This is a genomic window from Acidovorax sp. 35-64-16, assembly GCF_002281195.1.
Lineage (GTDB): Bacteria > Pseudomonadota > Gammaproteobacteria > Burkholderiales > Burkholderiaceae_C > Acidovorax > Acidovorax defluvii.
In genome coordinates this window covers 168,550-225,019 of sequence record NZ_NCFM01000003.1, presented here as the reverse complement: position 1 = coordinate 225,019, position 56,470 = coordinate 168,550, and the positions used below count along the sequence as shown (strand labels likewise).

48 protein-coding genes, 1 tRNA gene, 1 pseudogene and 1 riboswitch (1 of these 51 cut by a window edge) are annotated in these 56,470 nt (G+C 64.5%); of the genes and pseudogenes, 33 read left to right on the top strand and 17 right to left on the bottom strand.

Annotation, left to right across the window (positions count from 1 at the left end):
* Positions 1–127: 127 nt before the first annotated feature.
* The 4 genes from B7Y64_RS04450 to B7Y64_RS04435 all read left to right on the top strand — a co-directional run bounded on the left by B7Y64_RS04450 (position 128) and on the right by B7Y64_RS04435 (position 4,578).
* Positions 128–637 (top strand): hypothetical protein, encoded by a 510-nt coding sequence (locus B7Y64_RS04450; protein WP_111868558.1) that lies wholly within the window; start codon positions 128–130, stop codon positions 635–637.
* A gap of 68 nt (positions 638–705) precedes the next feature.
* The gene (glnL, locus tag B7Y64_RS04445) at positions 706–1,728 is read left to right on the top strand and encodes a nitrogen regulation protein NR(II) (protein ID WP_024814608.1); all 1,023 of its coding nucleotides are present in this window, start codon (positions 706–708) and stop codon (positions 1,726–1,728) included.
* 51 nt (positions 1,729–1,779) lie between these two features.
* Positions 1,780–3,429, top strand: a complete 1,650-nt coding sequence (ntrC, locus tag B7Y64_RS04440) for a nitrogen regulation protein NR(I) (RefSeq protein ID WP_291324243.1) — start codon at positions 1,780–1,782, stop codon at positions 3,427–3,429.
* A gap of 216 nt (positions 3,430–3,645) precedes the next feature.
* Positions 3,646–4,578: a PA2169 family four-helix-bundle protein gene (locus B7Y64_RS04435; RefSeq protein WP_111868555.1), complete on the top strand. Its 933-nt coding sequence runs from the start codon at positions 3,646–3,648 to the stop codon at positions 4,576–4,578.
* Positions 4,579–4,671: 93 nt separating this feature from the next.
* Here the strand turns inward: B7Y64_RS04435 and xth are convergent, their stop codons facing one another.
* From xth to B7Y64_RS04405, 6 genes are all read right to left on the bottom strand, one after another.
* Entirely contained in the window at positions 4,672–5,448 is a 777-nt protein-coding gene (xth, locus tag B7Y64_RS04430) for an exodeoxyribonuclease III (RefSeq protein ID WP_291324244.1), read from the bottom strand.
* 81 nt (positions 5,449–5,529) lie between these two features.
* Positions 5,530–6,018 carry a dihydrofolate reductase gene (locus tag B7Y64_RS04425; RefSeq protein WP_024814612.1) on the bottom strand — a complete coding sequence of 163 codons (489 nt, stop codon included), beginning with the start codon at positions 6,016–6,018 and terminating at the stop codon, positions 5,530–5,532.
* Between the two features lie 175 nt (positions 6,019–6,193).
* Positions 6,194–7,039 carry a thymidylate synthase gene (locus B7Y64_RS04420; protein WP_291324245.1) on the bottom strand — a complete coding sequence of 282 codons (846 nt, stop codon included), beginning with the start codon at positions 7,037–7,039 and terminating at the stop codon, positions 6,194–6,196.
* A 138-nt stretch (positions 7,040–7,177) separates the two neighbouring features.
* On the bottom strand, positions 7,178–8,251 hold the full coding sequence (locus B7Y64_RS04415) for a metallophosphoesterase (RefSeq protein ID WP_291324246.1): 1,074 nt from the start codon (positions 8,249–8,251) through the stop codon (positions 7,178–7,180).
* A 177-nt stretch (positions 8,252–8,428) separates the two neighbouring features.
* Positions 8,429–9,877 (bottom strand): FAD-binding oxidoreductase, encoded by a 1,449-nt coding sequence (locus B7Y64_RS04410; RefSeq protein WP_291324247.1) that lies wholly within the window; start codon positions 9,875–9,877, stop codon positions 8,429–8,431.
* A gap of 58 nt (positions 9,878–9,935) precedes the next feature.
* Positions 9,936–10,361 (bottom strand): DUF2069 domain-containing protein, encoded by a 426-nt coding sequence (locus B7Y64_RS04405; protein WP_291324248.1) that lies wholly within the window; start codon positions 10,359–10,361, stop codon positions 9,936–9,938.
* A gap of 266 nt (positions 10,362–10,627) precedes the next feature.
* Here B7Y64_RS04405 and B7Y64_RS04400 point away from each other — a divergent pair, with 266 nt between their 5' ends.
* Complete coding sequence (locus B7Y64_RS04400; protein ID WP_024814617.1) at positions 10,628–11,878, top strand: YihY family inner membrane protein; 1,251 nt, start codon at positions 10,628–10,630, stop codon at positions 11,876–11,878.
* Positions 11,879–12,001: 123 nt separating this feature from the next.
* Here the strand turns inward: B7Y64_RS04400 and B7Y64_RS04395 are convergent, their stop codons facing one another.
* Entirely contained in the window at positions 12,002–12,811 is an 810-nt protein-coding gene (locus tag B7Y64_RS04395) for an alpha/beta hydrolase (protein WP_291324249.1), read from the bottom strand.
* Between the two features lie 2 nt (positions 12,812–12,813).
* Positions 12,814–14,124 (bottom strand): O-acetylhomoserine aminocarboxypropyltransferase, encoded by a 1,311-nt coding sequence (locus B7Y64_RS04390; protein ID WP_291324250.1) that lies wholly within the window; start codon positions 14,122–14,124, stop codon positions 12,814–12,816.
* A gap of 96 nt (positions 14,125–14,220) precedes the next feature.
* Here B7Y64_RS04390 and B7Y64_RS04385 point away from each other — a divergent pair, with 96 nt between their 5' ends.
* From B7Y64_RS04385 to B7Y64_RS04375, 3 genes are all read left to right on the top strand, one after another.
* Complete coding sequence (locus tag B7Y64_RS04385) at positions 14,221–14,670, top strand: CBS domain-containing protein (RefSeq protein WP_291324251.1); 450 nt, start codon at positions 14,221–14,223, stop codon at positions 14,668–14,670.
* A 199-nt stretch (positions 14,671–14,869) separates the two neighbouring features.
* Positions 14,870–15,967, top strand: a complete 1,098-nt coding sequence (aroC, locus tag B7Y64_RS04380; RefSeq protein ID WP_291324252.1) for a chorismate synthase — start codon at positions 14,870–14,872, stop codon at positions 15,965–15,967.
* Between the two features lie 77 nt (positions 15,968–16,044).
* Positions 16,045–17,793, top strand: coding sequence for a bifunctional metallophosphatase/5'-nucleotidase (locus tag B7Y64_RS04375; protein WP_291324271.1), 1,749 nt, complete (start codon positions 16,045–16,047; stop codon positions 17,791–17,793).
* 206 nt (positions 17,794–17,999) lie between these two features.
* Here the strand turns inward: B7Y64_RS04375 and nrdR are convergent, their stop codons facing one another.
* The 3 genes from nrdR to B7Y64_RS04360 form a co-directional block, all read right to left on the bottom strand.
* The gene (gene nrdR / locus B7Y64_RS04370) at positions 18,000–18,449 is read right to left on the bottom strand and encodes a transcriptional regulator NrdR (protein WP_024814624.1); all 450 of its coding nucleotides are present in this window, start codon (positions 18,447–18,449) and stop codon (positions 18,000–18,002) included.
* Between the two features lie 17 nt (positions 18,450–18,466).
* Entirely contained in the window at positions 18,467–19,711 is a 1,245-nt protein-coding gene (gene glyA / locus B7Y64_RS04365; RefSeq protein WP_291324253.1) for a serine hydroxymethyltransferase, read from the bottom strand.
* A gap of 35 nt (positions 19,712–19,746) precedes the next feature.
* Positions 19,747–19,899, bottom strand: a riboswitch (ZMP/ZTP riboswitch).
* A gap of 53 nt (positions 19,900–19,952) precedes the next feature.
* Entirely contained in the window at positions 19,953–20,783 is an 831-nt protein-coding gene (locus tag B7Y64_RS04360; protein WP_111864468.1) for a lytic transglycosylase domain-containing protein, read from the bottom strand.
* Positions 20,784–21,748: 965 nt separating this feature from the next.
* Here B7Y64_RS04360 and B7Y64_RS04355 point away from each other — a divergent pair.
* A complete protein-coding gene (locus tag B7Y64_RS04355; protein WP_291324254.1) occupies positions 21,749–24,487 on the top strand; it encodes a DUF349 domain-containing protein in 2,739 nt (912 codons plus the stop codon).
* Between the two features lie 82 nt (positions 24,488–24,569).
* On the top strand, positions 24,570–24,938 hold the full coding sequence (locus B7Y64_RS04350; protein ID WP_366444417.1) for a GNAT family acetyltransferase: 369 nt from the start codon (positions 24,570–24,572) through the stop codon (positions 24,936–24,938).
* Positions 24,939–25,031: 93 nt separating this feature from the next.
* On the opposite strand, the gene B7Y64_RS04345 is transcribed toward B7Y64_RS04350, so the two are convergent.
* Positions 25,032–25,116 (bottom strand) — tRNA-Leu (locus B7Y64_RS04345).
* Between the two features lie 19 nt (positions 25,117–25,135).
* Between B7Y64_RS04345 and rnr the strand changes: the two genes are divergently transcribed.
* Complete coding sequence (gene rnr / locus B7Y64_RS04340) at positions 25,136–27,460, top strand: ribonuclease R (RefSeq protein WP_291324255.1); 2,325 nt, start codon at positions 25,136–25,138, stop codon at positions 27,458–27,460.
* A gap of 98 nt (positions 27,461–27,558) precedes the next feature.
* On the opposite strand, the pseudogene B7Y64_RS04335 reads toward rnr, so the two are convergent.
* Positions 27,559–29,080 (bottom strand): annotated as a pseudogene (locus B7Y64_RS04335) (NAD(P)H-hydrate dehydratase).
* Between the two features lie 42 nt (positions 29,081–29,122).
* Complete coding sequence (locus B7Y64_RS04330) at positions 29,123–30,028, bottom strand: MurR/RpiR family transcriptional regulator (protein WP_291324256.1); 906 nt, start codon at positions 30,026–30,028, stop codon at positions 29,123–29,125.
* A 98-nt stretch (positions 30,029–30,126) separates the two neighbouring features.
* On the opposite strand from B7Y64_RS04330, the gene iolC reads away from it, so the two are divergent.
* The 4 genes from iolC to B7Y64_RS04310 all read left to right on the top strand — a co-directional run bounded on the left by iolC (position 30,127) and on the right by B7Y64_RS04310 (position 35,009).
* Positions 30,127–32,094: a 5-dehydro-2-deoxygluconokinase gene (gene iolC, locus B7Y64_RS04325; protein WP_291324257.1), complete on the top strand. Its 1,968-nt coding sequence runs from the start codon at positions 30,127–30,129 to the stop codon at positions 32,092–32,094.
* Entirely contained in the window at positions 32,091–32,897 is an 807-nt protein-coding gene (gene iolB, locus B7Y64_RS04320) for a 5-deoxy-glucuronate isomerase (protein WP_291324258.1), read from the top strand. The genes iolC and iolB overlap by 4 nt, the downstream gene beginning before the upstream one ends.
* Positions 32,898–33,020: 123 nt before the next feature.
* Complete coding sequence (locus B7Y64_RS04315; protein WP_291324259.1) at positions 33,021–33,992, top strand: tripartite tricarboxylate transporter substrate binding protein; 972 nt, start codon at positions 33,021–33,023, stop codon at positions 33,990–33,992.
* A gap of 39 nt (positions 33,993–34,031) precedes the next feature.
* Positions 34,032–35,009: a tripartite tricarboxylate transporter substrate binding protein gene (locus tag B7Y64_RS04310; protein ID WP_291324260.1), complete on the top strand. Its 978-nt coding sequence runs from the start codon at positions 34,032–34,034 to the stop codon at positions 35,007–35,009.
* A 141-nt stretch (positions 35,010–35,150) separates the two neighbouring features.
* Here B7Y64_RS04310 and B7Y64_RS04305 read toward each other — a convergent pair whose 3' ends face one another.
* Positions 35,151–36,095, bottom strand: a complete 945-nt coding sequence (locus B7Y64_RS04305) for a LysR family transcriptional regulator (RefSeq protein WP_291324261.1) — start codon at positions 36,093–36,095, stop codon at positions 35,151–35,153.
* A 112-nt stretch (positions 36,096–36,207) separates the two neighbouring features.
* Between B7Y64_RS04305 and B7Y64_RS04300 the strand changes: the two genes are divergently transcribed.
* The gene (locus tag B7Y64_RS04300; RefSeq protein ID WP_291328418.1) at positions 36,208–37,728 is read left to right on the top strand and encodes a CoA-acylating methylmalonate-semialdehyde dehydrogenase; all 1,521 of its coding nucleotides are present in this window, start codon (positions 36,208–36,210) and stop codon (positions 37,726–37,728) included.
* Between the two features lie 53 nt (positions 37,729–37,781).
* Here the strand turns inward: B7Y64_RS04300 and B7Y64_RS04295 are convergent, their stop codons facing one another.
* Both B7Y64_RS04295 and B7Y64_RS04290 read right to left on the bottom strand, forming a co-directional pair.
* A complete protein-coding gene (locus tag B7Y64_RS04295) occupies positions 37,782–39,020 on the bottom strand; it encodes an FAD-dependent oxidoreductase (protein ID WP_291328416.1) in 1,239 nt (412 codons plus the stop codon).
* A 52-nt stretch (positions 39,021–39,072) separates the two neighbouring features.
* Positions 39,073–40,416 carry an amidase gene (locus B7Y64_RS04290; RefSeq protein ID WP_291324262.1) on the bottom strand — a complete coding sequence of 448 codons (1,344 nt, stop codon included), beginning with the start codon at positions 40,414–40,416 and terminating at the stop codon, positions 39,073–39,075.
* Positions 40,417–40,602: 186 nt separating this feature from the next.
* On the opposite strand from B7Y64_RS04290, the gene rpsB reads away from it, so the two are divergent.
* The 17 genes from rpsB to carA form a co-directional block, all read left to right on the top strand.
* On the top strand, positions 40,603–41,355 hold the full coding sequence (rpsB, locus tag B7Y64_RS04285; protein WP_024814634.1) for a 30S ribosomal protein S2: 753 nt from the start codon (positions 40,603–40,605) through the stop codon (positions 41,353–41,355).
* A gap of 106 nt (positions 41,356–41,461) precedes the next feature.
* Positions 41,462–42,391, top strand: coding sequence for a translation elongation factor Ts (tsf, locus tag B7Y64_RS04280; protein ID WP_024814635.1), 930 nt, complete (start codon positions 41,462–41,464; stop codon positions 42,389–42,391).
* 50 nt (positions 42,392–42,441) lie between these two features.
* Entirely contained in the window at positions 42,442–43,164 is a 723-nt protein-coding gene (gene pyrH, locus B7Y64_RS04275) for a UMP kinase (protein ID WP_024814636.1), read from the top strand.
* Between the two features lie 43 nt (positions 43,165–43,207).
* The gene (gene frr / locus B7Y64_RS04270) at positions 43,208–43,768 is read left to right on the top strand and encodes a ribosome recycling factor (protein WP_291324263.1); all 561 of its coding nucleotides are present in this window, start codon (positions 43,208–43,210) and stop codon (positions 43,766–43,768) included.
* 29 nt (positions 43,769–43,797) lie between these two features.
* Positions 43,798–44,529: a polyprenyl diphosphate synthase gene (gene uppS, locus B7Y64_RS04265; RefSeq protein WP_291324264.1), complete on the top strand. Its 732-nt coding sequence runs from the start codon at positions 43,798–43,800 to the stop codon at positions 44,527–44,529.
* Between the two features lie 9 nt (positions 44,530–44,538).
* Complete coding sequence (locus B7Y64_RS04260) at positions 44,539–45,396, top strand: phosphatidate cytidylyltransferase (protein ID WP_291324265.1); 858 nt, start codon at positions 44,539–44,541, stop codon at positions 45,394–45,396.
* Positions 45,393–46,583, top strand: coding sequence for a 1-deoxy-D-xylulose-5-phosphate reductoisomerase (gene ispC / locus B7Y64_RS04255; protein ID WP_291324266.1), 1,191 nt, complete (start codon positions 45,393–45,395; stop codon positions 46,581–46,583). Before B7Y64_RS04260 ends, ispC begins: the two co-directional genes overlap by 4 nt.
* 26 nt (positions 46,584–46,609) lie before the next feature.
* Complete coding sequence (gene rseP, locus B7Y64_RS04250; RefSeq protein ID WP_111864451.1) at positions 46,610–47,974, top strand: RIP metalloprotease RseP; 1,365 nt, start codon at positions 46,610–46,612, stop codon at positions 47,972–47,974.
* Positions 47,975–48,019: 45 nt separating this feature from the next.
* Positions 48,020–50,317 (top strand): outer membrane protein assembly factor BamA, encoded by a 2,298-nt coding sequence (bamA, locus tag B7Y64_RS04245; RefSeq protein WP_024814642.1) that lies wholly within the window; start codon positions 48,020–48,022, stop codon positions 50,315–50,317.
* Positions 50,317–50,835, top strand: coding sequence for an OmpH family outer membrane protein (locus B7Y64_RS04240; protein ID WP_024814643.1), 519 nt, complete (start codon positions 50,317–50,319; stop codon positions 50,833–50,835). The genes bamA and B7Y64_RS04240 overlap by 1 nt, the downstream gene beginning before the upstream one ends.
* Positions 50,836–50,859: 24 nt before the next feature.
* Positions 50,860–51,840 carry a UDP-3-O-(3-hydroxymyristoyl)glucosamine N-acyltransferase gene (lpxD, locus tag B7Y64_RS04235; RefSeq protein ID WP_291324267.1) on the top strand — a complete coding sequence of 327 codons (981 nt, stop codon included), beginning with the start codon at positions 50,860–50,862 and terminating at the stop codon, positions 51,838–51,840.
* A 16-nt stretch (positions 51,841–51,856) separates the two neighbouring features.
* Complete coding sequence (gene fabZ, locus B7Y64_RS04230; RefSeq protein WP_024814645.1) at positions 51,857–52,297, top strand: 3-hydroxyacyl-ACP dehydratase FabZ; 441 nt, start codon at positions 51,857–51,859, stop codon at positions 52,295–52,297.
* Between the two features lie 17 nt (positions 52,298–52,314).
* Positions 52,315–53,103: an acyl-ACP--UDP-N-acetylglucosamine O-acyltransferase gene (gene lpxA, locus B7Y64_RS04225; protein WP_024814646.1), complete on the top strand. Its 789-nt coding sequence runs from the start codon at positions 52,315–52,317 to the stop codon at positions 53,101–53,103.
* A 10-nt stretch (positions 53,104–53,113) separates the two neighbouring features.
* Complete coding sequence (gene lpxB, locus B7Y64_RS04220) at positions 53,114–54,271, top strand: lipid-A-disaccharide synthase (RefSeq protein ID WP_291324268.1); 1,158 nt, start codon at positions 53,114–53,116, stop codon at positions 54,269–54,271.
* Entirely contained in the window at positions 54,243–54,860 is a 618-nt protein-coding gene (rnhB, locus tag B7Y64_RS04215) for a ribonuclease HII (protein ID WP_024814648.1), read from the top strand. The genes lpxB and rnhB overlap by 29 nt, the downstream gene beginning before the upstream one ends.
* A gap of 46 nt (positions 54,861–54,906) precedes the next feature.
* On the top strand, positions 54,907–55,680 hold the full coding sequence (locus B7Y64_RS04210; protein ID WP_291324269.1) for an RNA methyltransferase: 774 nt from the start codon (positions 54,907–54,909) through the stop codon (positions 55,678–55,680).
* A 253-nt stretch (positions 55,681–55,933) separates the two neighbouring features.
* A protein-coding gene (gene carA, locus B7Y64_RS04205) for a glutamine-hydrolyzing carbamoyl-phosphate synthase small subunit (protein WP_024814650.1) crosses the window boundary here: on the top strand, positions 55,934–56,470 show its 5' portion. 639 nt of this gene lie beyond the right edge of the window; only the first 537 of its 1,176 coding nucleotides appear in the window; the start codon lies at positions 55,934–55,936; its stop codon lies off the right edge, out of view.

The following is a 56,470-nucleotide window of genomic DNA, read 5'->3' as shown; positions in this document are numbered from 1 at the left end:
GAACCAAGCCATCATCTGTTGCATCCTTCCACAATAGCCTGTGGCGGCTACGGCTGCCCAATTGGTGATGCGCGGTGATTAGGGGATACTCAACAACACCCCTGCCTAGCAAGTGCGAGGAAACTGAATGAAAAAAACGCTCACTACCCTGATAGTCATCGCTGCCATGACACCCGCCGCTTGGGCGCAGGACCGCATTTATCGCTGCGGCAACGAATACACCAACAACGCCGCACAGGCCAAGGAGCGCGGCTGCAAGCTGGTCGAGGGCGGAAACGTCACCGTGATACAGGGTGTCCGCCCCAGCCCCAAGGCATCGGGCGCTGCGGCGCCGAGTGGGGCCACCGCCTCGCCAGCCGGAGCCCCTCGGATCGACAACAATGACCAGCGCGCCCGCGATGCCGATGCGCGTGCCATTCTGGAGTCCGAGCTGCGCAAGGCCGAGGCGCGCCATGCCGATTTGTTGAGGGAATACAACGACGGCGCACCCGTGCGCAATGCGCTGGAGTTGCGCAATCCCCAGCTTTACATGGAGCGCACTGCCGAGCTCAAGGCGAGCGTGGCGCGCAGCGAGAGTGATCTGGCCGGAATCCGGCGTGAACTGGCACGCGTCGCCCCCTCCAGCGGTGCCAAGTAAACAGGGTGGAGCGCTCGGTGCCTGATTCACTCGCAGCAGAAACAGAGCGCTTTCACTCGCTGGACCTGATGTCCACACTGGTGGCGGTGCTGCGCTCGGACGGTGCCGTGCAGTTTGCCAATGCGGCGCTGGAGAACACGCTGGGTTTGTCGCGGCGCACGCTGGAAGGGGCAGATTTTTCTTCTTTCTTTACCGACCCGGCGCTGCTGCAGACGGCATTGGCCGGTGCGCGCGGCAGGGACTTTGCTGCGCTCCGCTATGAAGCCAGCCTCAAGCGCCTGCACCAGGAGCCTGTGCCCGTGCATGTCAACGTGGCCGATGCCGAGCAGGTGGGCGAAATTCTGGTGGAGCTATGGCCCCTGGAACAGCACGCCCGCCAGGATCGCGAAGAGCGCCTGCGCGACCAGGCCCAGGCCAACAAGGAACTGATTCGCAACCTGGCCCACGAAATCAAAAATCCCCTGGGCGGCATCCGCGGTGCGGCGCAGCTGCTGGAGATGGAGCTGGAAAGCCGCGAGCTCACCGAATACACCCAGGTCATCATCCATGAGGCCGACCGCCTGCAAAGCCTGGTAGACCGGCTCCTGGCGCCCCACCGCCATCCTCATCTGGTGGGAGACGTCAATATCCATGAGGTGTGTGAGCGCGTGCGCTCGCTGGTGCTCGTCGAGTATCCGCAGGGCCTCAAGGTGCAGCGCGACTACGACACCTCCATCCCCGAATTCCGTGGCGACCGCGCGCAGCTCATTCAGGCGCTGCTCAATGTGGTGCAAAACGCTGCCCAGGCCCTCACAGAGCGCATTGCTGCGGGGGATGCGGTGATCACGCTGCGCACCCGAGTGGCCCGACAGGTAACGTTTGGTCGCCAGCGCTATCGGTTGGCACTGGAATTGCATGTCATTGACAACGGACCGGGCGTGCCCGATGCCATCAAGGAGCGTATTTTTTACCCTCTGGTGTCGGGCCGGGACGGCGGATCAGGGCTGGGGCTTACGTTGGCGCAAACCTTCGTGCAGCGCCACCATGGGTTGATCGAATGCGACAGCGTACCGGGGCGCACCGACTTCCGATTCCTGATCCCCTTGCCTTGACAGCGCATGATGGTCCCTGACACGCAACCACAGGGAAGGTAAGAAAAACATATGAAGCCGATCTGGATAGTAGATGACGACCCCTCGATCCGCTTCGTCCTGGAAAAGGCGCTGGCTCGCGAGAACCTGCCCACGCGCAGTTTCACGAACCCCCGCGAGGTGCTGGAAGCACTGACCCAGATCCCCGCGGGCGACCCCGCGCGGCAAGGCCCCCAGATTCTGGTCAGTGACATCCGTATGCCCGGTGGCTCGGGGTTGCAGCTGCTGGAAAAAGTGCGCGAATTGCAGCCAGGGCTGCCCGTCATCATCATGACGGCGTATTCCGATCTGGACAGCGCCGTCTCGGCCTTTCAGCGCGGGGCTTTTGAATACCTGCCCAAGCCGTTCGATCTGCCCAAGGCCGTGGAGCTGATCCGCCGTGCAGTCGAAGAAAGCCAGCGCGAGGAAGTCACCGAAGAGCGCCAGGCCGTCAACGCGGAAATGCTGGGCCAGGCGCCCGCCATGCAGGACGTGTTCCGCGCTATCGGCCGACTGAGCCAGAGCCAGGTCACGGTGCTGATCACGGGTGAATCGGGATCGGGCAAAGAGCTGGTGGCCCGTGCCCTGCACAAGCATTCGCCCTGCGCAGACGGCCCCTTTGTGGCCATCAACACCGCTGCCATCCCGAAGGATCTGCTCGAATCCGAGTTGTTTGGCCACGAGCGCGGCGCCTTCACGGGTGCACAAACCCAGCGGCGCGGCCGATTCGAGCAGGCCGAGGGCGGCACGCTGTTTCTTGATGAAATCGGCGACATGCCGTTTGATCTGCAAACCCGCCTGCTGCGCGTGCTGTCGGACGGCCAGTTTTACCGCGTGGGCGGCCACGCGGCCGTGAAGGCGCATGTGCGCGTGATTGCTGCCACCCACCAGGACCTGGAAAAGCGCGTCAAGGAAGGCGGCTTTCGCGAAGACTTGTTCCACCGCCTCAACGTGATCCGCCTTCGTCTGCCTGCGCTGCGCGAGCGGCACGAGGACGTACCCATGCTCACGCGCCACTTTTTGCAGCAAAGCGCGCGTCAGCTGGGTGTAGAGCCCAAGCGCATTGCCGAATCGGCCCTCGCGCGGCTGGAACAGTTTGCGTTTCCGGGCAACGTGCGCCAGCTGGAGAACATCTGCCACTGGCTGACGGTGATGGCGCCAGCCCAGGTGATCTCGCTCCAAGACCTGCCGCCCGAGGTGCTGGAAGCGCCCGTTTACCAGCCGACCACGCGCGGCGTGCCGGGGCCTGCCGCGGCGGTGGTGGCCGAGCGCCACGAGTCCCCTGAGGTTGCGACCATTGCAACGGTGGCTTCGGGCACAGCGACTGAATCGGTACCTCAAGCTACTGCCGGGTCGGGCGCAACCCACCTTTCCAGGGACGATGGGGCGGCGCCGGTCAACGGGTATGGCGGGGCCAATGTCACTATCAATGGCACGGCAAATGGCACAACAAACGGTGGCTGGGAGCACGCGCTGGAAAGCGAAGCGCAAAGGCTGCTGGCGGGCGGTCAGCCCGAGGTGTGGGATGCCCTCACGCGGCGGTTTGAATCGCGCCTGATCCGCACTGCGCTGGCAGCCACGCATGGCCGGCGCATGGAGGCTGCGCAGCGGCTGGGCATAGGCCGCAACACCATCACCCGCAAAATTCAGGAATTGGGGCTTGATGCACCGGATGAGGGGTAAATGGCCTTTGCGCGCTTGTGTGGAAAGCGCTTGTAGCTATTAATAAGATAGTGAGTTGACACGCTCTGCCAGCGGGGCAGGGTGGTGTCCAAAGGCAACGCGCTGGGCGGGCGTGCCATGCGGGCATCGTCCTACAGGCATGTTCTCCATGGGCCGACCCGCGGGGCCGCTCTCGCTTCTGACAATGAAATCACTGTTAACCAACCGGAGATTTTCATGTCGGAATACAACCAGGCCAACCGTGACCCCCTGACCAACGAACCGGGTGCACACCCCGTCGGAACCGGGCTGGGGGCTGCCATGGGTGGAGCCGCCACCGGTGCTGCCGTGGGCGCAATGGCGGGCCCAGCCGGGGCGGCTGTGGGCGGTGTGGTCGGCGCCGTCGCAGGTGGGCTTGCAGGCAAGGCCGCTGCTGAGGCGCTGAACCCTACCCATGAAGACGCGTACTGGCGCGATGCCTATGTTCGTGAACCCTATTACGTCAGTGGCCGCACTTATGAGCAATACCAGCCGGCGTATGAGCTGGGCTGGAGCTCGGTGACCCGCTACGACGGTGACTTTGACGCCATCGAGCCGCGCCTGGCCGATGACTGGCGCGCCCGCCATGCCGATTCTGGTCTGTCGTGGACCGATGTGCGTCCCGCCACGCGCGCAGCGTGGGACCGCGCAGCGCGGGTTCGTTCGGCGCAGGTGGTTGACCAAGATGGCGTGATCAGTGTGCTGAACGATTTGCTTGAATCGTGCCGCGACGGCGAATACGGCTTCAAGGCCTGCGCCGAAAACACAGACGCCGCCGACCTGAAGGAAATTTTCAACCGGCACGCGCGCGAATGTGCGGTGGCTGCCGCTGAACTGGAGCGTGAAGTCCGCACCCGGGGTGGCGAGCCTGCCAGCGGTGGCACAGTGGCCGGTGCGCTGCATCGGGGCTGGGTGTCGGTCAAGACAGCGCTGAGCACGCAGGACGACAAGGCCGTGCTGGAAGAGTGCGAGCGAGGAGAAGACGCTGCCGTGGCGCGTTACCGGGCGGCCCTCAAAGCCACGCTGCCCTTTGAAGTGCGCGCCCTGATCGAGCGCCAGGCCCAGGGAGCCCGGCGCAATCACGATGAAGTCCGGGCGCTGCGCGATCGCTTCGCCGCCGTGTCGCGCTAACTGAGCAAAGCGCCGATGCCGTGGGTATCGGTGCACATTGCGGCGGCTTGCGTTGCCATCACAAGGCGTCGTGCGCGGCTTTGCCTGCAATCCTCAGCCCAATGTCACCACTACCGGAGCGTGGTCACTTGGCTGGGGGTTTTTGCGTGGGGCGCGGTCGATGGTGCAGGCGCTCACCGAGCCGCGCAAGGCCTCACTCACCAGAATGTGGTCGATGCGCAGGCCCCGGTTTTTCTGAAAGCCCAGCATCCGGTAGTCCCACCACGAATAGCTTTTTTCGGGCTGCTCGAACATGCGGTAGGCATCTGTCAGCCCCAGCGCCAGCAGGGCCTGGAAGTGCGCCCGCTCTTCAGTGGTGTGGTGAATGGTTTCGCGCAGACCCACGGGGTCGTAAGAGTCGCGGTCTTGCGGCGCCACGTTGAAGTCACCCACCAATACCAGGCGCGGATGCTGTGTCATTTCGGCGCGCACCATGTCCTGCAGTGCCTGCAGCCAGCGCATCTTGTAGGCAAACTTTTCGGAGCCCGGCTCCTGTCCGTTCACAAAATAGCCATTGATCAACCGCAGCGGGCCTGTGGGGGTGTCCAGCGTGGCAGCGATCACGCGGGCCTGCTCGTCCCCAAAGCCCGGAATGTTGCGCACCACATCGCGCAGCGGGTGGCGGCTCAAAATCGCAACGCCGTTGTAGGTTTTTTGCCCGAAGGCGGCCGCTTCATAGCCCGCGGCCTGGAGCGCATCGTGCGGAAATTTGTCGTCGGTGAGCTTGAGCTCTTGCAGGCACAGCGCGTCCACCGGGTTGGCGGCCAGCCATTGAAGCACCTGGGGCAGGCGCACCGACAGAGAATTCACGTTCCAGGTGGCAATTTGCATAGTTTTTGGCCTTTAGACCTTATCCATTAAGCGCTATTAGCTATTAATAAATGAGTGATTGGTGTTGAAGGTGCTGCGCTGTCAGGCGGCGCGCACGTAGCGTACAAAGCTGAACGGCACCCCGCTGGCGCTGGTGTGGTCCTCGCGTGCGGCTTCGGTCCATTCGGGGCCGAGCACGGGCGCGTAAGCATCGCCGTCCACGTTTTGCGCAATTTCGGTGACTTCGATGCGCTGGGCCAGTGGCAGGGCCTGGGCGTAGATTTGCGCGCCGCCCATCACCCACACGGTTTCAGAAGAGGCACAAAACTGTAGCGCCTCGCGCAGGCTGGATGCGCGCTGCACGCCATCTTGATGCCAATCGGGCTGGCGCGTGATGACGATGTTGATGCGCCCCGGCAGGGGGCGAAAGCGCTCGGGCAGCGAGTCCCAGGTCTTGCGCCCCATGATGACCGGGCAGCCCAGCGTGAGGCGTTTGAAATGCGCCAGGTCTTCCGGCAAGTGCCAGGGCATGGTGCCGTCCTTGCCGATGACTCCATTGGCGGCGCGCGCGTAGATGAGAGCGATGTCCATGTGGTTGTCCATTCATCAAACGCTGTATCGGCTGCGTAAGAAACCGGCGCGCCGCAGTCCAGTGCCGCCGCGCAAGGGCCGCCCCGCCGCGCTGGCGGCGTCCCCCTGCCCGTGGCGCGCAGCGCTGCGAGAGCGGGGGGAAGGCGCCGAAGGCGACTCAGGGGGGTGCTTCACTTCACACCGCCACCGGCGCCTTGATGGCCGGGTGGTGCTCGTAGCCGACCACCTCGAAGTCTTCGAACTGGTAGTCAAAGATGCTGTCGGGCCGGCGCTTGATGTGCAGCGTGGGGTAGGGGTAGGGCGTGCGCGCCAGCTGCGTTTGCACCTGCTCGGTGTGGTTGTTGTAGATATGGCAGTCGCCGCCGGTCCAGATGAAGTCGCCCACCTCCAGGTCGCACTGCTGCGCCACCATGTGCGTGAGCAGCGCGTAGCTGGCGATGTTGAAGGGCACGCCCAAAAAGATGTCGGCGCTGCGCTGGTAAAGCTGGCAGCTCAGGGTGCCCTTGCCGCCGGGCGTGGTGGCGGGGGCCACATAAAACTGGAAAAAGGCATGGCACGGCATCAGTGCCATCTTGTGCAGCTCGGCCACGTTCCAGCTGCTCACGATGATGCGGCGCGAGTCGGGGTTGGTCTTGAGCGTGTCGATTACCTGGCTGATCTGGTCAATGTGGCCACCGTCGGGCGTGGGCCAGCTGCGCCACTGCACACCATAGACCGGGCCGAGGTCGCCATCGGGGCGCGCCCATTCGTCCCAGATCGTGACGCCGCGCTCTTTGAGCCAGTGGTTGCTGCTGGAGCCCGTGAGGAACCACAGCAGCTCGACGATGATGGATTTGAGGTGCACCTTTTTTGTGGTGACCAGCGGAAAACCCTCGCGCAGGTCAAACCGCATCTGGTGGCCAAAAACGCTCTTGGTGCCCGTGCCCGTGCGGTCGCCCTTGTCTACGCCGTGCGTGAACACATGGCGCATGAAGTCTTCGTATTGCGTGCGGACGGGGCGCTGGGATGGGGCGAAAGTCATGGGAAAAACCAGGCGTTGGAAGCGTTTGACAAAGGGCGGCGGCGTGCTATGGCGCCGGGGCGGATAGTGTGCCACCGATGGCCTGGGCGGGTGTTGCGGCTGCGGGGCGGCCGGGCTGCGGGGTGTGCCCGGGACGTCTCAGGAGCCAAACCCCGTGGTGGCTACGGTTGTTCCGTTCTCGAACAGCAGCGTGCGTTCGGGCCAGCGCAGGGCGGCCAGCTGGTATTGCGGGTCGTGGGGCGTGCCGGCCTTGCGCGCCCGCCAGCGTCCGCCGACCGAATAGTCCACGCAAAAGACGTTGCGCCGCTGGCCGTGCCAGGCAAAGGGAGGCGTGTGGCCGAACAGGCCTGCCTCTTCGGGTGTCAGGGCGGCCAGGGCATCGGGCGTGGCCACGACGGGACGCCGCCAGTAGTGGCCCATCACCACCGGGGTGGCGTCGGTGTAGCTATCCCACCATGCCATGCGCTCGACAAAGCGCCATTTTCCGCCCGCATGAAAAGGGTCGGTGCCCTGGCGTTCGACCCCCGAGGTGAGTACCTTGAGCGGGTTCAGCATGGCCTTGAGCAGCTCGTTGTCGGCATGGGCCTGCAAAAACGGCGGCTTGTGCAGCGGGTCTTCCAGGTCGTGCGGCCACTGCTGGCGCTCGGTGGCCATGCGCCGGGCCAGTGTGCCGTCTTGCGCCTGCCGGCGCACCTCGGCTTCCCAGTGGTCGTACTCAGCGCGGACGCTGCCGGGCGGCAACTGGCGCACTGAGGCGATCTGGGCGGGCAGCCATGCGGCGTGCACGATGCGCAGGTCTGGCCGCTCCAGTGCCACGGGCAGCGTGCCCAGAAACGCCACGATGGCGGCGCGCTCACTGGCTGTCGGGCGGGCAAAGGGTGCGTATTTGTCGTGGTCGGACGCCAGGCGGGCATCGAAGTACCACCCGGCGCCATCTTTGGCGTCGTCGCGCAGCAGGTTGATCTCATGGTTGCCGATCACGGCCACGGCGCGGCCGCTGGCCACCAGGTGCGCCACCCGCGCGAGCACCGCAGGGCTGTCGGGGCCCCGGTCGCAAAAGTCGCCCACAAAGACCAGCGTGCGGCCATCCGGGTGCCGCCCCTGGGCGTCGTAGCCCAGGTGGGCCAGCAGCGAGTGCAGCGCGTCGATTTCGCCATGGATGTCGCCGACGATGTCGAGTGGTCCCGGGGGCAGGTCTTGGATGAGGCTCATGCGGTGCGTGGTCTGTGGGCCAGATTATTGGTGTTTTAAGGCTCTGGCCCTTTTGGAGTAAGCGCTAAGCGCTATCAAATTAATAAACTTTGCACAGGGTGGCGGGGCTGGGCCTGAAGCGGGCAATGCCGCGCCCTTTGCACCGTGCCACCCTGGCCTTGTGCCTTGTGCCGGGCGTCAGCGCGCCGGGGCAGGCGGCATGGGCGGTGTCTTGCTCAGCACGCGCCCGGGGTTCATGGTGCCCTGCGGATCGAGCGCGGCCTTGATGGCGCGCATCATGGTCAGCGCCGTGGGCGACTGGTATTTCTCCAGTTTTTCCACCTTCAGTGCGCCAATGCCGTGCTCGGCCGAGAACGAGCCGCCAAATTGCGCCACGGCCTCGTACACCAGGTGGTTGACGTGTGCCTCCTGCTCGCGCAGGAAAACCTGGGGGTCGCTGTCTGCGGGGGCCTGCACGTTGTAATGCAGGTTGCCGTCGCCCAGGTGGCCGAAGTTGACCAGGCGCACGCCCGGGATCTCGCGCACCATCATGGCGTCGGCATATTCGACAAACGCCGGAATGCGCGAGATGGGCACCGAGATGTCGTGCTTGATGTTGAGCCCTTCTTCGGCCTGTGCCAGCGGAATATTCTCGCGGATATGCCACAGGTTGTGCGCCTGCGAGAGGTTTTCTGCCACCACGGCGTCGGTTACGCAGCCGGCCTCGAAAGCGGTTTCGAGCAGCGCCTCAAAGCGTGCGCGGGCATGGTCTTCGGATTCGCTGTCGGAATTTTCGAGCAGCACGCCGTAGGGCACGTCCTCCTGCTCGATAAAAGGCACGCGCAACTGTGGCATGTGCTTGTGCACCAGGCCCAGGGCAAAGCGGCCCATCACTTCAAAGCCGGTGAGCCCCGCGCCCAGGTGCTGGTGCGCCAGGCCCAGCAGCGCCACGGCATGTTCCATGGAGGGCACGGCGGCCCAGGCGGTGAGCTGCGCTGCGGGCTTGGGGTACAGCTTGAGCGTGGCGGCCGTGATGACGCCCAGCGTGCCTTCGCTGCCAATGAAAAGGTCGCGCAGGTCGTAGCCCGTGTTGTCCTTGCGCAGGCCCTTGAGGCCGTTCCACACCTCGCCCTGCGGCGTGACCACTTCGAGGCCCACGCACAGGTCGCGGGCGTTGCCATAGCGCACCACCTGCGTGCCGCCCGCATTGGTGCCCAGGTTGCCGCCGATGGTGCAGCTGCCCTCGGCCGCCAGCGACAGGGGGAACAAAAGCCCCGCCTGGCTGGCCGCGTCCTGCACGTTCTGCAGGATGCAGCCGGCCTCCACCGTCATGGTGAGGTTGTCCTTGTCGAGGGCGCGCACTGTGTTCATGCGCGCAAGGCTCAGCACCACCTGCGTGCCCGAGGTGTCGGGTGTCGAGCCCACGGCCAGACCGGTGTTGCCGCCCTGCGGCACGATGGACGTGCCTGCAGCGGCGCAGGCGCGCACCACGGCTGCCACTTCGTCGGTGCTGCCGGGGCGCACCACGGCCAGCGCTTTGCCGCGCTCGCGGCGGCGCCAGTCCTGCTCCCAGGCACCGAGATCGCCCTCGGTCAGGACATGGGCGGCGCCCACAATGCGCTGCAGGGTGTCGATCAAAGTGGACATACGGGTCTTTCAGGTAATCAGTGAACGGGGTGGCACGTACCGGCGGCGCAGGGGCTCGTCAGGGTGCAACGGCGGTGGCGGTGTCTGCCGTGGTCTGTGCCTGGGCCTGCGCCCGGGCGTTGCGCTGGCGCAGCCGCACATGCAGGGTGCAGGCCGTGAACAGCACCAGGCACAGCACAATCTCGCCCCCTGCCAGCCACGAGCCCGGCCGGGCGTCGCCCCAGGCGCGCACCACGCCTTCAATGAAATACAGCCAGATCACCAGGCTGACCCAGCGGTAGGTGTACATGCGGTTCTTCAGGATGCCGGCCAGCGGAATGCACAGTGGCAGCGCCTTGAGCGCCAGCCACGAGCCACCGGGACGCAGCGGGGCCAGCACCAGCTCCCAGGCCAGGCACAGCACAATCAGCGCCAGCAGGCTGCCTGCGGCCAGCCAGCGGGTGGCGGCAACGGCGTTGCCAGGGGGGGACAAGGAAAGGTTCATGGCGTGTGTTGTCAGAAAAATGGGCGGTGCCGGTGGCGCACAAGCCAGGTGGTTGGGCCCACAATGCGCGCTCGATCAATGCAATTCGGTCCGATGCCCGTTGAACCCCTCACCCGGAACTTGTCGAAGGGCTTCGACAAGCACCGCCTGAACCGCCTGAGCGGTATTGGAGATTTCAACGGGCCGGATCCATCAATAATCCGTGTCCATGCAGCGTTTTTACAGTAACCAAACGGCCCGTGGCCGGGCCTAGGATCATATCGGCCATGTCCTTGACCCCACAGACCGTGGTCCAGCGCCTGCAGGCTTTGGTGGCCGAGTTGTCGCGCTTTCCCTGGGCAACCACCGCCCAGACGCTGCGCGAGCGGTTTCGTGAAGACCGCCTGGGCCTGACAGCCAGCAGCCTCACCTTCACCACCATCCTGGCCCTGGTTCCTTTTGTGACCGTGGCGCTGGCCTTGTTCACGGCCTTTCCCATTTTCGGCGAGCTGCAGGTGGTGCTGCAGCGCTGGCTGGTGGACAGCCTGGTGCCCGACAGCATCTCGCGCCAGGTGCTGGGCTACCTCACGCAGTTTGCTGCCCAGGCCAGCCGGCTGGGGGTGGCGGGGTTCAGCATTTTGCTGGTGACGGCGCTGGCGCTGATTTTGACCATTGACCGCACCCTCAACAACATCTGGCGCGTGCGGCGTCTGCGGCCGCTGGGCCAGCGGGTGCTGATTTATTGGGCCGCGATCACGCTGGGGCCCGTGGTGCTGGGTGCCAGCCTGGCGCTCACGTCGTATGTGATGTCGGCCTCGGGCGGGCTGGTGCGGGCCGTGCCCGATGGCCTGCGCCTGCTGTTCGACTCCATCGAGTTCCTGGTGCTGGCATTGGGCATGGCGGCGCTCTACCACTATGTGCCCAACACGCCCGTGAAATGGCGCCACGCCTGGGCGGGCGGCCTGTTTGTGGCAGTGTGTATCGAGCTGGCCAAGAAGGTGCTGGCCATTTACCTGGGCAAGGTGCCCACCTATTCGGTGGTGTATGGCACCTTTGCCACGCTGCCCATTTTGCTGGTGTGGATCTATGTGGCGTGGGTCATCGTGCTGCTGGGGGCGGTGGTGGCGGCCTACCTGCCCAGCCTGCTTGCCGGCGTCGCGCGGCGCGGCACGGTGCCGGGCTGGACTTTTCAGCTGGCGGTGGAGGTGCTGCAGGAGCTGCAGCGCGCGCGCCGCCACATCGGCAAAGGCCTGCGTGCCAGCCAGCTCGCGCAGCTGCTGCGCGTGGATGTGCTGCAACTGGCGCCGGTGCTCGATGCCCTGACCGCGCTGGACTGGGCGGGGCGCACCAGCGACCCGGCGCAAAGCGCGGCCGACGACCCCGAGCCGCGCTATGTGCTGCTGGCCGATCCCGAACGAACCCTGCTGGCGCCTTTGCTGCAGCGCCTGCTGCTGGACCGCTCCGGCAGCCTGGAGCCGCTGTGGAGCAACGCCGGGTTGGCGCAACTGCATCTGTCGGATTTGCTTCAAAAAGAATAGCTGATAGCGCTTTCTGGATAAGCGCTAGCGGCATTTTTGACTTGTATTATTCGGAAAAACGGTGAGCACCGCGCCACCATGCTCTGCCAGCGGATTGTCCGCCGGCAGGGGGATGGCCGGTGTTCAGCGGGCGAGAAAATCCCGGATGGCCATCAGCGTGCCGTCGGGGGCCTCGGTCATCTGGTGGTGCCCAACGGGCAGGTTGACCACCTGCACGGCCCGGCCCGCGTTGCGGGCAATGGCGATCAGGCCCTGCGCTGCCTTGGGCGCAGTCATCTGGTCTTGCGCCCCCAGCGCAAACAGCACCGGGCACTGCACCTGGGCCATAGCCTGCTCGCCGTTGGCATAACTGTCGCAGGCCACAAAGCCCCGGTGGAACAGGTTGACCTGCGGGTTGCTGCGCAGCACCTTGCGGCCCAACGCCATGCCCGCGCCATACACCCAAAAGCCCGCACCCGAGGGCGGTGCCAGCGTGTTGCGCGAGAACACGTTGACCATGCGCAGCGCCTTCTCGGGCTCGTTCAATGCCGATTCAATGAGTGCGGGCGACACTTTCATGGGGTAGGCCGTGCCCACCAGCACCAGATGGCTCACGCGTGGGCCCAGCTGGGCTGCCGCTTCCAGCGCAATCAGCGAGCCCCAGCTGTGGCCGATCAGCGCGGCGCGGTCAATGCCCAGGGCATCGAGCAGCGCCGCCACAAACGCAGCGCCTTGCTCGACGCTGGCCGGCGCATCGCCGCCGCTGCGGCAATGGCCGGGCAGATCGACGGCCAGCACGTTCCAGCCGTGGTTGGCCATGTAGCGGCTTTGGAAGGCCCACACGCTGTGGTCGTTGAGCACGCCGTGGATGAACACCACCGTCGGCTTGGCGGCATCAAACGCCTTGCCGCCGGTGTAGCAATAAATGGCAGCGCCGTTGACTTGAATGTGCATGGTCAGGCCCCCGCTTTCTCGGCGGCTTTCAGCGCGCGCTTGAGATCGTCGATCAGGTCATCGGCATCTTCCAGGCCAATGGACAGGCGGATCGTGCCCTGCGTGATGCCCGCATCGGCCAGGGCCTCGTCGCTCATGCGGAAGTGCGTGGTGCTGGCCGGGTGGATCACCAGGCTGCGGCAGTCGCCCACGTTGGCCAGGTGGCTGAAAACCTTGAGGGTTTCGATGAACTTCTTGCCTTGCTCGCGGTTGCCCTTGAGGTCAAAGCTGAACACCGAGCCAGCGCCGCGTGGCAGCAGCTTTTGCGCCAGCGCGTGGCTCCCGTGCGATGCCAGCATGGGGTGGCCCACGCGCGATACAAAGGGTTGTGCTGCCAGAAACTCCACCACTTTTTCGGTGTTTCGCATGTGCTGCTGCATACGCAGGGGCAGGGTTTCGATGCCCTGCAGGATGAGCCAGGCGGTGTGCGGGCTCATGCAGGCGCCAAAGTCGCGCAGGCCCTCGCGGCGGGCGCGCAGCAGAAAGGCGCCCACGCTGCTTTCTTCGGTGAACACCATGTTGTGAAAACCGTCGTAGGGTTGGGTCAGCTCGGCAAACTTGCCGGCGGATTTCGGGCCATCCCAGTCAAAGCTGCCGCCGTCGACCACGATGCCGCCCACCACGGTGCCGTGGCCCGACAGGAACTTGGTGGCCGAGTGGTAGACCAGGTCTGCGCCATGCTCGAACGGCTTGATGAGCCAGGGCGAGGTGAGGGTGGAGTCCACCAGCAGCGGTACGCCGGCCTCGTGGGCTATTGAAGAAACGGTGGGGATGTCCAGCACCTCCAGGCCCGGGTTGCCCACGGTTTCGCCAAAGAACAGCTTGGTGTTGGGGCGCACGGCCGCGCGCCAGGCATCAATGTCGCCGGGCTTCACAAAGGTGGTTTCAATGCCGAAGCGGCTGAGGGTGTAGTGCAGCAGGTTCTGCGAGCCACCATACAGCGCCGTGCTGGCCACGATGTGGCTGCCAGCGCCCATCAGCGTGGCAACGGCCAGGTGCAGGGCAGCCTGGCCACTGGCCGTGGCCACCGAGCCAACGCCGCCTTCGAGTGCCGCCACACGTTGCTCCAACACGGCATTGGTGGGGTTGCTGATGCGGCTGTAGACATGGCCCGGACGTTCGAGGTTGAACAGCGAGGCGGCGTGGTCGCTCGATTCAAAAACGAACGAGGTGGTCAGGTGGATGGGCACGGCACGCGCGCCGGTGGCGGGGTCGGGCGAGGCGCCTGCGTGCAGCGCCAGCGTGTCAAAGCCGGGGTCGGAGTAACCGGGCATCTTGTGTCTCCAAGGTTGTCTGTGCAGCCGGGCATTGTGGGCTATATTTGCCGTGAATCAGCCTGTTGCGCCCAGCGCGCCCTCGGAGACAACACCATGAAAGTCAGCGACATCCTTCGCGTCAAGGGGAACACCCTCTACACCGTGACACCGGACGAACCCCTTGCCGTTGCCTTGAGCGTGATGGCTGAAAAAGACATCGGCTCGCTGGTGGTGATGGAGCTGGGCGACCTGGTGGGCATGCTCACCTTCCGCGAAGTGATCCAGGCCACCGTGCGCAACGGCGGCAGCGTGGGTGCCCTGCGCGTACGCTCGGCCATGGACGACCATCCCCTGACCTGCACGCTCGAAACCGACATGGACGAGGTGCGCCGCATGATGCTCGATCGCCACGCGCGCTACATGCCGGTGATGGACAAGAAAATGCTCATGGGCGTGGTCAGCTTCTACGACGTGGCCAAGGCCGTGGTGGACAGCCAGAATTTCGAGAACAAGATGCTCAAGGCCTACATCCGCGACTGGCCGGAGGAAAAGACAACCCCCTGAGGCGACAACCCCTCAGTCGCCTTCGGCGCCTTCCCCCTTCTCTCGCATTGCTGCGCAACGCGGAAAGGGGGACGCCACCTGCGCGGCGGGGCGGCCCTTGCGCGGTGGCTCTGGCCTGGGCCGCGCGGGCGCAGGCGGTGGGGGCTTTTCTCGTGCGCTGTGTCTTTGCGTGGGTGGTCGTCTGGGATAATCCGGCGCCATGAGCGGCAACACCTTCGGTACCTTATTCGCAGTCACCAATTTTGGTGAATCCCACGGCCCGGCCATTGGCTGCGTGATCGACGGCTGCCCGCCCGGCATGCCGCTTGCCGAGGCCGATATCCAGGCCGACCTCGACCGTCGCCGCCCCGGCACCAGTCGGCACGTCACGCAGAGGAGCGAGCCCGATGCGGTCGAAATTCTTTCCGGCGTCTACGAGGGCAAGACCACCGGCACGCCGATTGCCCTGCTGATCCGCAACACCGACCAGCGCAGCAAGGACTACAGCAACATCGCCGAGAGCTTTCGGCCCGGCCATGCCGATTACACCTACTGGCACAAATACGGCATTCGCGACCCGCGCGGTGGCGGCCGCTCTTCAGCGCGCCTGACAGCGCCCACGGTGGCCGCGGGTGCCGTGGCCAAGAAGTGGCTGGCACAGCAATACGGCGCCCAGTTTCGTGCCTGCATGACGCAGCTCGGCGAGCTGGCCATCCCGTTCGAGGGCTGGGAGCATGTGCGCAACAATCCGTTTTTTGCACCAGTGGCCGATGTCGCGCAGTACGAGGACTACATGGATGCGCTGCGCAAGGCCGGCGACTCGTGCGGCGCACGCATCCGCGTGCAGGCCACGGGCGTGCCGGTGGGGCTGGGCGAGCCCTTGTTCGACAAGCTCGACGCCGACATCGCCTACGCCATGATGGGCCTGAACGCCGTGAAGGGCGTGGAGATTGGCGCCGGCTTTGCCAGCGTGGCCCAGCGCGGCACCGTGCACGGCGATTCCATGAGCCCGGAAGGCTTTCGCAGCAACAACGCGGGTGGCGTGCTCGGCGGCATCAGCACCGGACAAGACCTGGAAGTGAGCATTGCCATCAAGCCCACCAGCTCCATCATCAGCCCGCGCGAGTCGATTGACATCCACGGCCACAGCGCCGAGGTCATCACCAAGGGGCGCCACGACCCCTGCGTGGGCATTCGCGCCGCGCCCATTGCCGAGGCCTTGCTGGCGCTGGTGGTGATGGACCACGCGTTGCGCCACCGCGCCCAGTGCGCCGATGTGGTGGCCAACGTGGCGCCCATCCGGGCCTCTTTCCTTTAAGGGCTCCGGTGGCCCGTTTGCCTGCGATGGCACGGGGATTATCGCGCCGGGGCCTGGGCACCGCCTTTGCCCTGGGCATGCTGGCGGCCCTGGCGGGTTGTGCCGCCGTGGCACCGGCGGCGCAGCACATCGACATCACGCTGATCGGTTTCAACGACCTGCACGGCCATCTGGAGCCGCCCCGCCTGGTGGTGCGCGTGCCGGGGCCTGACGGTGCTGTTGCCGTGCCGGCCGGTGGCGCGGCCTATCTGGCCAGCGCCATTGCGGCGCTCAAGGCCAGCAATCCGCACCACGCGGTGGTGTCTGCCGGTGACATGGTGGGGGCTTCGCCGCTGGTGTCGGCCCTGTTTCTGGACGAGCCCACCATCGAGGCCGTCAACCGCATGCAGATCGACTTCAACGCCGTGGGCAACCACGAGTTTGACCGTGGCTGGCGCGAGCTGCTACGGCTGCAGCATGGCGGTTGCGAGCAGTTCACTGTGCGCACGCCCTGCCAGATATCCCGTCCGTTTGAGGGCGCCCGCTTCGGTTTTCTGGCCGCCAACACCGTGCGCGAGGATGGTCAGACGCTGTTGCCACCCACGGGGCTCAAGCGGTTTCACGATGGGGGCGCCACGATTACCTTGGGGTTCATCGGTCTCACGCTTAAGGCCACCCCCACCATGGTGTCGCCCGTCGGCGTAGTCGGGCTGCGGTTCGAGGACGAGGCCGCCACTGCCAACGCGCTGGTGCCGCAGTTGCGCGCCCAGGGCGCCGATGTCATCGTGGTGGTGATCCACGAGGGCGGAGGCACCGCGGCCGGCATCACCGAGACCAGTTGCGCGGGGCTCAGCGGCGACATCGTGCCCATCCTTGAGCGGCTGGACCCGGCGATCGACGTAGTGGTGTCGGGCCACACCCATCGGGCCTATGTGTGCGACTACGCCAGCGTGAACCCGCAGCGCCCATTTCTGCTGACCAGCGCGGGCCTGTATGGCACGCTGGTGACCGACATTGCCCTGCGCGTGGACACCCGCACACGCCGCGTGGTGCGCAAGGCGGAGCGCCAGGTCATCGTGCAGGGCGAAGGGTTCACGGGCCCGCAGGGCCGTGTGGACACGAGCGCCGTTGTGCCCGTGTTTCCCGTCGACACCGGTGTGCAGCAGTTGGTGGCCACTTACCATGCGGCGGCCGTGCCGCTGGCCCAGCGGCCCGTGGGGCAGGTCACCGCTGCCATCCTGCGGCAACCCGGCCCGTCGCTCGAATCGCCGCTGGGCAACCTGATTGCCGATGCCCAGCTGCATGCGACGCGCCTACCCGGGCAGGGCGGGGCGCAGATATCCTTCATGAACCCCGGCGGTGTGCGCGCCGACCTGGTGCCCGACGAGCAGGGGCTGGTGCGCTACGGGCAGTTGTTTGCCGTGCAACCCTTTGGCAACCACCTGGTCGTCAAGACCTTCACCGGGGCGCAGCTGCGTGCGGCGCTGGAGCAGCAGTTTGACAGTGGCACCAACACGCCCGAGCGGCCGCGCGTGCTGTCGGTGTCGGCGGGGTTTGGCTATTCCTACGACCTCTCGCGGCCCGCAGGTGCGCGCATCAGCCACATGGCGCTGCACGGCCAGCCACTGACCGATGAGGCCCGTGTGCGTGTCGCTATGAGCAACTACCTGGCGGGCGGTGGCGACAATTTCACGGTGTTTGCCCAAGTGCCGGACATGCTGGGCGGTGGCCAGGACCTGGACGCACTGGAGGCCTATTTCCGCGCCAGCAGCCCCGTGGCACCTCCGGCGACGAACCGCATTACCCGCATCACACGCAGCGCACCGGCCACGGGATCCAATCAATAAGGACAAAAAATGCCCCTGGCGCTTATGCATCAAGAGCCAGTAGCTCTATTTTTGATAGTGATTGGTGGCGGGAGGCAGGTGAGCCGCATGGCCGCCGTGCGGCCTGCTGGCGCCACCATCGGGTCATGATCTGCTATTTAATTAATAGCTGTATGCGCTTGATCGATAAGCGCTTGAGGCTAAAAAAGCTTTAAATCAGACGCGGATTACTTGCCAACCTCATCGACCATTGCGCGGAAATCGTCGATGTCTTCGAAGCTGCGGTACACGCTGGCAAAGCGGATGTAAGCCACCTTGTCGAGCTTCTTGAGCTCGCGCATGACCAGTTCGCCTATGTGGCTGGAAAGCACTTCACGTTGCCCCATGTTGAGCAGCTTTTCCTCGATGCGCTCAATGGAGCTGTCGATCTGGGTGGTGCTGACGGGCCGCTTGCGCAGAGCCAGATTGAACGAGGCCAGCAACTTGCTGCGCTCGTATTCAATGCGGCGGCCGTCTTTTTTGACCACCACCGGGAAGTTCACCTCGGGGCGCTCGTAGGTGGTAAATCGTTTTTCGCAGGCGCTGCACCGGCGCCGACGGCGAACAAAATCCCCCTCCTCAGACACCCGGGTTTCAACGACTTGCGTCTCTTGGTGGCTGCAGAAGGGGCACTTCATGGGGCAGTGCGCTGGGCTTAACCGTAAACAGGGAAACGGGCCGTCAACGCGTTGACCTTGGCACGCACGGCGGCGATGTTGGCCTCGTCGCGCGGGTTGTCCAGCACGTCGGCGATCAGGTGGGCCGTCATGCGCGCTTCTTCTTCCTTGAAACCGCGCGTGGTCATGGCGGGGGTGCCAATGCGCACGCCGCTGGTCACCATCGGCTTTTCAGGGTCGTTGGGGATGGCGTTCTTGTTGATGGTCATGTGGGCGGCGCCCAGCACGGCCTCGGCTTCCTTGCCGGTGATGCCCTTGGCGCGCAGGTCCACCAGCATCACGTGGCTTTGCGTGCCGCCGCTCACGATGCGCAGGCCGCGTGCGGTCAGCGTCTCGGCCACCACCTTGGCGTTCTTGGCCACTTGTTCCTGGTAGGCCTTGAACTCGGGCTGCAGCGCTTCCTTGAAAGCCACGGCCTTGGCCGCGATGACGTGCATCAGCGGGCCGCCCTGCAGGCCGGGGAAGATGGCGCTGTTGATGGCCTTTTCGTGCTGGGCCTTCATCAGGATGATGCCGCCACGGGGGCCGCGCAGGCTCTTGTGGGTGGTGGAAGTGACCACGTCAGCGTGCGGCACGGGGTTGGGGTAGACGCCGGCGGCAATCAGCCCGGCGTAGTGGGCCATGTCCACCATGAAGATGGCGCCGATTTCCTTGGCTATTCTTGCAAAGCGCTCGAAATCGATGTGCAGGCTGTAGGCCGAGGCACCGGCAATGATGAGCTTGGGCTTGTGTTCCCGTGCCTTGGCTTCCATCGCGTCGTAGTCAATGGCTTCCTGGGCGTTGAGTCCATAGGAGATGACGTTGAACCACTTGCCGGACATGTTCAGTGGCATGCCGTGTGTCAGGTGGCCGCCTTCGGCCAGGCTCATGCCCATGATAGTGTCGCCGGGCTTGAGGAATGCCAGGAATACCGCCTCGTTGGCGGATGCGCCGCAGTGGGGCTGCACGTTGGCGGCTTCGGCGCCGAAGATTTTCTTGACGCGGTCGATGGCCAGTTGCTCGGCCACGTCCACATGCTCGCAGCCACCGTAGTAGCGCTTGCCGGGGTAGCCTTCGGCGTATTTGTTGGTGAGTTGCGTGCCCTGAGCCCACATCACTGCGGGGGAGGCGTAGTTCTCGCTGGCGATGAGCTCAATGTGATGCTCTTGCCGGGCGTTTTCAGCCTGGATGGCAGCAAACAGCTCGGGATCGGTTTGTTCGACAAGAATATTGCGGTCGTACATGATTGGCAGTCCTATGAACTTGTGTCCCTTGAAACAAGGGCTGCCCAGGCGAACGGCGGAACGCAGAAGGCCCTGAGCCTTTGCGGCACGCTCCCTAGTGGTTCACAAGAGGCATGCCCTTGCCGGTTTCCACGTCAGCGGCGGCACCTTGTGGGGAGCCGCGCCTATCGCCAGTCGCGTACGCCTCTAGTGTAGCTGACCGGCGCCTCATCACTCGATGGGATGCCCGTTTTCAAAGACCTTAAAGCAGCGCGAGCTTGTCGCCTGCGGCTTCGGGGGCATCGGCGGGCGCGACAACCGGTACGGTGCGGGCCGGGGCCTGGGTCGACAGGGTCGCGGGCGGGTTCATGGGAGTGGATCGTCCGCCAGCGACTTGGCGCAGCCGGAAATGCTCGGCCAGCACCTTGGCGGTGTATCCGCCGTCATCGGGCAGATTGGCTGCGCCCACGTAATAGCGCAGCCCGCCTTCCACCGAACCAGCCCGGGCTATGCATTCCTGAAGCACCTTCACACCGACGCGCAGGTTGGTGACCGGATCGAACGCTGCAAAGTGACCGCCAAAGTTTTCGTACTTGTCGGTGTGAACCCGCGTCATCACCTGCATCAGGCCCTGGGCGCCCACGGAACTCTGGGCAAAGGGGTTGAAGCTGGATTCGATGGCCATGATGGCCAGGATCAGGGTCGGATCGATCTTGGTGCGTGCGCCGGTTTCATAAGCTTCAGCCACCAGTGCGCTCAGGGGTTCTGGCGCAACGCGGTATTTCTTGCTCAGCCAGTAAGCCACCGCAGCCTGCTCTTTTGGCAGGTCCTTGGGGTTGCTGGCAGTGGCGCGTTCGATGGCACCCAGCTCTACTGGCATTTCCAGCAGGGCCACCTGACGGGACTGCAGCCAGTCCATCAGATGCGCCTCGCCCGCCTGGCGCAGGTCGGGGCGGGCCGTAAGGGTCAAAACAACAAAGGCAACGGCCAGCCCGATGAGGGCAAAACTGTTGTGGGTGATTTCAAGGAAACCTTCGGTCACGTCGGCCACGAAGGTCCGTACGCCGGAGACTATTTTTCCTGACGCTGTCATAGCTCTTCCTTTCTGAAGCGACGCCTGCTTGCGATACCGTCGTCAACGACAGCATCGGCTCAGGGAGTCACCTGGATTGGTACGCCATCAATTCCGTGCTTCGTTCATGACTCGAGCGATGAATTGACTTAGCCGGGTTCGGCAGCGGGTTGGGGTTTTTACTAGCCCTGTTGGGGGCTGGCGGATTCTAGGAGGTCACTTAATGCCAAGTCAATACTAACAAAGTTATTCAAAATACATAATTGTTATGATAAAGCTGTAAAAAACCTCAGTAAAGCGCCTATTTTTGCAATTTCGGCTGGCTTGGAAGCGCTTGTTCTGTGACCCCTGTGTGTCAATTTCAATCGCGGTCTTGTGAGCCATTGAGAATGCAATTTGAGTTGGGCCAGTGAGTTTGGTAAGGTTGCGTTGCCTGTCGATTTCAGGCATCGCCAGACAAAGCAAAGTCTCCCGCTGAAGGCATGCAGTGCCCAGGTGCAGCAGATGCAGCTTTTATGGCAAACCTTGGAGGCAATACCTTGTCTCCTCGCAATGTGGACTTTCAACTCCAGATTGCGAACCGATGGCAAAGACCGTTGCGTCAGCCGTCAAGCCCGGTGGGCAGGCCATGAGGTCTGTCAACCGGGCTTTCTTGTTGGTGCATCCGTGCCGGGTGTTGTGTCTGTGTTTTGGCCGGTTGCAGGGGCCAGTTCGCCGGTTGCATATATATAGGGATAATGGGCGATGTTCTCCATGGCTGGCCTCGTTGCGCCGGGAGAGTGGATTTCATCAACCGACCTGCCCGTGTCAGTCGATCTGACCAGCTTGCGCCAGATCATTTCTTGATGCTTGGCCCGACGCCATGGCGTGGTCTTTTGCTGGAACCCGGTGAAAATGGCACTCCCGCTCGCAAGCGCTCACGCATGTGGCCGCAGCGTCCAGCTTTCCCACAAGTGGCTTGTCCGGTCCTCTCATTCATTGGATCCATGTTTCCTTTTTTTTCTCGCAGCAAAATGTCCGACGCACCTGAAGTGAATCCGGCCCCGGCCAAAACCCAAGAGTCGCATCCCCTGGATGCGCTGACTGGTGGCGCTTTCTCGGCCGCCACGTCAAGTGAGCGGGCTTCCCGCATCCGTGACTGGCTCGCCACCCAGCCGGCGCCCGAGCAACTGCAAGAGGTTTTCAAGGAACTGAGCGGGCGCGACAAGGGGGCTGCACGCGCGGTACGCGAACGGCTGGATGAAATCCGCCGCGCCAAAGGACAGGAGGCCATTGCGGCCGAGTGGGCCGAGAAAGCCCAGGCATTGCTGGCGGCTCCCAAGCTCAACATTGCCGACGCCTTGGCGTGGCAGCGCGATGCGGCCAAGGCGGGCGCGCCCCTTTCGCGCGAACCTCTTTCGCTGCTCAAGGTGCAGGTCGCCGATCGCGTGAAGGTGATCGAAGACCTGCAGCACCGTGTGCAGGTGCAGCGAGAAGCCGCCGTGCTGTTGGCCCAACGCATCGAGGTGCTTTCCACCAAGTCCTGGAAAGATGCGCATGCTGCGTTGGAATTGCTGCGTGCCGACGTTGCGCGCTGGCAGGAGCAAGCCCAGGAGTTGACCGGAGACGCCAGCTGGGTCAGCGTGGAGGCGCGCTTTCCGCCACTGCTGGAGGCCTCGCGCACACAGTTGCTGGTGGTGTGGGACGCCTTCCAGCCCGCCGTGGCGCAAGCCGCTGCGGCTGCCGAGGACGCGGCTGCCCCATTGCCGCCCGTACCCGTGTGGGCCGATGAATTGCGTGTTGTGCGCGGGCTGCCAACTGAGGCGGCTGCCGCAGTCGCTGCCAAGCCCGCCCGAGTGGTCAAGCCCAAGGTCGCACCTGAGGTGGTTGAAAAGGCCGTGCAAGTCGTGCGCGAAGCCCTGGCAACGCTGGAAAAGGAAACCGCCGAAGGGCATGGCAAGGCCAGTGCGGGCGCTGCTGCGGCACTGCGCGCCGTGCTGAAGGTCCATGGCAAGCACATTGACTCCGCGCTGGAGCACCAGGTGCACGCTGCCCTGGTGGCTGCGGGTGAGCTGGAAGGCTGGCAGCGCTGGAGTGCAGACCAGGTCCGTGAAGACTTGGTGGCCAAGGCAGAAGCCCTGCTGCATCGTCCTGACGGTCAGGCGTTGGGTGGCCGCAAGATGCAGGAGTCACTGCGCCAGTTGCGCGAACAGTGGAAGCAGTCGGATCAGGGCGGTGCAGCCAACCACGGCTTGTGGAAAAAGTTTGATGAGGCGTGCAATGCCGCGCACAAGGTGGTGGAAGCCTGGCTCGAAAAGATCCGCACCGAAGCTGCCGAGCACAAGGCCCAGCGCATGGCCCTGATCGAAGAGGTCAAGGCCTGGGCGCAAGAGCATGCCGCCTCTGGTGACTGGAAGGCCATCAACCGCGCACTGCACCAGTTTGGCGACCGTTGGCGTGAAGGCGGTCATGTCGGCGAAAAGATCTTTGCCGAACTGCAGCCGCTTTGGAAGCAGACCATTTCCGCTGCCGCCGCACCGCTGGAGAACGCACAAAAAGAGAGCCTTGCCCGTCGCCACGCCATGATTGATGAAGCGGTGGCACTGGGCGCTGCTCCCACGCTGCGCATTGATGCGGTCAAAGCCTTGCAGCAGCGCTGGCAGGCCGAAGCCCAGACCGTGCCATTGGACCGCAAGCATGAGCAAAAGCTGTGGGATGCCTTCCGCAAGCCGATTGACGAAGCCTTCAACCGCAAATCGGCAGACCGCGAAAAGGCTGTGACTGAACTGAGTGCGCGTGATCGGGTGGTGCTGGAGGCCTCCAAGGCGCTGGAAGCGGCCAATGCCAGCGGCGATGTGCAGCAAATTCGCTCGGCCATGCAGGCACTGGAGGCCGCACTGCACGGGCAGGCGCAGGCGGCACAGGCTGTGGCGTCGGCACAGAGCAACGAGCCAAATCAGCTTCAAGCGAACAATCCAGCAGCGATTGATGCTCCTGAAAATGTAGCGCCTGATGCTTCCTCGGAAGGTTCCGAAGAAGCTCCTGCTCCCGTCCCTGTTGCGCCCAAGCCGGCTGCGCGTCCGGTGGTAGCGGTGCGTGGCGATGACCGCCCAGGCATGAAGAAAGATGCACCCGCAGCGCCAGGTCGCGGCGGGCGCCCCGGCGATCGCCGCGATGGCCGTGGTGATCGCGATGCAGGCCGTGGCCCGCGTGCGGACGGCCATTTTGGTGATCGCAATGACCGTGGCGGCCGCTTCGGTGATCGTCCCGCTTACGAAGACCGCGGACCGCGCCTGGGTGACACGGCTTTCCGTGCCCAGCGCGACGCCATGGAACACGCACAGCTCGCGCTCAAGAAGCTGGCGGCGCAGGCCCACGGTGAAGCGCTGACGCAACTGCTGACAGCGTGGGAAAAGCGCGACGCGGCGCTGTTGCCAAGCACACAGGAGCTGGGTGGCCGGGTGACAGGGGCCGTGCGTGGCGCATGGGCGCAGGCGTTGTCTGCCCCCGCAGCCGGCGACGCAGCCGAAGCCTTGCTCCGGCTGGAGATGGCAGCCGAAGCGCCAACCCCGGCAGAACACATCGACGCCCGCCGTTTCTTGCAATTGCAATTGCTCACCCGGCGCAACGATCCTGCGCCCGCCCAGACCTGGGGTCAAGATGCTGCGCGTGTGCTTGCCAGTGCCAATCACCCCGCCAGTGCGCGACGTCTGCAGAACGTACTGAAAACACTGCTGCGCAAGTGAGCGCATGACCACCGCATTGCAGATACGTCCCTTTGAAGCGGGGGACGAGTCTGCTACGGTGGCACTCTGACGCGACTGCGGCTTGCTGCGCCCGTGGAATGACCCCCACAAAGATATTGCGCGCAAGCAGGCCGTGCAGCCCGGGCTTTTTCTGGTGGCTCTGCTCCAGGGGCGGGTTCGGGAGAACGTGCTCGTCGGGACCGCCATGGGCGGCTATGACGGCCATCGCGGCTCGGTCTATTACCTGGCAGTGGCGCCAGGCAGGCAGCGGCTTGCCATTGGCCGCAGCCTCATGGAGCGGGTCGAGCAGCGATTGCTGGCGATGGGCTGCCCAAAGATCAATGTGCTGGTGCGCACCACCAATGTGCAGGTGATAGCGTTCTATGAAAAGCTGGGCTACGCCAGGGACGATGCCTTCAGTCTGGGCAAGCGCCTAATTCCCGACCTTTGAGTTCTTGTGCTCTGGATGGCAATGGGCTGACCGCCAATGGTGGCGGCCAAAACGAAAAAACCCGTTGCAATTGCAACGGGTTTTTTTGTGTTTTGGTGCCCAGAAGAGGACTCGAACCTCCACGATGTTACTCGCTAGTACCTGAAACTAGTGCGTCTACCAATTCCGCCACCTGGGCATTTCAGGAAAGTCTAAGATTGTATATCAAAAAAACCACCCCCGACGCACCCGCTGCGCATCTGTCCGACGAGATTGAAGGCAGCGTTCAGGGGCACCGTGATGGCCATGGATTTGTCATTCGCGACGATGGCCAAGGCGACATTTTCATCCCCCCCAATGAGATGCGCGCCGTGCTGCACAAAGACCGTGTGCGTGTGCGCATCGTGCGCCAGGACCGCCGCGGCCGTCCCGAGGGGCGCGTGGTGGAAATCATCGAGCGCCCGCCGCAGCCGCTGATCGGCCGATTGCTCCAGGAAAGCGGCGTCTGGCTGGTGGCTCCTGAAGACAAGCGTTATGGGCAGGATGTGCTGATTCCCAAGGGGGCCACCGGCGCGGCCAAGCCGGGGCAGGTGGTGGTGGTCGAGTTGACCGAGCCCCCCGCGCTGTTTGGTCAGCCCGTGGGGCGCATCACCGAGGTGCTTGGCGAGGTGGACGACCCGGGCATGGAGATTGAAATCGCGGTGCGCAAATATGGTGTGCCGCACGAGTTCTCTGCCGAATGCCTGGCGCAAGCGAAAGAGCTGCCCGACAAGGTGCGCGCGCAGGACAAGAGGCACCGTGTGGACCTGACCGACGTGCCCCTGGTCACCATCGACGGCGAAGACGCCCGCGATTTCGACGACGCGGTCTATTGCGAGCCTGCCAAGGTGGGGCGCAGCAAGGGCTGGCGCCTGCTGGTGGCCATTGCCGATGTGAGCCACTATGTGGAGACCGGCAGCGCCATCGACATTGACGCTTACGACCGCGCCACCAGCGTTTACTTTCCGCGCCGCGTGATCCCCATGCTGCCCGAGAAGCTCAGCAACGGGCTCTGTTCTCTGAACCCCGAGGTGGAGCGCCTGTGCATGGTCTGCGACATGCTGGTGACTGCCAAGGGCGAGGTGCACGCGTACCAGTTCTACCCGGCCGTGATGTTCAGCCACGCACGCTTCACCTACACCGAGGTGGCGGCGATCCTGGCCAACACGCGCGGCCCCGAGGCTAGCAAGCGCAAGGACCGGGTCAAGGACCTGCTCAACCTGCACGACGTGTACCGCGCGCTGCTCATCGCACGCCAGGCGCGCGGCGCGGTAGATTTTGAAACCACCGAGACGCAGATTGTCTGCGACGAAAACGGCCGCATCGAAAAGATCGTGCCCCGCACGCGCAACGATGCGCACAAGCTCATCGAGGAAGCCATGCTGGCCGCCAATGTGTGCAGCGCCGATTTCATCGCGCAGGGCGGCCAGCCCGGCCTGTTCCGTGTGCACGAAGGCCCCACGCCCGAAAAACAGGAAATTCTGCGCGGCTACCTCAAGGCCATGGCGGTGGGCATGACGATTGGCGATAACCCCCATCCGTCAGAATTTCAGGCGATTGCCGAGGCCACCAAAGACCGGCCTGACGCGCAGCAGATCCACAACATGCTGCTGCGCTCCATGCAGCAGGCCATCTATACGCCGGTTAACAGTGGTCACTTCGGCCTGGCATTCGATGCCTATACGCACTTCACCAGCCCCATCCGGCGCTACCCCGACCTGCTGGTGCACCGTGTCATCAAGGCCATTCTGGGCAAGAGCAAATACAAGCTGCCCTCGCTGCCCACGCCAGGCGAAGCGCACGCCAAGCTGGCCAAGCGCCTGGCGGCCCGCGTGGCAGCGCCGGGCACCAAACCGCGCAAGGATGTGGTGCCGCCCAGCCGCGATACGCAGGCCTGGGAAGCCGCAGGCCTGCACTGCAGCGCCAACGAGCGCCGCGCCGACGAGGCCAGCCGCGATGTCGAGGCCTGGCTCAAGTGCAAATACATGCGCGAGCACCTGGGCGAAGAATATGGTGGCGTGGTCAGCGCGGCCACCAGTTTCGGCATCTTCGTGACGCTGGATGCGATGTATGTGGAAGGCCTGGTGCACATCACCGAACTGGGCGGCGAATACTTCAAGTTCGACGAGGCACGCCAGGAGCTGCGCGGTGAACGCACGGGCATCCGGTATTCGATTGGCACCCGGGTGCGCGTGCAGGTCAGCCGCGTGGATCTGGATGGACGCAAGATCGACTTCCGTCTGATACGAGAGGGCGATGAGCTGGTGGGCCGCGCACTCAAGGACAAGGGCGTGGCGCCGGAGTCCGCCGGTGCACGCAAGGCGGGTGGGCGCTCCGGCGACCGCAAGCGTGCCCAGGCGCCTGAGCCGTCGGCGACCGAGCGTGCCTCAATGACCCGGGAACAGGCTGCGCGCTCCCCCGGCAAGGCAAAGGCATCTGCCAAGAAGACTGCCTCCAGCGGCACCACCGGCAAAAGCAAGAGCCGCAAGCCGCGCCGCAGTTGAACCCCAGGTAGCCCACCGCGCTGCGGCGGTGTTTGAATTGCTGTATTATTAATAGCTGCTAGCGCTTTACCAATAAGGGCTAGCGGCTATTTTCATGCTTAAGTTTGGGTAATGTGTCGCGCCAGGGCACTGGCCGTCAGCTGGCGGCCTGCAGGCCAGCGATCGGCGGCAAGACCGTGCTGGTACACGGCTTGTGATGCAGCAGGCTGCGCTTCGGCGCCCGCTGCCAGGTGCGCGCCCACCATGCCCGCCAGCACGTCGCCTGTGCCAGCCGTGGCGAGCCGTGCGTTGCCGGTGGGGTTGACGGCTGGGGGGTATCCCGGTGCCGCGATCACGGTGCCAGAGCCCTTGAGCACGGCCACGCAATCGAACTGCTCTGCCAGCTGCTGTGCCGCGTTCAACCGGTTGGCCTGCACCTCGGCGGCGGACATGCCCAGCAGCCGCGCCGCTTCGAGGGGGTGGGGTGTCAGCACTGTAGGCAGCCCCCGCTCGGCGCGAGACACTACCTCCGCGCGCAGCGCGGCATCGGTTGCCAAGGCGTTGAGCGCATCGGCGTCCAGCACCAGCCGGGCGGCCCGTGCCAGCACGGCGGGCAGCACTGCGCGCACGGCCTCGCCACCGCCACAGCCGCACACCACCGTGAGCTGTTCCAGCGCCAGTGCGTCAAAGCGGCGAAACATCAACTCGGGCTGCGCCATATCGATGGCCATCTGGCCATCGTCGAGCAAGGCCACCAGCACCCGGCCCGCGCCGGCATGCAATGCGGCAGAGGCTGCGAGCAGCGCTGCGCCCGTCATGCCCAGCCCCCGCGCCGCCAAGCCTTCGCCGCCCACGATGGCCACATCACCGTAGCTGCCCTTGTGGCTGGCGTGGCTGCGCTGCGCGGGCAGGGCGGGGCCGACCAGCCATGCGCTGGGGGGCTCTGGTTCGGGGGAGACGCCCAGATCATCCAGCCACACGCTGCCCGCTCCGTCTCGCCCCGCGGCGGTGAACAGGCCGGGTTTGAGTGTCAGCAGGCTGAGCGTGTGGCGTGGTTTTGGTTGCTGCCTGGATATCGGCCCTGTCGGCAAGGCAAAGCCTGCAGCGAACTGGCCCGTGTCCGCATCCAGGCCCGAGGGCAGATCGACGGCCAGCACGGGGGCCGGGCTGTGCTGCAAGGCCACCAGCACGCCCAGCAGCCGGAGGTCTGGCGCGCGCGCTGGGGCGGCGGATGAGACGCCAATTCCCAGCAGGGCATCGATGCACAGGTCTGCGGCGGTCATGCCGGGGGGGGGCTTCATCGGCCCAGGTCACGCCCGCGTCCAGTGCGCGCTGCCACGACTGGCGGGTATCGGGGGGTGCGTGCTCCGGGGTGCCCAGCCAGGTCACCACCACCCGCCGTCCATCGCGCTGCAGGTGCATGGCTGCCTCCAGCCCGTCGCCACCATTGTTGCCGCGGCCGCAGGCAATCCACACGGTGCGCGCATGGGGCGCCAGCGCCTGCGCCAGCCGGGCCACCGCCAGGCCGGCGCGCTGCATGAGTGTGTGCGGCGGCAGGGCTGCAGCGGCCTGCTGCTCCATGCGCCGCGTGGCGGCCGTGTTGAACAGAGGGTGTGGCTGCTGGGGAGTGATGGGGTGCATGGGTGTGTTGGCCGGCGTCGGCCATAAGGGCGGACGGGCGTGTTAGGTTTTCGCTGGGGGTTGGTGGTCGTAGGCCAGCTCCATCCGGTAGGCCAAGCCGAGGAACAGCGATTGGGCGAGGCTGAGCGTGCTGGTAAGCGACCGAAAACCAAAAGTAGCACTGTCCTGCGCAATCAGGGTGGTGCTGGCGAGTGTGGCGAGCGGGCTCAGCTGGCTGTCGGTGATGGCCAGCAGCCGCGCTCCGCGTGCCACGGCTTCCTGCGCCAGTTCCAGGGTTTCCTGAGCATAAGGCTCAAACGACACGGCGACGAGCACGTCGCCGGGCGCCAGCGCGCGCAGCTCGCCCTGGTGCATGAACCCCAGCCCATGCAGCCAGTGCACTGGCTTGGCCGTGTGCTGCAGCGCATAGGCCAGGTAGGCGCCCACCGGAAACGCGCGCCGCGAGGCGGCCAGCCACAAGGCAGGGGCCTGCAGCATCAGCTCGACCGCTGCATCAAACTGCGGGTCCGGCAGATTGCGTTGCAGTGCCTGCAGGCTGTCGATGTTGCCGTCGATCACCTCGTGTGCCAACTGGGCGGCCGACCGTGTGCTCCCGCCAGGCACGATCAGCTCGCGGATGCGTTCCTGGTAGTTGCGATTGGGTGCCAGTTGGCGTACGGCCCCCGCGCGGAACAGGGCCTGCATCTCCGTATAGCCCGAAAAACCGAAATGCTTGGCAAACCGCACCAGGGCCGAGGGCTGCACGCCGCACTGCGCTGCCGTGGCCTGAACGCCGTCGAGCGCCAGCTGGTCGCGATGCTTTTCCACATAGCGCGCGATGGTCTTGAGCTGGCGACTCAGCGGCTCAAAGCCTGCGTGCACTACCGCCAGAAAAGCGTCGGCGTTCGGGTAGGGCGCGGCGGATGTACCAATGGAGGCGGCAATAGATAGTGTTTTTCTATTTTTCATTAAATTGGAAAATATTTTCTATTTTGGGCTATCATAGATGCAACGAACCATTATCCGGCGCACCGGTTCAGGCCGTGGCGCCCCTGAGGAGACCCCGCATGTTGTCTTTTCCCGCCAACCGGCCCCTGGATGTGGCCTGCCTGGGCCGGCTGGCCGTAGACCTCTACGCCCAGCAGATTGGGTGCAGTCTGGAGGCCGCGAGCAGTTTTGCCAAATACCTGGGGGGCTCGTCTGCCAACATCGCGTTTGGCACCGCCCGGCTGGGGCTGCGCTCGGCCATGGTGTCGCGTGTGGGCAATGAGCAGAACGGCCGCTTCCTGCTTGATACCCTGCGGCGCGAGGGCTGTGACGTGAGCCAGGTGCAGGTGGATGACCAGCGCCTGACCGGCATGGTGCTGCTGGGCATCAAGGACCAAGACACCTTTCCCCTGCTTTTCGCCCGCGAGAACTGCGCCGACATGGCCCTGGATGCCGATGCGATCAGCGAGGATTTTCTGGCGCGATGCCGCAGCCTGGTGATCACGGGCACGCACCTGAGCACGCCCACCGTGCTCGCCGCGAGCCGCCGTGCACTGGAGATTGCGCAACGCCATGGCCTGGTGCGGGTGCTGGACATCGACTATCGCCCCGTGCTGTGGGGGCTGGCAGCCAAAGGCGATGGCGAAACCCGCTATGTGGGCAGCGACACCGTGAGCCGCCACTTGCAGGCGCAGCTTGGATCGTTCGAGCTCATCATCGGCACCGAAGAGGAATGGCTGATCGCCGGTGGCGTGTCGGACAACCTGATGGCCAGCCTGCGCTGCGTGCGCGGGCACACGCAGGCCGTGCTGGTAGTCAAGCGGGGCCCTCTGGGCTGCAGCGTCATCGAAGGGGATGTTCCCGCCGCCCTGGACGATGCGCTCACGGTGCTGGGTGAACGTATCGAGGTGCTCAATGTGCTGGGCGCGGGCGACGCGTTTGCGTCGGGCCTGCTGTCGGGGCTGCTGCGGGGAAAAACCTGGGCCGAATCGGCGGCCATTGCCAACGCCTGTGGGGCCATCGTGGTGTCGCGCCACGGCTGCGCACCCGCCATGCCCACTCCGGCAGAGCTGGACCACTGGTTCTCGGGGCACCGCCATCCCCGGCCCGACCAGGACCCGCATCTGGCCCATCTGCACCGGGTGACGGCGGCGCGGCCGCAATGGCCCGAGCTGTTCGTGCTGGCCTATGACCACCGCGCCCAGTTTGAAGACCTGGCGCGCCAGGCCGGCGTAGACGGCGCACGCCTGCCCGGACTCAAGCAATTGCTCAATGCCGTGGTGGCCGATGTCGAGCGTGATCCTGGATGCGAGGGGCGCATGGGCGTGCTGATTGACGGGCGTATCGGCGAAGCCGCGCTGCACGACGCCACGGGCCGGGGCTGGTGGCTGGGGCGCCCGATCGAGCGGCCCGGCTCACGCCCGCTGCGTTTTGACGGAACGCATTCGCTGGCCACGCAGCTGGTGCACTGGCCACGCGAGCAGGTCGTGAAATGCCTGGTGTTCTATCACCCGGACGATGCGGCCGCGCTGCGCGCCGAGCAGGACGAGTGGCTGCAGCAGGTGTGGGAGGCCACACGCGCCAGTGGGCACGAACTGCTGCTGGAAGTGATTCCCCCGAAGGACATGCTCGCCCCGGGCGATACCGGCGAGGCCGTGCTGCGCGCCATCCGCCACTTCTACGGCATCGGCCTCAAGCCCGAGTGGTGGAAGGTTGGCACCATGGCCGCCCGCCACTGGGACGCGCTGGACGCCCTGGTGCGCGAGCGCGACCCGTACTGCCGTGGCGCGGTGATCCTGGGGCTTTCGCAGCCGGTGGAGCAGCTCATCGCAGGCTTTGCCGAGGCGCGCGCCCCCCTCGTCAAGGGTTTCATGATTGGCCGCACCGTCTGGGCTGGTCCCAGCCTGGCCTGGCTCAAGGGAGAGATCGACGATGCCGGGCTGCAGGCGCAGGTGGCCGCCAATTTCCGCCGCCTCATCGCGGGCTGGCGCGACAGCCGCCCGGCGCGGGCAACAACCGCCCCCGAGGCAGCGGGAGCGCTCGCATGACACTGCTTGTCAAGGCCAGCCCCTCGGGCCGCGTGGTGGTGGATGTGACGCCGGCCACGGCCGGATGGGCCCACGTGGGGTTCAAGGCCATGCGCCTGGGCGCAGGGGATGAGGAGTCGCTGGCCACCGGCGCGCGCGAACTGTGCATCACGGTGCTCAGCGGGCAGGTGGACGTGCACGTGGGGGCCCATGTCTACCGTGCCCTGGGCAGCCGCGCATCGGTGTTCGAAGAGGCATCGCCCACGGCCGTGTATGTACCGCCAGATCGGGCGGTGCGCATCGTGGCGCGTGGCGCTGCCGAGGTGGCATTGAGCAGCGCACCGGCGCGCGGCGTGTATCCCGAGCGGGTGATCGAGCCTGCGCAGATGCAGCGCAGCGTGCGCGGGCAGGGCAGCAACACGCGCTATGTCTGCGACATCCTGCCCGAGTCGCAGCCCGCCGAAGGACTGCTGGTGGTGGAGGTGATCACTCCCGCCGGGCACTCATCCAGCTACCCGCCGCACAAGCACGACAGTGCCGACGCCAGCCAGCCGCAGGCCGAAACCGTGCTGGAGGAAACCTACTACCACCAGCTCAATCCCGCGCAGGGTTTTGCTTTTCAGCGCGTGTACACCGACGACCGCTCGCTGGACGAATCCATGGCCGTGGAGCACCGCGACACGGTGATGGTGCCGCGCGGCTACCACCCCTGCGTGGCACCGCATGGCTATGACCTGTACTACCTCAACACCATGGCGGGGCCCGAACGCCGCTGGGCGTTCAAGAACGATCCCGCCCATGCCTGGATGGCCGCGCCGCGCTGATGCTATTTATTTAATAGCTGCTGACGTAACAACAGCAATCGCAAGAGCGCGGAAAAATTGCACATAGCCGAAAAGGTTCGCAGAAAACCTTGCCTCTGAACCGCCAACCCCTGGAGACAAACCATGAAACGCAACACCCTTCGCATCCTTGCCGGTGCACTGCTCGCCTGCACGCTCGGCGCCCAGGCGCAGACCGCCTACCCGACCCAACCCGTCAAGTGGGTGGTGCCCTACGCGCCCGGCGGCACCACCGATGTGATCGCCCGCAGCCTGGCCGTGCGCATGGGGCAGGACCTGGGCCAGCCCGTGGTGGTAGACAACAAGCCGGGCGCGGCCAGCATCATCGGCGCCACCTTCATTGCGCGCTCTGCGGCCGATGGCTATACCGTGGGCACCGCCGATTCGGGCACGCTGGCCTTCAACCCGGCCATGTATTCCGCGCTGAGCTACAACGCCGAGAAGGATTTCAGCTTCATTGGCGGCTTGGGCCGTATGCCGCTGGTGTTGGCCGTGCACCCCGATTTCCCGGCCAGGAACATGCAGGAATTTTTGGTACAGGTGCGCAAGAGTCCCGGCTCCGTCTCGTCGGCTTCGTCGGGCCCGGGCTCGCCGCTGCATGTGGCGCTGGAGCTGTTCAAACAGCGCACCGGCACGAACATCCTGCACGTGCCCTACAAGGGCTCGGCCCCGGCGCTGCAGGATCTCATGGCGGGCCAGGTGCAGTCGATGTTTGTCGATCTGCCCCCCAGCCTGTCGATGATCAAGGCGGGCAAGGTGCGGGTGCTGGCCGTGGCTACGCCGCAGCGCCTGTCCATCCTGCCCGATGTGCCCACCATGGCGGAGGCCGGCGTGCCCGGCTTTGAGGCCTATGCGTGGCAGGGGTTCGTGGGCCCGGCCAGGATGCCTGCGGCCGTGGTGGAGCGCCTGAACAAGGATCTGGCGGCAGCCCTGCGCCACACCGAGACACGCGCCAAGCTTGAAGAGATCGGCATCCAGCCCCTGTCCATGACACCGCAGCAGTTCACCGATTTCGTACGCAGTGAGCAGAAGCTGTGGGCCGGGGTGATCCGGGCCGCCAACATCCGCCTCGACTGATCGATTTGGACCCCGAAAAAAACACAGGAGAGAGACGCCATGACCATTTCCATGAACCGCCGCCATGCCTGCACCGCCCTGGCAGCCATGTCCGCAGGAGCCCTGCTGCCCGCTGCCGCGCAGACGGGCGCCTACCCCAGCAAGCCCATCGAACTCATCGTGCCCTTTGCTGCAGGCGGGGGCACCGATGTGCTGGCCCGGGCACTGGCCGAAGCGGCACGCAAGCATCTGCCGCAGGACCTGATCGTCCTCAACAAGGCGGGCGCCAGCGGCGCCGTGGGCTGGACCGAACTGGCCAACGCGCGGCCCGATGGCTACAAGCTGGCCATCATCACGGTGGAGATCACGATGATTCCGCACATGGGCATCACCAAGATCACGGCCGACAGCGTGACCCCCATCGCACGGCTGAACGCCGACCCGGCCACACTGGCCGTGCGTGCCGACTCACCCCTGCGCACCCTCGAAGACTTGCTGGCCGCTGCCCGCAAGAACCCGGGCGGCGTGCGTGTGGGCAATGCGGGGCCCGGCTCGCTGGGCCACCTGGCGGCGGCGGCGCTGGAGGACAAGGTGGGTGTGCAGTTGAACCATGCGCCGTACCGCGGGGCCAATCCCGCCGTGCTCGATCTGCTGGGCGGGCACATTGAGGCAGTGGCCGTCACGCCCGTGGAGGTGGCCACCTATGTGGCGGCGGGCAAGATCCGTCCGCTGGCTGTGATGTCCGAGCAGCGCATTGCCGCCGGCTGGGAGGCGGTGCCCACGCTCAAGGAGCGCAAGATCGACTTGGTGATCGGTGGCTGGCGCGGTCTTGCAGCCCCCAAAGGCACGCCGCCCGAGGTAGTGGCCGTGCTGCGCAATGCCATCGCCAAAACTCTGCAGGAGCCTGCGCTGCGCGACACCATGGCCCGCCAGAACATGGGAGAAGGCTACCTGGACCAGGCGGATTTCAACGCCCTGATCGCGCGGGACAACGCCACGTTCAAGCAACTGGTCGAGAAGCTGGGCATCAAGGCCTGAGCGGCCACCATGCCTGCCCGCCGGCCGGCGCCCCACGGGGCGGGCGGGAGGCGGGTTCCTTATCTTGAGAGCTCTTGCCCGCTGTGCGTGCCTGGCGGCGGACAACGCATGACGGCCTTCCCTTAAGAGCGTCCGCCTGCGTCAGGCCCTGAAGCCCGGCGCAAAGGCCTCTCGCAGCCATTCCACGAAAACCGCCACCGCGCGTGGCACATGGGCCGAGTAGGGGCGGATCGCATGGATGGTCTCGCTGAAGGTGCCGACCGGCCGCCAATCCGGCAGCACTTCGACGAGCTTGCCCGCCTGCAGCGCCGCCTGCGCGCTGAAGTCGGGCACCAGGGCGATGCCCAGGCCCGCCAGCGCCGCATCGCGCAGGGCCTCGCTGTTGTTGGCGGCCAGCGGGCCGGTCACGGGCACGGTCAGGCGCGGGGAGGCCCCCGGCACCATGGGCTCGAAGGTCCATGCCGGCGCCTCCTGGGTGCGGGGGTAGTGCAGGCAGTCGTGCTGGCGCAGGTCGTCCGGGGTCGTGGGTATGCCGGTGCGGCGCAGGTAGGCGCGGTTGGCCACCAGCACGGATTGCGTGGTGCACAGCAGCCAGGCCACATGGGTGTCGGGCGCCACGGCGGTGTGGCGGATGGCCAGGTCCAGGCCTTCGAGGGTGAGCGAGCGCAGGTTGTCCGACATGTCCAGCTCCAGCCGCACCTCCGGGTAGGCGCGCAAGAAGGCCGGTAGCCGGGGCACGAGTTGCTGGCGTGCCAGTGCCACGGGGGCGGTCACGCGCAGGCGGCCATGGGGCACGCCGGCGCGGTCGCGCACCCCGGCAAAACTCTCGGCGATGCGCTCGAAGGCTCCGCGTGTGTCGTCCACCAGTTGCCGGCCCGCCTCGGTCAGGCCCACGCTGCGCGTGGTGCGCCTCACCAGCGGAACGCCTGCCGCGCGCTCCAGCTCGGCAATGTGCTGGCTCATGGCGGCCTTGCTCACGCCCAGGCGCGCCGCCGCGCCGGTGTAGCTGCCTTGCTCGCCCAGCACCACCAGCCAGTGCAGGTGGGACCACAGGGTTTCGGGGGTGGCGCGGGTGGATGATTTCATGGCGCTATTGTTCACCATGGTGAACAATCAATTCACGGTGGCGGTCTTGGCGGGGCGGTGTGCGGCTTCTAGACTGCAGGCCACTTCCCACTGATTTTTTAAAGAGGTTTGCATGACCACAGCCAACGAGCCGACCATTGGCCACTACATCCAGGGCCAGCGCGCCGCCGGCACCAGCACCCGCAGCCAGGAGGTGACCAATCCCGCCACAGGCGCGGTGACGGGCCGCGTGGCGCTGGCCAACCGCGGCGATGTGGATGCGGCCGTGGCTGCGGCGCAGGCTGCTTTTCCGGCCTGGGCCGACACGCCACCGATCCGCCGCGCGCGCGTGCTGTTCAGGTTTCTGGAGCTGGTCAACCAGCACAAGGACGCGCTGGCCCATGCCATCACCGCAGAGCATGGCAAGGTGTTCACCGATGCGCAGGGCGAGGTGGCGCGCGGCATCGACATCATCGAATTTGCCTGCGGCATTCCGCAGCTGCTCAAGGGCGACTTCACCGACCAGGTGAGCACGGGCATCGACAACTGGACGCTGCGCCAGCCCCTGGGCGTGGTGGCGGGCATCACGCCGTTCAACTTCCCGGTGATGGTGCCGATGTGGATGTTTCCGGTGGCCATCGCTGCGGGCAACACCTTCGTGCTCAAGCCCAGCCCCACCGATCCCACGGCCTCGCTGCTGATGGCCGACCTGTTCAAGCAGGCAGGGCTGCCCGACGGTGTGTTCAACGTGGTGCAGGGCGACAAGGAGGCGGTGGATGCGCTTATCGAGCACCCCGACGTGAAGGCGGTGAGCTTTGTGGGTTCGACCCCTATTGCGAACTACATTTATGAAACCGGTGCCCGCCACGGCAAGCGCGTGCAGGCCCTGGGTGGCGCCAAGAACCACATGGTCGTGATGCCCGACGCCGACATCGACCAGGCCGTGGACGCGCTGATTGGCGCAGGCTACGGCTCGGCCGGTGAGCGCTGCATGGCCATCAGCGTGGCCGTGCTGGTGGGGGATGCCGCCGACAAGCTGGTGCCCAAGCTCATCGAGCGCACCAAGGCGCTCAAGGTGCTCAATGGCACCAACCTGGCGGCCGAGATGGGCCCCATCGTCACCCGTGCCGCCCACGAGCGCATCTCGGGCTACATCGACCTGGGCGTGAAAGAGGGCGCACAGCTGCTGGTGGATGGCCGTGGCTTTGACGGCAAGCAGGCGGGCGAAGGCTGCGAAGGCGGTTTCTGGCTGGGGGGCACGTTGTTTGACCATGTCACGCCCGCCATGCGCATCTACAAGGAAGAGATTTTCGGCCCCGTGCTGGCGGTGGTGCGCGCCAAGGATTTTGGCGAGGCCGTGCAGCTGGTCAACGACCATGAATTCGGCAACGGCGTGGCCTGCTTCACGCGCGACGGCAATGTGGCCCGGGAGTTCGGTCGCCGCATTCAGGCGGGCATGGTCGGCATCAACGTGCCGATTCCCGTGCCCATGGCCTGGCACGGCTTTGGTGGCTGGAAGCGCAGCCTGTTTGGCGACATGCACGCCTATGGCGAAGAAGGCGTGCGTTTCTATACCAAGCAAAAAAGCATCATGCAGCGCTGGCCCGAGAGTACGCCCAAGGGGGCCGAATTCGTGATGCCGACGGCGAAGTAAGGCGACTCTGTCTGTGCGAAAAAAGGGCCACAAGCCCTTTTTTTTGTGGCGGGTCAGAAGCGCTGGATCCCCAGCCCATCCAGGCTGACATCGGGGCTGCGCTGGGCGATCAGGTCGGCCACGGCGCGGGCGCTGCCGCTGGCCAGTGCCCATCCGCCCGCACCGTGCCCGGTGTTGAGCCACAGGCCTGGAACGCCGCTGGCGCCCACCACGGGCGCGCCATCGGGCAGCGTGGGGCGTGCGCCGCGCCACACCTGCAGCCCCGAAGACAGCAGGGCACCGCCCGGGAACCATTCGTTCATGCCCAGATAGAGCTGCTGCAGCGTGGGTGCGTGGTGGGGGGCATCTTGCCCGCCCAGCTCGGCCCCGCCGGTAATGCGCACGCGCTGGCCCAGGCGGGTGATGGTGATCTGGTGCAGGCTGTCCACCACGCTGGCCACGGGCGCATGCAGCGCCTCGCGCAGTGGTGCGCTGACGGAATATCCATGCACCGCCACCATGGGCAGGCGCAAGCCCAGTGGACGCAGCAGGGCGGCCGAGGCCATGCCGGCGCACAGCACCACGGCTTCAAAGGGCCGTGCGCTTCTTTCACCGTGCACCTGCACTCCCATGGGCTGGGATGTCAGCCTTGCCACGCGGGTGCCCAACGCAAACTGCACGCCGGCGGCCTGCGTGCCCTGGCGCAGCAGTTGTGCGAACAGCCGGCAGTTGCCGGCCATGGCGTCGGGCAGGTGCAGGGCGCCTGCGAGCGGGGCTTCGGGGGATAGCCCGGGTTCGATCCGGCGTGCGGCTGAGGCATCGATCTCGCGCAGCGCAATTCCGGCATCGCGCAAGACCTGCAGTGCAGGTTGCCACCGGGCCTGCTCCTGCGCAGTGCGCAGCAGGACGAGTCGCCCCTGGCTGTTTTCAAAGTCAAGCTCGTGCTCAGCGGCGATCTGCTGCAGGCGTTGCTGGCTGTAGCGGGCCAGTCCCTCGAGCGCCGACAGTTGCGCCGCCTGCGCGCCGCGCCGCGCTGCACGCTGCCAGCGCCACAGCCATGCCAGGTCGGCCCCCCGCACGCCTTGGGTCAGCCGAAGCGTGGCGCGCCGCCCCATGACCTTGAGGGGGTTGCCAAGGCCGGGTGCGGCCCAGGGGGTGAGCAGGTGCGGCGATAGCAGGCCGGCGTTGGCAAAACTGGCTTCCTCGGCTGCGGCGTTGCGTTGCTCAAAGACGGTGACCTCGTGGCCGTCGCGGGCCAGCTCGTATGCGGTGGACACGCCGACAATGCCGGCGCCCACGATGGCAATTTTCATGAATTTGAATGTTTTAGGGCTCTAGCGCTTGATGGTAAAGCGCTGGCAGCTATTATTTTTGTAGTATCTGCTCAATCTGCAGGCCCACGTTCAGCACTGCATCGTCGTGCAGGGCACCGTGCCAGACCATCAGCCCGACCGGGAGTTCCCCGGCCATGTGGCAGGGCAGCGACAGGGCGCAGCCATCGAGCATGTTCACCACACTGGTGTTGCGCAGCAGCAGGGCGTTGACGCGAAAGAACTCGGCGTCGCGCTCGGCACCGGGCGCCACATCGGCGATGGGCGGCGCCACCAGCGGCACCGTGGGCGAGAGCAGGGCGTCGAAGGGGGCCAGTGCGGCCTCCATGCGGACAATCCAGTGCTGGCGTGCGTTCAGCAGGTCAATGTAATCAGAGGCCGACATGGTGGCGCCGCGCTCAATGCGGCTGCGCACGCGCGGATCGTATTGCGATGCGCGCGTGGCCAGCAGGGGGCGGTGCCAGGCGTGGCTTTCGGCTGCGGACACGCTACCGTTGGCCTGCATGGGCCCCAGTTCTGCTGTCAGGGGCAGGGCGATTTCCTCGATGTGCGCGCCCGCACGGCGCAAGGTGTCCAGCGTGCGGTGGAACGCCCGGGCCACGGGGGCATCCAGCTCGTCGAGGAAGGTGGTGGAGGGCACCGCCAGACGCCACAGGCGCAGAGGCGCGGGGCTGCGCGTGACGCGCCGTGCGGCCAGCACCTCGTGCACAACGATGGCATCGCGCACGCTGCGCGTCATGGCGCAGGCCGTGTCCAGTGTGGTGGAAAGCGGAATGGCGCCCGTTGTGGGAACAAGGCGGGCGGTGTTCTTGAACCCCACAATGCCATTGAGCGCGGCGGGGATGCGGATGGAGCCGCCCGTGTCCGAGCCCAGCCCCACAAACGCTGCGCCGGTGGCCACCGAAACGGCCGCCCCGGACGACGAACCTCCGGGAATGCGTGGCACACCCGGTAGCGCGCCAAAGCGGCCATCCCAGGCCGCTGGCGTGCCAAAGTGCGGGTTCACACCCACCCCCGAGAACGCAAACTCCACCATGTTCGTGCGGCCGATGACCGTGCCCCCGGCCGACCGCAGGCGGGCGACTGCGGGGCAGTCCTGCAGCGCCGACGCGGCGTCGGACAGTGCCGTGGAGCCGGCGGCTGTGGGCTCACCTGCGATGTCAAACAAGTCCTTGACCGATACCGCCAGCCCGGCCAGTGGCAGTCGGGAGGAATCGCTTTGCACCACCGTGGTGCGTGCCGCTTCGGGCAAAAGGCGCGCAAAGGCGTGGTCGCAGGCGGCCGATTGCGCCACCTCAAGGCACTGCGCGAGTTCGGCGGGGGCGGTGCTGGTGCCTTCCTGCAGGCGTTGGCGGGTGGTGATCAGGTCAATAAGCATGGCTGTGCTAGAATCTTTGGGTTTTGCTGAGAGTAGCGGCGCGTGCAATGCCTTAGGTGGTGTATGCGCGGCAAAGGCGGCAAAACCAATCGCAAACCAGCCCTGTCAAGGTGTTGCGTCTTCGTGCAAATCACGGCGGCGCAAGTATTGGGGCTGGATTTTAGACCCAACCTTTGGAGTATTTTTATGTCCGTTACCATGCGCGAAATGCTGGAAGCCGGTGTCCACTTTGGTCACCAGACCCGCTTCTGGAACCCCAAGATGGCCCCCTACATCTTCGGTCATCGCAACAAGATTCACATCATCAACCTGGAAAAGTCGCTGCCACTGTTCCAGGAAGCCCAAAAGTTCGCCAAGCAGTTGGCTGCCAACCGCGGCACCATCTTGATGGTTGGTACGAAGCGCCAAGCCCGTGAAATCCTGTCCACCGAAGCCCTGCGCGCTGGTGTGCCTTTCGTTGACCAGCGCTGGCTGGGCGGCATGCTGACCAACTTCAAGACCGTCAAGACCTCGATCAAGCGTCTGAAGGAAATGAAGGCTCAACTGGAAACCGGCCTCGATAGCCTGAGCAAGAAAGAGCAGTTGACCTTCAGCCGCGAGATCGCCAAGCTTGAAAAAGACATCGGCGGCATCCAGGACATGGCTGCCCTGCCCGACGCCATCTTCGTCATCGACGTGGGTTTCCACAAGATTGCCGTGGCCGAAGCCAAGAAGCTGGGTATCCCGCTGATTGGCGTGGTTGATACCAACCACTCGCCCGAAGGCATCGACTACGTGATCCCCGGTAACGACGACTCGGCCAAGGCCGTGACGCTGTACGCCCGTGGCATCGCGGATGCGATCATCGAAGGCCGTGCGAACGCCGTGAACGAAGTGGTCAAGGCGGTTGCTCCTGAAGGTAGCGACGAGTTTGTGGAAGTGCAAGAGTCCGCTGCCTGAAGTCCCGGCTGCGCGATGTATCGCGAATAAAAGCGGGGCCCCTGGTGAGCCCCCTTTTTTTTAGCCCGAATCTGAACTGACTGAACTGAACACTGAAGGAATAAAGATGGCTGCAATTACCGCAAGCATGGTTGCCGAACTGCGTGGCAAGACCGACGCTCCCATGATGGAATGCAAGAAGGCACTGACAGAAGCCGATGGCGACATGGCCAAGGCGGAAGAACTCCTGCGCGTCAAGCTCGGCACCAAGGCCGGCAAGGCCGCATCGCGCATCACTGCCGAAGGCGTGGTGGCGAGTTATATCGACGGCGCCAAGGGTGCCCTGGTGGAAGTCAACAGCGAAACCGACTTCGTTAGCAAGAACGACAGCTTCATGGCTCTGGCCAAGGCGGCTGCCGAACTCGTGGCCAAGCACAACCCTGCCGACGTGGCTGCCCTGGGCGCTCTGCCTTACAGCCAGGACAGCTTTGGCCCCACGCTGGAAGACGTTCGCAAGGGTCTGATCGGCAAGATCGGCGAAAACATGTCTTTCCGCCGCTTCAAGTATTTTGGCGGCAGCAGCAAGCTGGCCTCTTACCTGCACGGCTCGCGCATCGGCGTCGTCGTCGAGTTCGAAGGCGACGAAGTGGCTGCCAAGGACGTGGCCATGCACATTGCCGCCATGAAGCCTGTGGCCCTGGCCAGCGCTGACGTGCCTGCCGACCTGATCGAAAAAGAGCGTTCGGTGGCGGCTGCCAAGGCGGCAGAAGACGCTGCCAAGGCCACTGCCGAAGGCAAGCCCGTGCAGTCCGACGAAATCGTTGCCAAGCGCATCGAAGGCGGCGTGCAGAAGTACCTCAAGGAAGTCTCGCTGTTCAACCAGGTTTTCGTGAAAGCAGCGGACGGCAAGCAGACCGTCGAACAGATGCTCAAGGCTGCCAACACAACCGTCAAGGGCTTTACCCTGTATGTGGTTGGCGAAGGCATCGAGAAGAAGGTGGACGACTTTGCCGCAGAAGTGGCTGCACAGGTTGCCGCTGCCAAGGCCGCTGCCTGATTTTTTCCGCAACCCCCCAAGCCCCCTATTCATCACTGGAGAAACTTCCCATGTCCAACGCTGCACCAGCCCATAAGCGCATCCTGCTCAAGCTGTCTGGTGAGGCGTTGATGGGGGATGACGCTTTCGGTATCAACCGCGCCACCATCGTTCGCATGGTGGAGGAAATTGCCGAAGTGACCCGCCTGGGCGTCCAGGTGGCCGTGGTGATTGGTGGGGGTAATATTTTTCGTGGAGTCGCGGGCGGCTCGGTCGGGATGGACCGCGCTACCGCCGACTACATGGGCATGCTGGCCACCGTGATGAATGCGCTGGCCCTGGCCGATGCCATGGACAAGCAGGGCCTCGTGGCCCGCGTGATGTCAGCCATTGCCATCGAGCAGGTCGTAGAGCCCTATGTCCGCCCCAAGGCCTTGCAGTACCTCGAAGAGGGCAAGGTTGTCGTTTTTGCGGCCGGAACGGGCAACCCGTTCTTCACCACCGACACGGCAGCGGCCCTGCGCGGCGCGGAAATTGGTGCAGAGGTTGTTCTCAAGGCCACCAAGGTTGACGGCGTTTATACTGCCGACCCGCACAAGGATCCCACGGCAACGCGCTACACAAAACTCAGTTTTGACGAGGCGATGTCGCGCAACCTGGGCATCATGGATGCAACGGCGTTTGCGTTGTGCCGTGACCAAAGGTTGCCCGTGCGCGTGTTCTCCATCATCAAGCATGGAGCGCTGAAGCGGGTTGTTATGGGTGAAGACGAAGGCACGCTGGTTTATGCCTGACCACCAGGTTCCACCTGCCGCCTGCCTGCCCTGAGGAGAAACAATGACGATTGCCGACATCAAGAAAACCGCTGAAACCAAGATGGACCAGTCTATCGCTGCGTTCAAGAACAACCTGCAGAAAATTCGCACGGGTCGTGCCAATCCGGCGCTGCTGGATACCGTGCAGGTGGAATACTACGGCTCGTTCGTGCCGTTGAGCCAGGTCGCCAACGTGGCGCTGCTGGATTCGCGCACCATCAGCGTGCAGCCCTGGGAAAAGGGTATGGGCGCCAAGATTGAAAAAGCCATCCGCGAAAGCGACCTGGGCCTGAACCCCGCATCGATGGGTGACCTCATCCGCGTGCCCATGCCGCCCATGAGCGAAGAGCGCCGCAAGGAAATGACCAAGCTGGCGCGCAACGAAGGCGAAAGCGCCAAGATTGCGGTGCGCAACCTGCGCCGCGATGCCAACGAATCCGTCAAGAAGCTGGTCAAGGACAAGCTCGCGTCCGAAGACGACCAAAAGCGCGCTGAAACTGAGGTGCAAAAGTTCACCGACAAGCACATCGCCGAGATCGATTCGCTGGTGGCGAGCAAAGAACAGGAAATCATGGCGGTCTGAGCCCCGATTCACGGCGCTCATCGTTTTACATGTCTGTACCACTGGTGGTGCCACACCACATCGCCATCGTCATGGATGGCAACGGCCGCTGGGCCACGCGCCGGTTTTTGCCGCGCCTGGCGGGCCACAAACAAGGGGTTGATTCGCTGCGCCGCTGCGCACGCGCCTGCGTGCAGCGGGGTGTGGCGGTGTTGACCGTTTTTGCTTTTTCATCTGAAAACTGGAATCGTCCGGTCGATGAGGTCTCGGGTCTCATGGAGTTGCTGGCCATGGCGCTGGCCCGCGAAGTGCCGCAGCTCAAAAAGGACGGTGTCCGCGTCTGTTTCGTAGGTGAGCGCGCGGGCCTGTCGCCCAAAGTGCGCGACGGCTTGGCGCAGGCAGAGGCCGCCACGGCGGAAAACACGCGCCTCGTTCTCAATGTGTGCTTCAACTATGGCGGCCGCTGGGACATTGCCCAGGCGGCTGCATCGCTGGCGGCGCGCGGCGAGCCCATTACCGAGGCCAGTCTGAATGGCGCGATGGCCCTCGCCCATGTGCCTGATCCGGATCTGGTGATCCGCACCGGGGGCGAAATGCGGATCAGCAACTTCCTGCTGTGGCAGGCCGCATACTCCGAGTTGTTTTTCAGCGACCGGCTGTGGCCGGATTTCGACGAGTCGGCGCTGGACGAGGCGATTGCCGCCTTCAACGGTCGCGAGCGCCGTTTTGGCAAAACATCCGAACAAATCCTGTCCGCGCATCCTGCCCCGGTGCACGGCTGAAAAGGCCCCATGCTTCTACAGCGTGTCATCACCGCTCTTGTCCTGCTGGCCATTTTGCTGCCAGCGCTTTTCTACCCATCCACGGTGCCGTTCACGTTGGTAGTGCTGGCGCTCATGGCGGCTGGTGCGTGGGAGTGGGGGCGGCTGAGCGGATATGGCCAAGCCGGTTCGCTCGTCGTGGGTGCAGCCTGCGTCGCCCTGTGTGGAGCGTCGTGGGCGCTGGGCTGGATTGACCAGCCGCTGACCGCCCTGTGGATTGTTGGCGGCGGCCTGTGGGTGCTGGGCGCCGCATGGCTTCTGCATGCCGGTGTGCCGGGCTGGGCGCGTATTCCTGCCGCGTTGCGCCTGGTGGCGGGAGTGCTCGCGCTGTGGCTTGCCTGGCTTGCCGTGGTGCAGGCGCGCCATCTTGGTGTCAATTTCCTGTTGTCTGTGCTGGTGCTTGTGTGGGTGGCCGACATTTTTGCCTATTTCGCGGGCCGTGCCTTTGGCTTGCGGTTCACCAAGAACAAGCTGGCGCCCTCCATCAGTCCCGGCAAGAGCTGGGAAGGTGTGTGGGGCGGGCTGGCGGGCGTGGTTGTGCTGGCATTTGTCTGGACAGCCGCAGATGCCCACTGGCAAGCCGCTGTGCCCAGTTTCTACAGCCGTCTGGCACAGCAGGGTGGATGGCTGCTGGTGATCTCGGTTCTGTTCATGGTGGCCATGAGCGTGGCGGGTGACCTGGTGGAGTCGCTCATCAAACGCAGCGCAGGCGTGAAAGACAGCAGCGGCCTGCTGCCGGGTCATGGCGGAGTGCTGGACCGGGTGGATGCCTTGTTGCCAACGCTTCCATTGGCCCTGATGCTGACCCGCCTCACAACACCTCTATGAAACAACGACTCACTGTTCTGGGCTCTACCGGTTCGATTGGAACCAGCACACTCGACGTGGTGGCGCGCCACCCCGACCGTTTTGAGGTGTTTGCCCTGAGTGCCGCCACCCAGGTCGATCTCATGCTGGCGCAGTGCGCTCAATTCAGTCCGCGCTTTGCGGTGATGGCCAGCGCTCCCCATGCCCGCCTGCTGGCCGAAAAAATCAAGGCAAATGGGCTGAAAACCACCGTCCTCCAATCGTCAGATGCTCTTGAAATAATAGCATCCAACGACGATGTGGACACGGTCATGGCAGCCATTGTCGGGTCGGCAGGGCTGGCGCCTTGTCTCGCTGCGGCATGGGCAGGAAAGCGTCTTTTGCTGGCCAACAAGGAAGCGCTGGTGGTGGGAGGCGACGTGTTTCTGGACGCGGTGCGCGAAGGGGCGGCCACGTTGCTGCCGATCGACAGCGAGCATTCGGCCATCTTTCAGTCCCTGCCCGAAGATCCGGCCACCTGGACGCAGCGGGTAGAAAAAATCATTCTGACTGCATCGGGGGGGCCGTTTCGTACCCGCACGCCTGATTCGCTGCGTGATGTCACGCCAGAGCAGGCCTGTGCCCATCCCAACTGGAACATGGGGCGCAAGATTTCGGTGGATTCGGCGACCATGATGAACAAGGCGCTGGAGGTGATTGAGGCGCGCTATCTCTTTGGTCTGGCTCCGGTGCAGCTGGATGTGGTGATCCACCCCCAAAGCATCATCCACTCCATGGTGCAGTACCGCGACACCTCGGTGGTGGCGCAGCTGGGTACCCCCGACATGCGGGTGCCCATCGCCTATGGTCTGGCGTGGCCTGAGCGGGTTGAGTCAGGGGCCGCAGCGCTGAATTTTCACGCACTCTCGGCCATGACTTTCGAGGCCATTGATGGGCATGGGCATCGCGACAGGTTTCCTGGATTGCAGCTGGCGTGGGATGCCTTGGCGGCTCCGCAGGGCACCACAGCGGTCCTGAATGCGGCCAACGAGGTGGCGGTGGCGGCCTTTCTAGAGCGTCGTATCCGGTTTGATCAGATTCACCACCTCAATATTGCAACTTTAGAGGCGGTTTCTCCCTCGAACCCCGATTCGCTCAATGCCTTGTTGGCCCTGGATGCCCAGGCGCGCAGTGTTGCCGAGCAGGCCATCGGCCGACTGGCGGCCTGAGTGCGGTTGATTCACGGAGTTTTCGCATGCTGCTGACCCTCGTCGCTTTTGTTGTTGCCCTGGGCTTGCTGATCGCCGCCCATGAGTATGGGCATTACCGGGTGGCCGTGGCGTGCGGTGTCAAGGTATTGCGGTTCTCGGTGGGTTTTGGCAAGCCTCTGCTGCGCTGGCAACCCAAGGGCTCGCCCACCGAGTTTGTTTTGAGCGCGTTTCCGTTGGGCGGCTATGTGCGCATGCTCGATGAGCGTGAGGCGCCCGTGCCCGAGGCCGAGCGGCATCTTGCCTTCAACACGCAGCCCTTGCGCTCGCGCGCAGCCATCGTGGCGGCGGGCCCCATTGCCAACCTGCTCTTGGCAGTGCTGTTGTATTCGGTGGTGAACTGGAGCGGTGTCCAGGAGCCCAAAGCGCTGCTGGCCAGCCCGGTAGCGGGCTCGGTAGCGCAGGCTGCAGGTCTGCGTGGCGGGGAGTTGGTGCACGGTGCGGCCCTCGGTTCGGGCGAACTGGAGCCAGTGCGTTCTTTTGAAGACCTGCGCTGGTTGTTGACCCGCGGCGCCCTGGAAGGCGAACGGGTCCGGCTGGAGGTTGAACCGACGCCTGGAGCTCTGCACCGCGAGGTATTGCTCGACATGGAGCAGATCGATGCGCGCGAAGCAGATGCGCAACTCTTTCGCAAGGTGGGGCTTCTAGGCCCCTGGACACGGCCCGTGCTGGGTGAAATCATGGCCGATAGCGCTGCGCAGCGCGCGGGACTCCGCCAAGGCGACGTGGTACAGAAAATAGGCGCAGTGGAGGTGGTGGATGGCCAGCAGCTGCGTGAGCTGATTCGCCAGTCCGTGCGTGCCGACTCGGCCGTAGTGCAGCCCTGGCGTATCGAGCGCGGCGGCCAGCAGATGACCGTGGACGTGATGCCCGACGTTCACAAGGAACAAACCGGCAGTGTGGGCCGCATCGGCGCCTATGTCGGCGCGCCGCCCGAGTTTGTCACGGTGCAGCACGGCCCGCTGGAAGGAGCGTGGAACGGCATAGTGCGTACCTGGGATGTATCTGTCCTGACGCTGCGGATGATGGGCCGCATGGTCGTGGGTCAGGCGTCGCTGAAGAACCTGAGCGGGCCCCTCACCATTGCCGACTACGCGGGCCGCTCGGCCAGCATGGGCTTTACACAGTATCTGGTTTTCCTGGCGCTCATCAGCGTCAGCCTTGGGGTGCTGAACCTGCTGCCCTTGCCTGTCCTCGATGGTGGGCACCTGATGTATTATCTTTGGGAGGGCGTGACGGGCCGGAAGGTGTCGGATGCGTGGATGGAGCACCTGCAGCGCGGTGGCGTGGCGGTTCTTCTTCTCATGATGTCCATTGCCCTGTTCAACGATATCACCCGGCTCTTTGGCTAAACTTTTTGCTGCATTTCCCTGCGACTTGCGGCTCCCGCTTCACTCATGAAAAAACACATCAATCGCCTGGGCGTGCGCACTGCATCGGCCGTTGCCGCCATGGTTTTGGTCGCCAATGCGGCGTGGGCCCTGGAGCCCTTCAAGGTGCAGGACATTCGGGTGGAGGGGCTGCAGCGTGTGGAGCCCGGCACCATCTTCGCATCCATGCCACTGCGCGTGGGCGATGACTACAACGACGAAAAGGGCGCCGCCGCCATTCGGGCCCTGTTTGGTCTGGGGCTTTTCAAGGACGTCCGGCTGGAGGCCACTGGTAACGTGCTGGTCGTCGTGGTCGAAGAGCGTCCCACCATTGCCGATGTCGAATTTGCGGGCACCAAGGAGTTCGACAAGGAGGCCCTCAAGAAGAGCATGCGCGACGTGGGGCTGACAGAAGGCCGGCCTTATGACAAGGCACTGGCCGACCGGGCCGAGCAGGAGCTCAAGCGCCAGTACATCAACAAGAGCCTGTACGGGGCCGAGGTGGTTACCACCGTGACGCCCATTGAGCGTAACCGTGTCAACCTCACCTTCACGGTGGTGGAGGGCGAGCCGGCGCGCATCAAGGAAGTGCGCATTGTGGGCAACAAGGCTTTCAGCGAGTCCACGCTCAAGGGGTTGTTCGACCAGGACACCGGCGGCTGGCTGAGTTGGTACACCAAGTCGGACCGCTATGCCCGCGCAAAGCTCAATGCCGATCTGGAGACGCTGCGTTCCTACTATCTCCAGCGCGGATACCTTGAGTTTCGCGTGGACTCCACCCAGGTGGCCATCTCGCCCGACAAGCAGGACATTTCCATTGTGGTCAATGTCTCCGAAGGCGAGCGGTTTGTGGTGTCGGGAGTCAAGCTCGAAGGCAACTACCTCGATCGTGAAGACGAGTTCAAATCGCTGGTCGCCATCCGTCCCGGCGAGCCCTACAACGCTGATCAGGTCACCGAAACTACCAAGGCCTTCTCCGAATACTTTGGTCGATTCGGTTTTGCGTTTGCGCGTGTCGAGGCGGTGCCGGACATTGACCGCGAAAACAACCGCGTGTCGCTGGTGCTTCAGGCCGAACCGGCCCGCCGGGCTTACGTGCGGCGCATCAATGTGAGCGGCAACAACCGCACCCGTGATGAAGTCGTGCGCCGCGAATTCCGGCAGTATGAGTCTTCGTGGTACGACGGCGAGAAGATCCGCCTGTCGCGGGACCGTGTGGACCGTCTCGGGTACTTTACCGAGGTGGGAATCGAAACCCAGGAAGTGCCCGGATCGCCGGACCAGGTTGACCTTGTGATCAGCGTCGCCGAAAAACCCACCGGGTCTTTGCAGCTCGGTGCGGGTTTCTCCAGCGCTGAAAAGGTGTCCTTGTCATTTGCCGTCAAGCAGGAAAACGTATTCGGTTCAGGCAACTACCTGGGGGTGGATGTCAACACCAGCAAGTACCGCCGTACTTTGGTGTTCAGCACCACCAACCCGTACTTCACACAGGATGGCATCTCTCGAACGCTGGACCTTTACTACCGCACCGACAAGCCCTATGAAGATCAGGGTGGCAATTACCAGCTGGTCACTACGGGTGCATCCATGCGTTTCGGGGTGCCCTTCAGTGAGACAGATACCGTATTCTTCGGGGGCGGCATAGAGCAGACCAAGATCAAGCCTGGCACCAACATCCCGGCCGCGTACCTTGCCTACGCAGACACCTACGGCTTCAGCAGCAGCTCCATTCCCCTGACCATCGGTTGGTCGCGCGATGACCGTGACAGCGCGCTGGCTCCAAATTCGGGTCGTTACCAGCGGCTCAATTCCGAATGGTCTGTGGCGGGTGACGCGCGCTACCTGCGGGCGAACTACCAGTACCAGCAATACATCCCGTTGAACAAGCGGTTCACGGTGGCCTTCAATGGCGAGCTGGGTTATGGCAAGGGCATGAATGGTCGTCCGTTTCCGGTGTTCAAGAACTTCTACTCCGGTGGCCTGGGTTCAGTGCGTGGTTTTGACCAAGGCACCCTGGGACCGCGCGATGTGACGGGCGCCTCTTTGGGCGGGCCGAAGAAAGTTACGCTCAATGCCGAGCTGATGGTGCCGTTTCCAGGCGCTGGCAATGACCGCACGCTGCGCCTGTTCACCTTTGTGGATGTGGGCAATGTGTATGGTGAAAATGACAAGGTCAGTTTCAGCGACATGCGCGCGTCAGCGGGTGTGGGCTTGAGCTGGATTTCCCCCTTGGGTCCGCTGCGTCTTGCCTATGCACAACCGGTGCGCAAGTTCGCCGGCGATAGAATTCAGAAACTTCAATTCCAGATTGGTACGTCCTTCTAATGAAATCACTTTCCCGTCATTTCACACTGGCCCTGCTGCTGAGCGCGCTGGCCGTGGCTTCCCCTGCGCTGCAGGCACAAGAGTTCAAGGCCGGTTTCGTCAACACCGACCGCATCTTCCGCGAGGCCACTACCGCCAAGGCGGCCCAGGCCAAGCTGGAGCAGGAGTTTTCCCGTCGCGAGAAGGAACTGATCGAGTCGGGTAATGCCCTGAAGTCCGCCACCGAAAAATTCGAGCGCGAGGCTCCCACCATGGCCGAAAGCCAGCGCACCACGCGCCAGCGTCAGCTGGTGGACCAGGATCGCGAGTTCCAGCGCAAGCGCCGTGAGTTCCAGGAAGACCTGAACGTGCGCAAGAACGAAGAACTTGCCCAGGTTCTCGAGCGTGCCAACAAGGTGGTCAAGCAGGTTGCCGAAGCTGAGAAGTACGACGTCATCCTGCAGGAAGCCGTCTATATCAACCCCAAGCACGACATCACTGACCGGGTGATCAAGGCGCTGAATGCTGCAGGCAAGTGAGCTGCGGCGCAGGGTGGGCGGCGCGTGAGCTTGCTCCTTGGGAACATTGTTGACGCGCTGGGCGGATCGCTGGAAGGAGGGCTGCGGGACACCGCGGTGCTCCGGATCGCGCCGCTCGAAACCGCCGGCCCAGGGGACATCAGTTTTCTGAGCCACCCGCGCTACCAGCAGCAACTGGCCGCCTCCCGGGCGGCCTGTGTCATTGTGGCGCCCGCCATGCGCGAGCCTGCGCTGGCGCGGGGGGCATGCATTGTGGCGGACAACCCCTACGTCTATTTCGCACGGGTCACGCAGCTTTGGCGGAAGCACCATGGTGCTGCCGTGCAATCCGGCGTGCATCCCAGCGCCGTGGTGGATGCCGGCGCGGTCGTGCATCCCAGTGCGTCGGTGGGCCCGCTGTGCGTTGTGGAGCGCGGCGCGCACATTGGTGCAGGCACGGTGCTGAAGTCGCGTGTGACGGTGGGCGAAAACTGCCACATTGGCGCGCGCTGCATTGTGCACGCGGGTGTGGTGATAGGCGCCGATGGCTTTGGCTTTGCGCCACAGGGCGGTGAATGGATCAAGATTGAACAGCTGGGTGCGGTGCGCATTGGCGACGACGTGGAAATCGGCGCCAACACCTGCATTGATCGTGGTGCGCTTCAAGACACCGTCATTGAAGACGGCGTCAAACTCGACAACCTGATCCAGATCGGCCACAACGTTCACATTGGCAAGCACTCGGCCATGGCCGGGTGCGTGGGGGTGGCCGGTAGTGCCACCATTGGCGCGCACTGCACTGTCGGTGGCGGCGCCATCGTGCTGGGCCATCTCGAACTGGCCGACAACGTGCACATCTCTGCAGCCACGGTTGTCACGCGCTCGCTCACCAAGCCGGGTCAATACACCGGTATGTTTCCCATCGACGACAATGCGCGCTGGGAAAAAAACGCTGCCACACTCAAACAACTGTACAGCTTGCGAGAGCGCGTCAAGGCGCTGGAGCAGGCTCTCAAGGCAGCATGAACGGAAGAACAACTCGATGATGGATATTCACGCAATTCTCAAGCAACTGCCTCACCGCTACCCGTTTCTTCTGGTGGACAAGGTGATCGAGCTTGAGAGCAACACCCGCATCAAGGCGATCAAGAACGTAACGTTCAACGAGCCTTATTTCATGGGGCACTTTCCCGGACACCCTGTGATGCCGGGGGTGCTGATCCTGGAAGCGCTGGCGCAGGCGGCGGGTCTGCTGGCGTTTGACGCCATGGGCAAGGTGCCCGATGAAAACAACATCTACTATTTTGTCGGCATCGACGGTGCGCGTTTCAAGCGCCCGGTGGAGCCCGGTGACCAGTTGATCCTGGAAATCACGATCGACCGCGTGCGTGGTGGCATCTGGAAGTTCAAGGGCGTGGCGCGTGTGGGCGAGGAAGTGGCCTGCGAGGCCGAACTCATGTGCACGATGCGCAGCGTTGGCTGAGTGCGCCTTTGCAAGCCGTGAGCAACATCCATCCCACAGCCATCGTCGATCCGCGCGCTGAAATCGACGCGACGGCCAGCATCGGGCCATACAGCGTGATCGGTGCCCATGTGGTCATCGGGGCGGGCACCACCGTGGGCCCGCACTGCGTGATCGACGGGCGCACCACGCTGGGCCGCGACAACCATATCTTCCAGTTCAACTCCATTGGCGCGATTCCCCAGGACAAAAAGTATGCGGGCGAACCCACCGAGCTGGTGATTGGCGACCGCAACACCATCCGCGAGTTTTGTACCCTGAACCTCGGGGTGCCCCAGGCCGGCGGCATCACCACGGTGGGCAATGACAACTGGATCATGGCCTACACCCACATCGCCCACGATTGCCATGTGGGCAACCACACCACTCTGGCCAACAACACCACGCTGGCCGGACATGTGCACCTGGGTGACTGGGTGACGGTGGGCGGCCTCACCGGCATTCACCAGTTCGTAAAGATCGGGGCACATGCCATGGTGGGATTTGCCAGCGCGGTGGCGCAAGACGTGCCGCCGTTCATGCTGGTGGACGGCAACCCGCTGGCCGTGCGCGGCTACAACCTGGTGGGGCTGCGTCGCCGGGGCTTTTCTGCCGAGCGGCTGGGCGCTGTCAAGCAGATGCACAAGATGCTTTATCGCCAAGGCCTCACGCTGGAGGCTGCGCGTGCGGCCATCGCGGACCTCCTGCAGTCGGTGCCCGAGGCCGCTGGCGACGTGGCGATGATGGAGCAGTTCCTGGCCGACGCCACGCGCGGCATCGCGCGCTGAAGGGCCGGTGATGAGTGCATCTCCCCGCGTCGCCATGGTGGCGGGCGAAACATCGGGTGATCTGCTGGCAGGGCTGCTGCTCGATGGACTGCAGGCCCAGTGGCCCGGATTGCAGGCGCAGGGCATTGGCGGGCCGCAGATGCGGCGCCGGGGCTTCACGGCCTGGTGGCCCAGCGAGCGGCTGGCGGTGCATGGCTACAGCATGGAGGTGCTGCGCCGGTTGCGGGAAATCATGGGGATTCGCAAGCAGTTGCGCGAGCGCTTGCTGCAAAACCGACCCAATGTGTTCATCGGCGTCGATGCACCCGATTTCAATCTGGGCCTCGAAGCCGACCTGCGCGCTGCCGGCATCAAGACCGTGCATTTTGTCTGCCCTTCGATCTGGGCCTGGCGGGCTGATCGGGTCGAAAAAATCCGCCGCAGTGCAGACCATGTGCTGTGCATCTTTCCCTTCGAGCCGCAATTGCTGGCCCAGCATGGCATTGCCGCGACCTATGTGGGGCATCCGCTGGCAAGTGTGATCCCCATGGTGCCAGACCGCCATGCCGCCAGGGCGCAACTGGGGCTGCACGATGGCGATGAGGTGCTGGCCATTTTGCCGGGCAGCCGGTCGGCCGAGGTCGAATACATCGCCTTGCCCTTCTTTCGGGCTGCAGCGCTTATCCTTAAAGCGCGTCCAGCTATTAAATTAATAGTACCCGCCGTGCCCGCCCTGCGGGAGCGCATTGAGCAGCTGGCCCATGCCAGCGGACTGGGCGATGCCCTGCAAATCGTCACCGGCCAATCCCACACCGTGCTGGCTGCCTGCGATGTCACGCTGATCGCCAGCGGCACGGCCACCCTGGAGGCTGCGCTGTTCAAGCGCCCCATGGTGATTGGCTACCACATGCACCCCTTGAGCTGGTGGCTCATGCGGCGCAAGCAGCTGCAACCCTGGGTGGGGCTGCCCAATATTCTTTGCCGCGATTTTGTGGTGCCTGAGCTCATTCAGGATGCCGCAACGCCGCAGGCGCTCAGCGCGGCCACGCTGCAGTGGTTTGACGCCCGCGTGCACCAGCGTGAAAAAATCACCGCGCTTGAGCAACGTTTCACCGCCCTGCACGAAAGCCTGCAGCGCGACACGTCCCGACTGGCTGCCGATGCGATCCGCAAAATCCTCGCCGCCTGAGCAGGCCCGCCTGCCCTGGCACGCCCCCGGCCTGGTCGCCGGGGTGGACGAGGCTGGCCGTGGCCCGCTGGCCGGGCCCGTGGTGGCTGCTGCGGTCATCCTGGATGACCTCCATCCCATTGCTGGCCTGGCCGACTCCAAAAAGCTCACTGCCGCGCGGCGCGAGGCCCTGTTTGACGAGATCCGCGCCCGGGCGCTGTGTTTCAGCATTGCCGAAGCCAGCGTCGAGGAGATCGACCGCCTGAATATCCTGCAGGCCACGCTGCTGGCCATGCGCCGCGCCGTGCTGGGCCTGCGGCTCAAGCCGAAGATGGTTCTGGTCGATGGCAACCGGCTGCCCACGCTGGACATCCCCGCCGAGGCCATTGTCAAGGGTGATGCGCTGGTGCCCGCCATCTCGGCCGCCTCCATCCTGGCCAAAGTGCATCGCGACCGTTGGTGTGTGCAGGTCGATGAGCAGTACCCTCAATACGGCTTTTCAGGGCACAAGGGCTACGGCACGGCCGTGCACATGGCTGCGCTGCGCGAGCACGGCGCTTGCATTCACCATCGGCGCAGCTTTGCACCCGTGGCCAAGGTGCTGGTCTGAGTTCCTTGTTGCCGCTTGCCTTTTCATTGCCCGCCCCGGACACCGCATGACCTCCGCTCCCCTGACCGTCATTCACTCGCGTGACAACGCTTTTGTCAAAGACTTGCGTCGGCTGTCGCAGGACAGCACGGCCTACCGCAAGCAGGGCCGGGTCTGGCTGGAGGGCGACCACCTGTGCAGCGCCGCCCTGCAGCGCGGCGTGCAGCCCGCCATTGCAGTGTTTTCAGAGTCTTTTTGGCCTATAGCCCCCGCTGTATATGCGAAAGCAGCTATTAAAGTAATAGTAGTTGCCGATGCCTTGTTTGCCGACATCAGTGGTCTGGAGTCGCCGGCGGTCATGGGTTTTCTGGTGGACACCGCCGCGCCAAGGGCGCTGCAGTCGGGTGTGGCCACGGTGGTGCTGGACCGCGTGCAGGATGCGGGCAACGTGGGTTCCATCCTGCGCAGCGCATCGGCGTTTGGCTTTCGGCAGGTGGCGGCGCTCAAGGGCAGTGCGGCGCTGTGGGCCCCCAAGGTGCTGCGCGCGGGCATGGGCGCGCATTTTGCGCTGGATCTGGTGGAGGGGCTCGCGTTGGACGATTTGCACGCTCTGGATGTGCCGCTGCTGGTTACCAGCTCGCACGCAGGGGATTTTTTGCACCGCGCCGCATTGCCCTGGCCTTGCGCCTGGGTCTTGGGCCATGAAGGGCAGGGCGTTTCGCCCGCGCTGGAGGCGCAGGCCGCCCTGCGCATACGCATTGCGCAGCCGGGCGGCGAGGAGTCACTGAATGTGGCCGCCGCCGCAGCCATTTGCCTGCATGCCAGCGGCGCCGTGCGCTGAAATTTGAACTTTGCCGGCGGGTCAGACTGGAAAAGGAAGCACGTTGGGCGCAGTGCAGCAGCCCGCGCGCAGATGCTGCACAGCGGCATGAGGGCATTCGGAACGGAGTGTCGCCGGGTATAATCAGGGGCTTTTCTCGCAACAGCGTCGCCCGATCGCACCCAAAGCAACAACCCATCTGAGAGCAGCCGCCGGCATTCGTTGCGCGAGCGGCCTGCAGGCACCGGGCGACCGTAACCATCCGGAGAATCCAGTGCTTTTGTCTCTACAGGGAAAATTCCCCTCCGCCATCCTGGCGCTCGCAGACGGCACGGTCTTTATCGGCAATTCGATTGGTGCCACCGGCACCACCGTCGGCGAAGTGGTGTTCAACACCTCCATCACCGGCTACCAGGAAATCCTCACCGACCCCAGCTATTGCCAGCAGATCGTGACACTCACGTATCCGCACATCGGCAACTACGGCGTCAACACCGAGGATATCGAAGCTGACAAGGTCCATGCCGCAGGCCTGATCATCAAGGACCTGCCCCTGCTGGCCAGCAATTTCCGACAGACCGAAACCCTCTCGCAGTACCTGGTGCGCGAGCAGACAGTGGCGATTGCCAACATCGATACCCGCAAACTCACCCGCCTGCTGCGCAGCCAGGGCGCGCAAAACGGCGCCATCGTCGGCCTGGCGGCCGGTGAAACCGTGACGCAGGCGCACATCGACGCCGCGCTGGCCGCTGCCAAGGCGGCGCCCAGCATGAAGGGCCTGGATCTGGCCCAGGTGGTCACCACCGCCGCT

Excerpts from the sequence above, each read along its gene's own strand:
- B7Y64_RS04450 (WP_111868558.1), top strand. The coding sequence starts at position 128 with ATGAAAAAAACGCTCACTACCCTGATAGTCATCGCTGCCATGACACCC.
- glnL (WP_024814608.1), top strand. The coding sequence starts at position 706 with ATGTCCACACTGGTGGCGGTGCTGCGCTCGGACGGTGCCGTGCAGTTT.
- ntrC (WP_291324243.1), top strand. The coding sequence starts at position 1,780 with ATGAAGCCGATCTGGATAGTAGATGACGACCCCTCGATCCGCTTCGTC.
- B7Y64_RS04435 (WP_111868555.1), top strand. The coding sequence starts at position 3,646 with ATGTCGGAATACAACCAGGCCAACCGTGACCCCCTGACCAACGAACCG.
- xth (WP_291324244.1), bottom strand. The coding sequence starts at position 5,448 with ATGCAAATTGCCACCTGGAACGTGAATTCTCTGTCGGTGCGCCTGCCC.
- B7Y64_RS04425 (WP_024814612.1), bottom strand. The coding sequence starts at position 6,018 with ATGGACATCGCTCTCATCTACGCGCGCGCCGCCAATGGAGTCATCGGC.
- B7Y64_RS04420 (WP_291324245.1), bottom strand. The coding sequence starts at position 7,039 with ATGACTTTCGCCCCATCCCAGCGCCCCGTCCGCACGCAATACGAAGAC.
- B7Y64_RS04415 (WP_291324246.1), bottom strand. The coding sequence starts at position 8,251 with ATGAGCCTCATCCAAGACCTGCCCCCGGGACCACTCGACATCGTCGGC.
- B7Y64_RS04410 (WP_291324247.1), bottom strand. The coding sequence starts at position 9,877 with ATGTCCACTTTGATCGACACCCTGCAGCGCATTGTGGGCGCCGCCCAT.
- B7Y64_RS04405 (WP_291324248.1), bottom strand. The coding sequence starts at position 10,361 with ATGAACCTTTCCTTGTCCCCCCCTGGCAACGCCGTTGCCGCCACCCGC.
- B7Y64_RS04400 (WP_024814617.1), top strand. The coding sequence starts at position 10,628 with ATGTCCTTGACCCCACAGACCGTGGTCCAGCGCCTGCAGGCTTTGGTG.
- B7Y64_RS04395 (WP_291324249.1), bottom strand. The coding sequence starts at position 12,811 with ATGCACATTCAAGTCAACGGCGCTGCCATTTATTGCTACACCGGCGGC.
- B7Y64_RS04390 (WP_291324250.1), bottom strand. The coding sequence starts at position 14,124 with ATGCCCGGTTACTCCGACCCCGGCTTTGACACGCTGGCGCTGCACGCA.
- B7Y64_RS04385 (WP_291324251.1), top strand. The coding sequence starts at position 14,221 with ATGAAAGTCAGCGACATCCTTCGCGTCAAGGGGAACACCCTCTACACC.
- aroC (WP_291324252.1), top strand. The coding sequence starts at position 14,870 with ATGAGCGGCAACACCTTCGGTACCTTATTCGCAGTCACCAATTTTGGT.
- B7Y64_RS04375 (WP_291324271.1), top strand. The coding sequence starts at position 16,045 with ATGCTGGCGGCCCTGGCGGGTTGTGCCGCCGTGGCACCGGCGGCGCAG.
- nrdR (WP_024814624.1), bottom strand. The coding sequence starts at position 18,449 with ATGAAGTGCCCCTTCTGCAGCCACCAAGAGACGCAAGTCGTTGAAACC.
- glyA (WP_291324253.1), bottom strand. The coding sequence starts at position 19,711 with ATGTACGACCGCAATATTCTTGTCGAACAAACCGATCCCGAGCTGTTT.
- B7Y64_RS04360 (WP_111864468.1), bottom strand. The coding sequence starts at position 20,783 with ATGACAGCGTCAGGAAAAATAGTCTCCGGCGTACGGACCTTCGTGGCC.
- B7Y64_RS04355 (WP_291324254.1), top strand. The coding sequence starts at position 21,749 with ATGTTTCCTTTTTTTTCTCGCAGCAAAATGTCCGACGCACCTGAAGTG.
- B7Y64_RS04330 (WP_291324256.1), bottom strand. The coding sequence starts at position 30,028 with ATGAAAAATAGAAAAACACTATCTATTGCCGCCTCCATTGGTACATCC.
- iolC (WP_291324257.1), top strand. The coding sequence starts at position 30,127 with ATGTTGTCTTTTCCCGCCAACCGGCCCCTGGATGTGGCCTGCCTGGGC.
- iolB (WP_291324258.1), top strand. The coding sequence starts at position 32,091 with ATGACACTGCTTGTCAAGGCCAGCCCCTCGGGCCGCGTGGTGGTGGAT.
- B7Y64_RS04315 (WP_291324259.1), top strand. The coding sequence starts at position 33,021 with ATGAAACGCAACACCCTTCGCATCCTTGCCGGTGCACTGCTCGCCTGC.
- B7Y64_RS04310 (WP_291324260.1), top strand. The coding sequence starts at position 34,032 with ATGACCATTTCCATGAACCGCCGCCATGCCTGCACCGCCCTGGCAGCC.
- B7Y64_RS04305 (WP_291324261.1), bottom strand. The coding sequence starts at position 36,095 with ATGAAATCATCCACCCGCGCCACCCCCGAAACCCTGTGGTCCCACCTG.
- B7Y64_RS04300 (WP_291328418.1), top strand. The coding sequence starts at position 36,208 with ATGACCACAGCCAACGAGCCGACCATTGGCCACTACATCCAGGGCCAG.
- B7Y64_RS04295 (WP_291328416.1), bottom strand. The coding sequence starts at position 39,020 with ATGAAAATTGCCATCGTGGGCGCCGGCATTGTCGGCGTGTCCACCGCA.
- B7Y64_RS04290 (WP_291324262.1), bottom strand. The coding sequence starts at position 40,416 with ATGCTTATTGACCTGATCACCACCCGCCAACGCCTGCAGGAAGGCACC.
- rpsB (WP_024814634.1), top strand. The coding sequence starts at position 40,603 with ATGTCCGTTACCATGCGCGAAATGCTGGAAGCCGGTGTCCACTTTGGT.
- tsf (WP_024814635.1), top strand. The coding sequence starts at position 41,462 with ATGGCTGCAATTACCGCAAGCATGGTTGCCGAACTGCGTGGCAAGACC.
- pyrH (WP_024814636.1), top strand. The coding sequence starts at position 42,442 with ATGTCCAACGCTGCACCAGCCCATAAGCGCATCCTGCTCAAGCTGTCT.
- frr (WP_291324263.1), top strand. The coding sequence starts at position 43,208 with ATGACGATTGCCGACATCAAGAAAACCGCTGAAACCAAGATGGACCAG.
- uppS (WP_291324264.1), top strand. The coding sequence starts at position 43,798 with ATGTCTGTACCACTGGTGGTGCCACACCACATCGCCATCGTCATGGAT.
- B7Y64_RS04260 (WP_291324265.1), top strand. The coding sequence starts at position 44,539 with ATGCTTCTACAGCGTGTCATCACCGCTCTTGTCCTGCTGGCCATTTTG.
- ispC (WP_291324266.1), top strand. The coding sequence starts at position 45,393 with ATGAAACAACGACTCACTGTTCTGGGCTCTACCGGTTCGATTGGAACC.
- rseP (WP_111864451.1), top strand. The coding sequence starts at position 46,610 with ATGCTGCTGACCCTCGTCGCTTTTGTTGTTGCCCTGGGCTTGCTGATC.
- bamA (WP_024814642.1), top strand. The coding sequence starts at position 48,020 with ATGAAAAAACACATCAATCGCCTGGGCGTGCGCACTGCATCGGCCGTT.
- B7Y64_RS04240 (WP_024814643.1), top strand. The coding sequence starts at position 50,317 with ATGAAATCACTTTCCCGTCATTTCACACTGGCCCTGCTGCTGAGCGCG.
- fabZ (WP_024814645.1), top strand. The coding sequence starts at position 51,857 with ATGATGGATATTCACGCAATTCTCAAGCAACTGCCTCACCGCTACCCG.
- lpxB (WP_291324268.1), top strand. The coding sequence starts at position 53,114 with ATGAGTGCATCTCCCCGCGTCGCCATGGTGGCGGGCGAAACATCGGGT.
- rnhB (WP_024814648.1), top strand. The coding sequence starts at position 54,243 with ATGCGATCCGCAAAATCCTCGCCGCCTGAGCAGGCCCGCCTGCCCTGG.
- B7Y64_RS04210 (WP_291324269.1), top strand. The coding sequence starts at position 54,907 with ATGACCTCCGCTCCCCTGACCGTCATTCACTCGCGTGACAACGCTTTT.